Annotated in this window: 48 protein-coding genes and 1 pseudogene; 31 read left to right on the forward strand and 18 right to left on the reverse strand. The window is 58.0% G+C overall.

Going from position 1 to position 50,201, the window contains the following annotated elements; all coding sequences use genetic code 11:
- Window positions 1-7 precede the first annotated feature (7 nt).
- The 6 genes from pcp (at window position 8) to ACQ4N8_RS11335 (ending at window position 4,944) form a co-directional block, all read left to right on the forward strand.
- Complete coding sequence (gene pcp / locus ACQ4N8_RS11310; RefSeq protein ID WP_430704459.1) at window positions 8-616, forward strand: pyroglutamyl-peptidase I; 609 nt, start codon at window positions 8-10, stop codon at window positions 614-616.
- Window positions 617-635: 19 nt separating this feature from the next.
- Entirely contained in the window at window positions 636-1,514 is an 879-nt protein-coding gene (locus ACQ4N8_RS11315) for a TolB family protein (RefSeq protein ID WP_430704460.1), read from the forward strand.
- Between the two features lie 170 nt (window positions 1,515-1,684).
- A complete protein-coding gene (locus tag ACQ4N8_RS11320; RefSeq protein WP_430704461.1) occupies window positions 1,685-2,146 on the forward strand; it encodes an RNA polymerase sigma factor in 462 nt (153 codons plus the stop codon).
- Window positions 2,139-2,888, forward strand: a complete 750-nt coding sequence (locus ACQ4N8_RS11325; protein WP_430704462.1) for a hypothetical protein — start codon at window positions 2,139-2,141, stop codon at window positions 2,886-2,888. Before ACQ4N8_RS11320 ends, ACQ4N8_RS11325 begins: the two co-directional genes overlap by 8 nt.
- Entirely contained in the window at window positions 2,864-3,730 is an 867-nt protein-coding gene (locus tag ACQ4N8_RS11330; protein WP_430704463.1) for an ABC transporter ATP-binding protein, read from the forward strand. The genes ACQ4N8_RS11325 and ACQ4N8_RS11330 overlap by 25 nt, the downstream gene beginning before the upstream one ends.
- A complete protein-coding gene (locus tag ACQ4N8_RS11335; RefSeq protein ID WP_430704464.1) occupies window positions 3,727-4,944 on the forward strand; it encodes a hypothetical protein in 1,218 nt (405 codons plus the stop codon). Before ACQ4N8_RS11330 ends, ACQ4N8_RS11335 begins: the two co-directional genes overlap by 4 nt.
- A 74-nt stretch (window positions 4,945-5,018) precedes the next feature.
- Here the strand turns inward: ACQ4N8_RS11335 and ACQ4N8_RS11340 are convergent, their stop codons facing one another.
- Together ACQ4N8_RS11340 and ACQ4N8_RS11345 are read right to left on the reverse strand one after the other, a co-directional pair.
- The gene (locus tag ACQ4N8_RS11340; RefSeq protein ID WP_430704465.1) at window positions 5,019-5,813 is read right to left on the reverse strand and encodes an isocitrate lyase/PEP mutase family protein; all 795 of its coding nucleotides are present in this window, start codon (window positions 5,811-5,813) and stop codon (window positions 5,019-5,021) included.
- Window positions 5,788-6,838 (reverse strand): annotated as a pseudogene (locus tag ACQ4N8_RS11345) (bifunctional transcriptional activator/DNA repair enzyme AdaA). The gene ACQ4N8_RS11340 and the pseudogene ACQ4N8_RS11345 overlap by 26 nt, the downstream one beginning before the upstream one ends.
- 587 nt (window positions 6,839-7,425) lie before the next feature.
- Between ACQ4N8_RS11345 and ACQ4N8_RS11350 the strand changes: the two are divergent.
- Together ACQ4N8_RS11350 and aguB are read left to right on the forward strand one after the other, a co-directional pair.
- On the forward strand, window positions 7,426-8,469 hold the full coding sequence (locus ACQ4N8_RS11350; protein WP_430704466.1) for an agmatine deiminase family protein: 1,044 nt from the start codon (window positions 7,426-7,428) through the stop codon (window positions 8,467-8,469).
- Window positions 8,470-8,497: 28 nt separating this feature from the next.
- Entirely contained in the window at window positions 8,498-9,376 is an 879-nt protein-coding gene (gene aguB / locus ACQ4N8_RS11355; protein WP_430704467.1) for an N-carbamoylputrescine amidase, read from the forward strand.
- Window positions 9,377-9,458: 82 nt separating this feature from the next.
- On the opposite strand, the gene ACQ4N8_RS11360 is transcribed toward aguB, so the two are convergent.
- Window positions 9,459-10,532 carry a hypothetical protein gene (locus ACQ4N8_RS11360; RefSeq protein WP_430704468.1) on the reverse strand — a complete coding sequence of 358 codons (1,074 nt, stop codon included), beginning with the start codon at window positions 10,530-10,532 and terminating at the stop codon, window positions 9,459-9,461.
- A gap of 116 nt (window positions 10,533-10,648) precedes the next feature.
- Here ACQ4N8_RS11360 and ACQ4N8_RS11365 point away from each other — a divergent pair, with 116 nt between their 5' ends.
- Complete coding sequence (locus ACQ4N8_RS11365; RefSeq protein WP_430704469.1) at window positions 10,649-11,602, forward strand: DMT family transporter; 954 nt, start codon at window positions 10,649-10,651, stop codon at window positions 11,600-11,602.
- A gap of 58 nt (window positions 11,603-11,660) precedes the next feature.
- Here ACQ4N8_RS11365 and ACQ4N8_RS11370 read toward each other — a convergent pair whose 3' ends face one another.
- Together ACQ4N8_RS11370 and ACQ4N8_RS11375 are read right to left on the reverse strand one after the other, a co-directional pair.
- On the reverse strand, window positions 11,661-13,298 hold the full coding sequence (locus ACQ4N8_RS11370) for an aminotransferase class V-fold PLP-dependent enzyme (RefSeq protein WP_430704470.1): 1,638 nt from the start codon (window positions 13,296-13,298) through the stop codon (window positions 11,661-11,663).
- A gap of 206 nt (window positions 13,299-13,504) precedes the next feature.
- Window positions 13,505-13,984, reverse strand: a complete 480-nt coding sequence (locus ACQ4N8_RS11375; RefSeq protein WP_430704471.1) for a DsrE/DsrF/DrsH-like family protein — start codon at window positions 13,982-13,984, stop codon at window positions 13,505-13,507.
- Window positions 13,985-14,197: 213 nt separating this feature from the next.
- Here ACQ4N8_RS11375 and ACQ4N8_RS11380 point away from each other — a divergent pair, with 213 nt between their 5' ends.
- From ACQ4N8_RS11380 to ACQ4N8_RS11390, 3 genes are read left to right on the forward strand one after another with little or no spacing between them, the layout of a single operon-like run.
- Entirely contained in the window at window positions 14,198-15,223 is a 1,026-nt protein-coding gene (locus ACQ4N8_RS11380) for an ABC transporter substrate-binding protein (protein WP_430704472.1), read from the forward strand.
- Between the two features lie 16 nt (window positions 15,224-15,239).
- Window positions 15,240-16,271: a FecCD family ABC transporter permease gene (locus ACQ4N8_RS11385; protein ID WP_430704473.1), complete on the forward strand. Its 1,032-nt coding sequence runs from the start codon at window positions 15,240-15,242 to the stop codon at window positions 16,269-16,271.
- A complete protein-coding gene (locus ACQ4N8_RS11390) occupies window positions 16,268-17,254 on the forward strand; it encodes a FecCD family ABC transporter permease (RefSeq protein ID WP_430704474.1) in 987 nt (328 codons plus the stop codon). The genes ACQ4N8_RS11385 and ACQ4N8_RS11390 overlap by 4 nt, the downstream gene beginning before the upstream one ends.
- 42 nt (window positions 17,255-17,296) lie before the next feature.
- On the opposite strand, the gene ACQ4N8_RS11395 is transcribed toward ACQ4N8_RS11390, so the two are convergent.
- Window positions 17,297-17,872 carry a DUF421 domain-containing protein gene (locus ACQ4N8_RS11395; protein WP_430704475.1) on the reverse strand — a complete coding sequence of 192 codons (576 nt, stop codon included), beginning with the start codon at window positions 17,870-17,872 and terminating at the stop codon, window positions 17,297-17,299.
- A 160-nt stretch (window positions 17,873-18,032) separates the two neighbouring features.
- Here ACQ4N8_RS11395 and ACQ4N8_RS11400 point away from each other — a divergent pair, with 160 nt between their 5' ends.
- Window positions 18,033-18,893 (forward strand): LysM peptidoglycan-binding domain-containing protein, encoded by an 861-nt coding sequence (locus ACQ4N8_RS11400; RefSeq protein WP_430704476.1) that lies wholly within the window; start codon window positions 18,033-18,035, stop codon window positions 18,891-18,893.
- 60 nt (window positions 18,894-18,953) lie between these two features.
- The gene (locus ACQ4N8_RS11405) at window positions 18,954-19,448 is read left to right on the forward strand and encodes a hypothetical protein (RefSeq protein WP_430704477.1); all 495 of its coding nucleotides are present in this window, start codon (window positions 18,954-18,956) and stop codon (window positions 19,446-19,448) included.
- A gap of 77 nt (window positions 19,449-19,525) precedes the next feature.
- Here ACQ4N8_RS11405 and ACQ4N8_RS11410 read toward each other — a convergent pair whose 3' ends face one another.
- On the reverse strand, window positions 19,526-20,368 hold the full coding sequence (locus tag ACQ4N8_RS11410) for an aldo/keto reductase (protein ID WP_430704478.1): 843 nt from the start codon (window positions 20,366-20,368) through the stop codon (window positions 19,526-19,528).
- Complete coding sequence (locus ACQ4N8_RS11415) at window positions 20,365-21,630, reverse strand: MFS transporter (protein WP_430704479.1); 1,266 nt, start codon at window positions 21,628-21,630, stop codon at window positions 20,365-20,367. Before ACQ4N8_RS11415 ends, ACQ4N8_RS11410 begins: the two co-directional genes overlap by 4 nt.
- A 188-nt stretch (window positions 21,631-21,818) precedes the next feature.
- Between ACQ4N8_RS11415 and ACQ4N8_RS11420 the strand changes: the two genes are divergently transcribed.
- The 9 genes from ACQ4N8_RS11420 to ACQ4N8_RS11460 all read left to right on the forward strand — a co-directional run bounded on the left by ACQ4N8_RS11420 (window position 21,819) and on the right by ACQ4N8_RS11460 (window position 30,342).
- On the forward strand, window positions 21,819-22,190 hold the full coding sequence (locus ACQ4N8_RS11420) for a winged helix-turn-helix transcriptional regulator (protein WP_430704480.1): 372 nt from the start codon (window positions 21,819-21,821) through the stop codon (window positions 22,188-22,190).
- A 42-nt stretch (window positions 22,191-22,232) separates the two neighbouring features.
- A complete protein-coding gene (locus tag ACQ4N8_RS11425; protein ID WP_430704481.1) occupies window positions 22,233-22,934 on the forward strand; it encodes a response regulator transcription factor in 702 nt (233 codons plus the stop codon).
- Window positions 22,927-24,036 (forward strand): sensor histidine kinase, encoded by a 1,110-nt coding sequence (locus tag ACQ4N8_RS11430; protein WP_430704482.1) that lies wholly within the window; start codon window positions 22,927-22,929, stop codon window positions 24,034-24,036. The genes ACQ4N8_RS11425 and ACQ4N8_RS11430 overlap by 8 nt, the downstream gene beginning before the upstream one ends.
- Window positions 24,037-24,466: 430 nt before the next feature.
- Window positions 24,467-25,384: a carbohydrate ABC transporter permease gene (locus ACQ4N8_RS11435; RefSeq protein WP_430704483.1), complete on the forward strand. Its 918-nt coding sequence runs from the start codon at window positions 24,467-24,469 to the stop codon at window positions 25,382-25,384.
- Between the two features lie 30 nt (window positions 25,385-25,414).
- A complete protein-coding gene (locus tag ACQ4N8_RS11440; RefSeq protein WP_430704509.1) occupies window positions 25,415-26,272 on the forward strand; it encodes a carbohydrate ABC transporter permease in 858 nt (285 codons plus the stop codon).
- Between the two features lie 18 nt (window positions 26,273-26,290).
- The gene (locus tag ACQ4N8_RS11445) at window positions 26,291-27,448 is read left to right on the forward strand and encodes an efflux RND transporter periplasmic adaptor subunit (protein WP_430704484.1); all 1,158 of its coding nucleotides are present in this window, start codon (window positions 26,291-26,293) and stop codon (window positions 27,446-27,448) included.
- Between the two features lie 38 nt (window positions 27,449-27,486).
- The gene (locus ACQ4N8_RS11450) at window positions 27,487-28,806 is read left to right on the forward strand and encodes an ABC transporter substrate-binding protein (RefSeq protein WP_430704485.1); all 1,320 of its coding nucleotides are present in this window, start codon (window positions 27,487-27,489) and stop codon (window positions 28,804-28,806) included.
- A gap of 173 nt (window positions 28,807-28,979) precedes the next feature.
- Window positions 28,980-29,336 (forward strand): PadR family transcriptional regulator, encoded by a 357-nt coding sequence (locus ACQ4N8_RS11455; RefSeq protein WP_430704486.1) that lies wholly within the window; start codon window positions 28,980-28,982, stop codon window positions 29,334-29,336.
- Window positions 29,314-30,342, forward strand: a complete 1,029-nt coding sequence (locus ACQ4N8_RS11460; RefSeq protein WP_430704487.1) for a hypothetical protein — start codon at window positions 29,314-29,316, stop codon at window positions 30,340-30,342. The genes ACQ4N8_RS11455 and ACQ4N8_RS11460 overlap by 23 nt, the downstream gene beginning before the upstream one ends.
- A 55-nt stretch (window positions 30,343-30,397) precedes the next feature.
- Here ACQ4N8_RS11460 and ACQ4N8_RS11465 read toward each other — a convergent pair whose 3' ends face one another.
- The 10 genes from ACQ4N8_RS11465 to ACQ4N8_RS11510 form a co-directional block, all read right to left on the reverse strand.
- Entirely contained in the window at window positions 30,398-31,765 is a 1,368-nt protein-coding gene (locus ACQ4N8_RS11465; protein ID WP_430704488.1) for an S-layer homology domain-containing protein, read from the reverse strand.
- Window positions 31,766-31,769: 4 nt separating this feature from the next.
- Window positions 31,770-32,990, reverse strand: a complete 1,221-nt coding sequence (locus tag ACQ4N8_RS11470) for a lysophospholipid acyltransferase family protein (RefSeq protein WP_430704489.1) — start codon at window positions 32,988-32,990, stop codon at window positions 31,770-31,772.
- A gap of 296 nt (window positions 32,991-33,286) precedes the next feature.
- The gene (locus tag ACQ4N8_RS11475; RefSeq protein ID WP_430704490.1) at window positions 33,287-33,574 is read right to left on the reverse strand and encodes a hypothetical protein; all 288 of its coding nucleotides are present in this window, start codon (window positions 33,572-33,574) and stop codon (window positions 33,287-33,289) included.
- A 130-nt stretch (window positions 33,575-33,704) separates the two neighbouring features.
- Complete coding sequence (locus ACQ4N8_RS11480; RefSeq protein WP_430704491.1) at window positions 33,705-34,004, reverse strand: S-layer homology domain-containing protein; 300 nt, start codon at window positions 34,002-34,004, stop codon at window positions 33,705-33,707.
- A 178-nt stretch (window positions 34,005-34,182) separates the two neighbouring features.
- Complete coding sequence (locus tag ACQ4N8_RS11485; protein ID WP_430704492.1) at window positions 34,183-34,659, reverse strand: SRPBCC family protein; 477 nt, start codon at window positions 34,657-34,659, stop codon at window positions 34,183-34,185.
- Between the two features lie 36 nt (window positions 34,660-34,695).
- The gene (locus ACQ4N8_RS11490) at window positions 34,696-35,007 is read right to left on the reverse strand and encodes an ArsR/SmtB family transcription factor (protein WP_430704493.1); all 312 of its coding nucleotides are present in this window, start codon (window positions 35,005-35,007) and stop codon (window positions 34,696-34,698) included.
- 125 nt (window positions 35,008-35,132) lie between these two features.
- Window positions 35,133-36,536 (reverse strand): NAD-dependent malic enzyme, encoded by a 1,404-nt coding sequence (locus tag ACQ4N8_RS11495; protein WP_430704494.1) that lies wholly within the window; start codon window positions 36,534-36,536, stop codon window positions 35,133-35,135.
- Between the two features lie 2 nt (window positions 36,537-36,538).
- Window positions 36,539-37,807, reverse strand: coding sequence for a Glu/Leu/Phe/Val family dehydrogenase (locus ACQ4N8_RS11500; protein WP_430704495.1), 1,269 nt, complete (start codon window positions 37,805-37,807; stop codon window positions 36,539-36,541).
- 693 nt (window positions 37,808-38,500) lie between these two features.
- Window positions 38,501-40,069: an L-glutamate gamma-semialdehyde dehydrogenase gene (gene pruA / locus ACQ4N8_RS11505; RefSeq protein WP_430704496.1), complete on the reverse strand. Its 1,569-nt coding sequence runs from the start codon at window positions 40,067-40,069 to the stop codon at window positions 38,501-38,503.
- A gap of 25 nt (window positions 40,070-40,094) precedes the next feature.
- Window positions 40,095-41,009, reverse strand: a complete 915-nt coding sequence (locus ACQ4N8_RS11510) for a proline dehydrogenase family protein (RefSeq protein ID WP_430704497.1) — start codon at window positions 41,007-41,009, stop codon at window positions 40,095-40,097.
- 231 nt (window positions 41,010-41,240) lie between these two features.
- Between ACQ4N8_RS11510 and ACQ4N8_RS11515 the strand changes: the two genes are divergently transcribed.
- From ACQ4N8_RS11515 to ACQ4N8_RS11550, 8 genes are all read left to right on the forward strand, one after another.
- Window positions 41,241-43,061, forward strand: a complete 1,821-nt coding sequence (locus ACQ4N8_RS11515) for a sigma-54 interaction domain-containing protein (protein ID WP_430704498.1) — start codon at window positions 41,241-41,243, stop codon at window positions 43,059-43,061.
- A 127-nt stretch (window positions 43,062-43,188) separates the two neighbouring features.
- Entirely contained in the window at window positions 43,189-44,610 is a 1,422-nt protein-coding gene (locus tag ACQ4N8_RS11520; protein WP_430704499.1) for a hypothetical protein, read from the forward strand.
- An 845-nt stretch (window positions 44,611-45,455) separates the two neighbouring features.
- Entirely contained in the window at window positions 45,456-45,659 is a 204-nt protein-coding gene (locus tag ACQ4N8_RS11525) for a hypothetical protein (protein WP_430704500.1), read from the forward strand.
- A 29-nt stretch (window positions 45,660-45,688) separates the two neighbouring features.
- A complete protein-coding gene (locus tag ACQ4N8_RS11530; RefSeq protein WP_430704501.1) occupies window positions 45,689-46,450 on the forward strand; it encodes a hypothetical protein in 762 nt (253 codons plus the stop codon).
- Entirely contained in the window at window positions 46,447-47,643 is a 1,197-nt protein-coding gene (locus ACQ4N8_RS11535) for a glutathionylspermidine synthase family protein (protein WP_430704502.1), read from the forward strand. Before ACQ4N8_RS11530 ends, ACQ4N8_RS11535 begins: the two co-directional genes overlap by 4 nt.
- Window positions 47,644-48,285: a signal peptide protein gene (locus ACQ4N8_RS11540; RefSeq protein ID WP_430704503.1), complete on the forward strand. Its 642-nt coding sequence runs from the start codon at window positions 47,644-47,646 to the stop codon at window positions 48,283-48,285.
- Window positions 48,282-48,674: a DUF350 domain-containing protein gene (locus ACQ4N8_RS11545; RefSeq protein ID WP_430704504.1), complete on the forward strand. Its 393-nt coding sequence runs from the start codon at window positions 48,282-48,284 to the stop codon at window positions 48,672-48,674. Before ACQ4N8_RS11540 ends, ACQ4N8_RS11545 begins: the two co-directional genes overlap by 4 nt.
- 242 nt (window positions 48,675-48,916) lie before the next feature.
- The gene (locus ACQ4N8_RS11550; RefSeq protein WP_430704505.1) at window positions 48,917-49,933 is read left to right on the forward strand and encodes a potassium channel family protein; all 1,017 of its coding nucleotides are present in this window, start codon (window positions 48,917-48,919) and stop codon (window positions 49,931-49,933) included.
- Window positions 49,934-50,201: the final 268 nt, after the last annotated feature.

Here is a 50,201-nt window from a genome sequence, read left to right on the forward strand (position 1 = left end):
GCGTGCGGTGAAAAAAATGCTGCTTACCGGCTTCGAGCCTTTTGACGGCGAGCGCATGAACCCGGCGATCGAGGTCGTGCGCCGGCTGCAGGGCCGATCCGTCGGCCGGTACGCGATCGAGGGGCTGGAGCTGCCGACGGTGTTCGGCAAATCGATCAGCCGCTTGGTGAGCGCGGTGGAGGAGACGGCGCCGGACGCCGTTATTTGTCTCGGGCAGGCCGGCGGCCGTGCCGAGATCACGTTCGAGCGCATCGCCGTTAACGTCAACGATGCGAACATCGCCGACAATGAGGGGAACAAGCCGGTCGACACGCCGGTCGTGCCGGAGGGGCCGGCGGCTTATTGGTCCACGCTGCCCGTCAAATCGATGGTGTCCCGGCTCCGGGCCAGCGGCATCCCGGCCTCGGTATCCCTGACGGCCGGCACGTTCGTGTGCAACCATCTGTTTTACGGACTGATGCATCACATCGCCGTCAGCGGCAAGCCGGTGCAAGGAGGGTTCGTCCACATCCCTTATCTGCCCGGGCAGGCGTCGAATCATCCCGGCGCGCCCAGCATGGCGCTGGAACAAATGGTATTCGGACTGGAGCAGGCGATTGCCGTCATGACGGAATAATCAAAAGGAGCGCATAACCATGGATATCCAAGAAGAAACCCGCAGCCCCGCAGGCCAGGGCGTGGTCAGCACGCTGGAGATCATCGAGGCGGAAACGGGGAAACGCACGGTTTTGGCGGAATTCGACCATCTGATCGAAGCGCCCAACTGGACGCGCGACGGCTGGCGGCTGATCTATAACAGCGGAGGCCATTTGTTTTCGTTTGACCTCGCTTCGCGGACGAGCACGCGGATCGACTCCGGCTTTGCCGACCGGTGCAACAACGACCATGTGTTGTCTCCGGACAACGCGCGGCTGGCGGTCAGCCACCATACGCAGGAGGACGGCCTGTCGCGGATTTATACTTTTCCGCTGAACGGAGGCCAACCGACGCTGGTGACTCCGCTTGGACCCAGCTATCTTCACGGCTGGTCGCCGGACGGCGGCACGCTGGCCTATTGCGCGGAACGGAGCGGTCAGTACGACCTTTATACCCTTCCCGCGGCCGGCGGCGTGGAAACGAGGCTGACGGATACCCCCGGGCTGGATGACGGCCCGGAGTACTCCCCGGACGGGCTGCATATTTGGTTCAACTCCGTGAGAACGGGGCTGATGCAGGTGTGGCGCATGAACGCGGACGGCAGCGAACCGGTGCAGATGACCTTCGACGAGAGTAACAACTGGTTTCCGCATGTATCGCCCGACGGGCGGACGGTGGCTTATCTCTCGTATCGGAAGGGCGATGTGGCCCCGGGCGACCATCCGGCGAACAAACACGTGGAAATCCGCACGATGTCCAGTGCGGGCGGCGATTCCCGCACGCTTGCCAAGCTGTTCGGCGGGCAGGGGACGATCAACGTCAACTCGTGGTCGCCGGACAGCCGGCAATTGGCGTTCGTCAGCTATCGCTTGACTTGAAGCAGCTATCTACCTGATATCTTAAACAGAAGCCCGGCCAAAGACCGTACGGTCCTAGGCTGGGCTTTTTTTGCCCATCGTGCAATTGAGAACAAACCATGAACATTCCTGTTTTCCGCCGCACATTTCCTCGTCGTCGTCCGTTAAGCAATGTGAGGGGAGGTTTTCAAGTGTCGGTCGACATCGAAGAACTTTACGACAAAATCTATCGCTACTGCTACTACAAGGTCGGCAATGCCTCTTTGGCGGAAGACCTGACCCAGGAAACCTGCCTCAAGTACTTTGCGCAAAGTTCATACGTCGAACGCGGGAAGCAGCTGGCCTATCTTTACACCATCGCGCGAAATCTGTGCACGGATGCTTTCCGCAAGAAACAGCCGGAAGAACTGGTCGGAGAGCTGCCCGACACGGATTCGCTGGAACGGCTGGAACTCAAAATCGTCGTCCGGCAAGCCTTAAAAACGCTGCCGGAGCAGGAACGGGAGTTGCTGCTTTTGCGATACGCCAACGAGCTTACCGTCGGTGAAATCGCGGCGGTTACGGGTCTTTCCCGCTTCGCGGTCTACCGCAAGACAAGTTCTGCGCTGGCCGCTCTGAAGGCCATGCTCAAAGGGGAGGATGCTTTTGACTAAACGATGGAAAGACGTCTTGCAAGCCGCGTTTGCAGCGCCGGAACCCGCGGATAAAGAGCGATTCCTGAAAACGCTGCGTTATCCCAAAATCTCCTATTCGGATTTCTTTCTCAGCCAGTTCCGCTATATCCGCAAACGGGTCTGGGCGCTTTCCGCCCTGATTGCGGCGGTGGGCTGGGCCATTGCCTTATCTTCGCCGCTGGACGGCCATTGGCATGCGGAAGCGGGCCGGCTCTGGACTCTTTCCGCTATCCTGCCGTTCCTGGCTTTGCTGACGGCTACGGAGCTTTCGCGCTCCATGGGTTATCGCATGGCGGAGCTGGAATTAAGCTGCCGGTTCAGCCTGCCGCAGATCGTCATGGCGCGGGCAGCTATTTTAGGCGGAGGAAACTTCCTCGTTTTGGCGTTGCTCCTGACTCTGATTAGCCAGAGGTCGTCCTATGGCTTGCTGCAGGCTGCGGCCTACCTGCTCGTTCCCTATCTTATGACCTGCGGCTTTTGCCTGTTGATCGTGAACCGGGTGCGCGGACGGGAAAGCCTGTACGGCTGCGCCGCGGCGGCCTGCCTCGTCAGCATGACGAACGTCGTTGTCGGCAGCGCGCTGCGGTTTCTTTATTCCAACGCGTTTCTGGGCTACTGGCTGCTCCTGTTTGCCGCAAGCAGCCTGTTGATCGGCATTCAGTTGCGCTATTTGCATAAACGAACGGAGGAAAGAACATGGGACTTATTCTTGACCGAGTGACCAAGCATTACGGCCCGAAAATCGCCTGCGACCGGATTTCCCTTACGCTTCGTCCCGGCGTGTACGGCCTGCTGGGCGCCAACGGCGCCGGCAAGACGACGCTGATGCGCATGATGTGCGGGGTGCTGGCCCCGACGTCCGGTACTATCGCTTATGAAGGCATCGACGTAAGCCGCGAGGACTACCGCGACGCGTTGGGATATTTGCCGCAGGATTTCGGCTATTATCCCGAATTTTCGGCGTTGGATTTCATGCTCTACATCGCCACGCTGAAGGGGTTGCCCAAGCCGCGCGCCGTTGAGAAGTCGCGGGAATTGCTGGAGCTGGTTTCGCTGGAGAAGGAGGCAGCCAAGAAGATCAAAACCTTTTCCGGAGGCATGAAACAACGGCTCGGGATCGCGCAGGCGATGCTGAACGACCCGAAGATTTTGATTTTGGACGAACCGACGGCCGGTCTCGATCCCAAAGAACGGGTGCGCTTCCGCAATTTGATTTCCCGGCTTGGCGCGGACCGTATCGTCCTGTTGTCCACCCATATCGTCTCGGACGTGGAACACATTGCGGACCTCATCCTGGTGATGAAAGACGGCCAGCTCATCCATCAAGGGACCTTGGAGGAGATTATCCGAACCATACAGGGCAAAGTGTGGGAATGCACCGTTCCGCAAGCGTCGGCGGATATTTTGTGCGAAAAGCATCTTGTCGTTAATCTGCGGCAAGAGGGAGCGGACGTGTTCCTGCGTCTGGTGTGCGAGGAGAAGCCCGGCGATTCGGCGGTCCCCGTACAAGCCGCGCTGGAGGATCTTTATCTCTATTATTTCAGCGAGGTGAGCGAACGATGAACGGCTTTTGGAGCCTGGTTGGTTTTGAATATCACAAAATATTGCGCAAAAAAAGCGTGCTTATTACCTTGCTGCTGGCGGTTATCTTATCCTTGATCAGTTGTTGGGGGACGCTGCTCGGCAACTATTACATCGAAGGCAAGCTGTTCGAGTCCCATTATGAAGGCATGGTCAAGGACCGGACTTACGCCCGGTCGCTTGCCGGCAGGGAGATCGACGCGGGATTGATCCTGGAAGCGGCCCATGCTTATGCGCAGATCCCGGAAGCCAACCTGTATCAAGGGACCGAAGAATATCAGACGTTGGCGCGGAAGTACAGCGGGATTTACTCTATCAGCCGCGCGATTTACAACACCGCCTCACGGCGGTTCAATATGGAGGATTTTCAGGTCCTGACGAAGAAGCAGGCTGACGATTTCTACACCCTGCGCCGGGATAAACAGACGCTGGCCGTAGAACAGACGCATATGAGCGATCGAGGCAAAGAGGCGGTGCTTGCGCTGGATGCCCGGGTAAAAACGCCGTTTGCTTTTTCTTATACCGACGGCTACACGCGTTTCTTTACCCTTATGTACTCTGAAGGCCTGTTGGCCGCGTTCGTGCTGGCGATTTGCATCGCTCCGCTGTTTTCGGCCGAGTACGTCACCGGAGCCGATCAGCTCATTCTCGCCTCGAAGCACGGGAAACGCAGGCTGATTAAAGCCAAATTGGTTACGGGCTTTTCGTTGGCTGCCGCGATATCCCTGATCCTGACCGCGATGAGTTATTTCCTGTCGATGTTCACCTTCGGCTTTGACGGCGGGAACGCTCCGCTGCAGCTTTATTACCCCATGTCGCCCTATCCGTTGACGATGGGGCAGACGGCGCTGCTGCTGTCGATTTGCATCTTCTTTGCCTGCTTGCTGACTGCGGCGATTACTATGCTCCTGTCCGCAAAACTGAAGTCTCCGTTCGGCGTCATCGTTCTGATCAGCCTGTTGCTTGTCGTACCCTTGTTCATCCAGGTATCGTACGATCCCATATGGCTATCCAATCTTGTCCATCTTCTGCCGACGTACATGATGGATTTTGGCCCCGTGACCAGCCCGATCCAGTATGAATTGTTGGGGTTGGTTCTTCATCCGTTTGTGATTATGCCGTTATTTGCCGCCGTAGTAAGCATCCTGCTTGCGCCGCTGGCCTATCGTGCCTTCAAAAATCATCAGATCGTATAAAAGGGGAGCGGCGAGGTTAAATCGCCGCTCCCGGCACAGCACCGGAAGCATGGCGCGATGGGGGCTTCGGCCGCTTAACTCTCCTCCATCCGCAGCGCTTTGCGGCCGGCTTCTTTCAAGGCGGACATCACCTGGAGGTAAGGATGAGGTCCATAACTGATGCGTGCGACGCCCAACTCGGCTAGCTGACGAGGCGAAGCCGAGTTTGCCCCGCCAACCATGAGGTTGACCGGAAGCGGGGACGATTGGCACAAGGCCTCGATAAGGCCCGGATCGCTCAGGCCCGGGGCGAAGAACCCGCTTGCCCCGGCTTCGGCATAGGCATGGGCGCGGCGTATCGCCTCATCGACATGGGCAACCCCATGCCTCGTGGAATCCGCCTGAAAGAACACGTCGCACCGCGCATTGATGAACACAGGCACTCCCGTTTCCTTTGCGGCTTCGCGGGCCGCCGCGATCCGCAGGCTTTGCTCCCCGGCGGCATACAGCCCTTCTCCCCCGATCCGCCGGTCCTCGATATTGATGCCGACGGCTCCGCTTTCAATGACTTGTCGGACATGTTCGCGCACGTCGCCGGCAGCGGGCCCGTAGCCGCTCTCCATATCGATCGTTACCGGGAGGTCTGGCACGGCTCTTGCGATTCGCTCCAGGTTGGCAAGCGCCAACTCAAACGGGAGGTTCTCGCCGTCATCGTAACCATGGGCCGCGGCAACCGACCAGCTTCCTGTGGCGATCGCCTGTGACCCGGCCTCCCGCAGTGCCAAAGCGCTTCCGGCATCCCAAACGTTAAACAGCACCAGCGGTTCGCCGGGCACATGCAGCTTCGCAAGGGCGCGAGCTTGTTCAATTGGCTTCTGGTTCAACAGCATCGATGAATCCTCCTATTCGTTTCTCATGGTTCAACAGCCAGATTTTGCGCGACAGCCCTCCGCCGTAACCACCAAGCTCGCCGTTCGCGTTAATGACGCGATGGCAGGGGATGACGAGGGCGAGCTGGTTGGCTCCATTGGCTTGGGCGACGGCCCGGTAAGCCGCCGGATTGCCCACCGCAAGCGCCAGGTCGGCGTAAGAGCGCGTTTCTCCGGGCGGGATTTGTTGCAATTGCGCCCACACCTGCTGCTGAAACGGCGTGCCGAGCAAGCGCAGAGGTGTGGCGAACGAGGTCAGCCGCCCGTCGAAATACAAAGCCAATTCCCGCTCGATGGAGCGGATCGGCTCGGTGACGCCGGGAATGACCGCGGCCTTCGTCCGGTTCCGCAGCCGCTCTACCTCGCGCTCCAGGCCGCGGCGGTCGATAAACTCCAACAGGTAGAGGGCGGCCTCGTCGGCGATGGCGATCATGGGGCCGAGCGGGGTATCGATCCACGAGGCCCGCAGGATTTTGCCCTCCGCCAGGCGGGTCGGCGCGGCCCCCATAATCCGGGAGAACGCGTCCCGGAATCCGCTGCTTGACTCATACCCGGTGGAAAGCTGGGCATCGATCACCGGCAGCCCGGAGCGGATGTTCTTCAATGCCAGGCCCATGCGGCGGGAGCAAGCGTATTCCACGAAGGTCATGCCGAAGCGCTTCTTGAATTGGCGGCGGGCCGTCGACGCATCGACGGACAACTGCCGAAAGTCCTCGTCCTTCCAGCGTTTCTCCGGGTTGGCTTCCACGGCCTCCACCAGTTGCCGAACCAGGTCGGAGACGTGGTTCGGATGGGACAGCGGCCGGCAGCGCCTCCTTGGCGGTCTCGTAAAACTCGCAGTTTTCGAGCTTCGGGTTGCGTGCCGGACAGGTCGGGCGGCAGAAGACGCCGGTCGTTTTTACCCCGACGTAGAACACGCCTTCATATTCCGTTCTTTTTTCCAGCAAAGCTTGATAGAATTCTTCTTTTCGTTCGGCGGGGATCATGCGTACAGGGTCCTCCTCGGTTTCAAGTTCGTGTCCTTATTATAACGTTGGCGCGAAGGCGCCGCCGCCGAAAATCAGGCATTGATTTTTGGTTCGCGCCCGACCGGGAAACGGTCAAGACTTCCATTGTGGGCGGGCATATTTTGTTATATGATATCATGGTAAAACGGGCTCAAAATAAAAATCGGGCGCTTGAGGGCGATTAACGTACGTTTCAGGAGCCTGGGCGCAAGTTTGGACGAGGGCTGAGGCTGCCTGCCGTCAGGGCGCTCGCCGCGAGACGTCCGCCCGGCCGATTGAACTAACGCTGGGGCCCTAACGGACTCCAGAGACCTTAATAGCTCCGAAACGGGGAATGTTCGATTCTTACGGATCTCAGAGCCGTTATTTGGGCCAAAGGCTTCAAATTGGCCGCCATTTGAGCCCAGTAAAGTCTCTGGAGTCCGTTACGGTGGGAAATACTTGGGAAATAGCAAAATAACGCCTCTACAGTCCGTTATGACCATAACTAACGCCATTCTCTTGCCGATTTCGGTTTTGAACCTTTCAATTCGTTTGAAATTATAAATTTGGGTGTGGGGGAAACGATGTATCCTAGAGACTTGAACTATACGATGCCGGCCGAGTGGGCGCCGCATGAACGAACTTTCATTTCCTGGCCGGTGCGGGAGTCGATGGTTTATCCCGAGCGGTACGCCGAGGTATGCGACGGCTACGCCGAATTCATTACGGCGATCGCCGAGTTCGAACCGATCACGGTGGTCGTGAATCCGGACGATCTGGAGAAGGTACAGGGCCGTTTCGGGCAAAGCCCGAACCAGGACCGCATTTCCTTTTTGCCGATTGAGCACAACGACGCGTGGCTGCGGGACAACGGCCCGACGTTCCTCGTGAACGGCGAAGGCGAGTTGGCGGGCGTCAACTGGGGCTTCAACGCCTGGGGCGGGAAATATTCGCCATGGGATCTGGACGATGCGGTTGCGCCGCAAATCCTCCAAGCGATGGGCGTGAAGCAATTCGATGCGCCGCTGGTGCTGGAGGGCGGTTCCATCCATACCGACGGCGAAGGCACGCTGCTGACGACCGAGGAGTGCCTGCTGAACGTGAACCGCAATCCGCGGCTAAGCCGCGAAGAGATCGAATCGGCCGTGAAGAACTTCGTGAACGTCGACCAAATCATCTGGCTGAAGCGCGGGCTCAGCGGCGACGAGACGGACGGCCATGTCGACAACGTGGCTTGCTTTGCGGCGCCGGGCAAGGTGATCCTCCAGGTGTGCGACGATCCGAGCGACGACAACTATGCGATCACGCAGGAAAATATAGCGATTTTAAGCGCGGCGGTCGACGCCCGGGGCCGAAAGCTGGAGATCGTCCCGATCCCGCAGCCACCGCAGGCGTTCTACGAAGACAGCCGTTTGACGCTGAGTTATTTGAACTTTTATTTCGTGAACGGCGGCATCATTTTGCCGGTGTTCGGCGGGGCTGCGGCGGAAACCGACCGGCAGGCCGCGAAGGTGCTGAGCGAAACGTTCCCGGATCGCAAAATTCGGACGGTAGACGGCATGGCGATCATCGGCGAAGGCGGCAACGTGCACTGCACGACGCAGCAAATGGCGTTGGGACGCCGGTAAATTTAGCGAAAGGGGATCGATCAACGAGATGAGAAACGTGAAAGTGGCGGCGACGCAAATGAGCTGCTCGTCCAATAAAGAAGAGAATATCGCCAAGGCGGATGCGCTGGTCAGACAGGCGGCGCAGCAGGGAGCGCAGATCATTTTGCTGCAGGAGCTGTTCGAAACCCCTTATTTCTGCCAAAAGGAAAAGTCCGACTACTATGTATACGCCACCGAGCTGGAGGAGAATGCGGCTATCAAGCATTTCCAGCAGGTCGCCAAGGAGCTGGAAGTGGTACTTCCGATCAGCTTCTACGAAAAAAAGAACAACGCCCGCTACAACTCCCTGGCCGTGATCGACGCAAACGGCGAGGTGCTGGGACGTTACCGCAAAAGCCATATCCCGGACGGGCCGGGATATGAGGAGAAGTTCTACTTTAATCCGGGCGACACCGGATTTAAAGTGTGGAAGACGCGTTACGCCAAAATCGGCGTCGGCGTGTGCTGGGACCAGTGGTACCCGGAAGCGGCCCGCTGCATGGCGCTGATGGGCGCGGAACTGCTGTTCTACCCGACGGCCATCGGCTCGGAGCCGCAGGACGGTTCGATCGACTCCAAGGATCACTGGCAAATGTGCATGCTGGGGCATGCCGCTTCGAATCTCGTGCCGGTGATCGCCTCCAACCGGGTAGGCACGGAAACCGACGAAGAGTCGAGCATCACGTTTTACGGCTCGTCCTTCATCGCCGGGCCGCAGGGCAACAAAATCGCCGAAGCCGACCGCACGGAGGAGACCGTGCTCGTGGCCGAATTCGACCTCGACCAGTTGGAGACCCAGCGCATCGAGTGGGGGATTTTCCGCGACCGCCGGCCGGATCTGTACAAGATCATCACCTCCTACGACGGCGAGCTTCGTCTCGACTAATCAGGAAAGCAACCGCATAGGCAACGCCAGATCGTGCAGCCCCCAATTCCAGCGTGACATCGTGATTGGGGGCTTTTGGCGATCAAGCCGAGCCGGGTTTGACGCCCGGGTTCGCCTCGATGATTGCCTCCGCCGTCGCCTTGAGGCGAGGCAGAAAGCGCAGCACCTCGTCCGCGCGGCTGAACAGGTCCGCCGGTTCCCGGATGCCAAGGTCGGCCAGGACGCCGTGAAAGTCCGGGGCGAACCGGCGTCCCAGATCCGGGGCGTCCGCGGCCAAGATCTTGTGGCAGCGCGCGAACGTGGCGACGATCCAAAAGACGGCCTCTTGTCGGCGGCCGGTCCGAATCAGCTCGCGGCTGCCGTCGATCGCGACCGGGCGCGCCCCGGCAGTGATGTCGCTGCTGAAGAAAAACGGCGTCCTGGCCTGCTCCGCAGCCGCGTCGAAGGTTCGGGCCAGCGCGTCCAGATGCGTCTCCGCCTGCCGGGCGGTGAGCTGCGCGCACCCCAGGAGATGCAGCAGCTCGGCGTAAATTTCGCTGTGCCCATACGCTTCGAGCACCTCGCGGGTGGCGAGATAGCGGAGCCGCACCGTCGGGTTGCGCAGGGCGGCCGTCAGCAGGACGTGCGTGGTCACCCCGGTCGGAAACAGCCAGCCCGTGACCTGATCGTGCCACGGGGCGGCGGGATCGATGCCGCGAAGCCCGCCTTCGATCCGTGCCAAGGCGTGCCCGCAGCGGCGCAGGACCCAAGGCTTTTCGGCGAAGCGGCGGCCGACCTCCGACTGCAGCCTGCGCAGCCGGCCCGTCGAATCGGCGATGATCGTATCCGTCCGGAAGCCTCCGGCCAGATGGTAGTCCGCCAATACGCTTTCGGCGGAAGCAAGCTGGGTCCAGGACAGGTAGGTGACTTCAAGCAGCGCCTGCTCGAAGCGGAATTTGCCCGGTTTCATGGGAGGTATCGTTTGGGCGGTCACGACCATCAGGTCGATGTCGGAACTTGCCGGCAGTTCCGCATGCTCCGGCAGTCCGACCGTTGAGCCGCTGAAATAGGCCCCCAGGAAGGCGTCCTCCCGGCTAGCCAGCTGCAGGACCCACTTGGCGGCTGCCTTTCGCGCTTCTCCGACTTTCATAACAACCTCCTCATTTTTTCTCCTCATTTTTTGAAGGGATACTTCGATGAGAATCGAAGCAAAACTGTGATACAATCGTTATCGTTCCGGCTTGAGTTACTATACATATTATACCCGGACGATCAGAGAAAGAAGGGATAAGAGTGGCTCGTTCGCTGTATTTCGCATTGATCTTGCTTAGTTTGATTTGGGGAGGCTCGTTTTTCTTCATCAAAATTTTGCTGCCGGACTTCGGACCGTGGACGGTCGCGTTCCTGCGTTCCGCCCTCGGGCTGGCGACGATCACGGGCGTGATGCTCGTCCTGCGCAAGCCGTTCGGATTCAGGCAAATTCCCTGGCCGGCGATGGCGATCATGGCGCTCATTAACACGGCGATTCCCTGGGCGCTGATCGGCTTCAGCGAGACGCGGCTGACGAGCAGCATGGCGTCGGTCATGAACGCCGCCACCCCGCTGTGGACGCTGGTAGTCGGCGCCTTATTTTTCCGTGCGGCGACCGGGCGGATGCAGTGGGTGGGCATGGGCATCGCGTTCGTCGGGCTGCTCGTTCTGGTCGGCGTGAGCCCGACCTCGCTGGCGTCGGTCGATCTGATCGGCTTTGCGTGCATGCTTACGGCGACCTTGTGTTACGCCGTGGGCTCGCACTTGTCCAAGCGTTTGTCGGGCGGGCTGTCGATGTACCAAATTACCTTCGGCACGCTGATCAGCGCGATGATCGGCAGCGGCATCATGGCGCTGGCCTCCGAACGGATCTCCCTGGCGCCGCTCGCTTCCCCGGCGACGTTGGGCGCGGTCATCGGCCTTGGCGTGTTCGGGTCCGGCATCGCGTACATTTTGTTTTACTTTATGGTGCAGCAAGGCACCCCGCAATTCGCCACCACGGTTACCTATTTGGTTCCGGCCAGCGCCATCGTCTGGGGCTTTACGCTGCTGAACGAACCGGTCAGCTGGCGTTTGCTGGCCGGACTGGTGTTCATCCTCGGCGGGGTGTACCTGGCGAACCGGAACGGTTCGCGCCGCGCCGGAAGTAAAGCCGAACGCCGGGAAAGCCCGGCTGGTCCGGACCCGGCCGCCGTACCCGCTGAACCGTCGAATTAACTTCCCGCACCCGAAGTAACCTTTTTCCCGCGAAGCCGCACTTCATAGTGTACATGGATCAATGAGGTAAAGCCCAGGGACGAATGGTTCGGCGGACTTCATCTTCAAGGCGCTGCAAGCCCTTGGCGCTGGGATCCGGCAAGCGAAACCATTCGCTTAAGCTAACCGGGGGTTCTTCCCGAAGGTGGGACCACTCGTTGGTCCGGGGATCGTAGGCATAATCCCTCGCCCAGGCTTGGGCGTTGTCCGTTATGGCCCGGACGGCGGCTCCGATATACGCTACCTCGGCCGCCGTCATCATTGGGTGCAGGGAAATCCGCACCCAGCCGGGCTTCTGCGAAAGGTCGCCTTCCGCGATGCTCCTGGCAATGTCCCGGGACGAAGCGCGGTTGATGCCCAGCAGATAGTGGCCGTACGTCCCCGCACAGGAACAGCCGCCGCGCGCCTGGATGCCGAATCGGTCGTTCAGCAGCTTCACCATGAGATTGTAATGGACCGATTCCAGGGCAAAAGAGACGATGCCCAGCCGTTCACGGCTGCGTCCGCCCAGGACGTGCAGCCCCGGAACGGCTTCGAGTTCCCCCAGCAACAGGTCCGTCAGCTCGCGTTCTCGGCGCAGCAGGCGGTCGATGCCCATCTGCTCTTTCAACCGCAGGCATAATGCGGTGCGGACCGCCTGCATCACCCCTGGCGTTCCGCCGTCCTCCCGGGCTTCGGCATCGGGCAGGTACTGGACTTCGCCCCATGGGCTGGTCCAGGTTACCGTGCCGCCTCCCGGGCGATCCGGGGACGGACCCGCGCACAGACTGGCGTCCATCACCAGCACCCCGCCCGTGCCGGGGCCGCCGAGGAACTTGTGCGGGGAGAAGAGGATGGCGTCGAGCTTCTCCCCAGGTGCCCCCGGCGGATGCATGTCGATCGGCGCATACGGCGCGCTGGCGGAGTAATCGGCCACGCAGATGCCGCCATGCTCATGCATGATCCGGGATAAACGGCGAATCGGCGTCGCAAAGCCCGTTACGTTGGAGCAAGCGGTAAACGCGCCGATCTTTACTGCGCGGTCGCGATACCGAACGAGCAGCCGTTCCAGCTGACCGGGATCGGCGCGGCCGTCCGCCCCCGGCGGAATACAGACGACTTCACCATTGGTTTCCGCCCAGGAGATGTGGTTGGAGTGGTGCTCCATATGCGTCACAAAAATGACCGGGCGGTCCCGCTCGGCCATCCCGGCCCGGTAAGCCGTCCGCCATCGGGGCGACACCTTCAACCCGAGCAGCCGCTGCAGCTTGTTCACCGCGCCCGTCATGCCCGTCCCCGCAAACAGCAGCATATCCTGCGGGCCGGCGTGGACGTGGCGCTTGATGATTCGCTTTGCCTCCTCATAGGCGGCGGTCATGGCGGTGCCTGTCAAGCTGGCGGCGGTGTGGGGATTGCCCGCCATCGGGCCGAAATCCTCGGCCAGCTTCGTTTCGATCGGCCGGTACAGGCGGCCGCTGGCCGCCCAATCGGCGTAGAGCAACGTTTGCGTTCCGTACGGCGTAACGAACCGGTGGAAATAACCGATCGTATTTTCCCGGTAGAGCCTGAATGCCTCCTCTTCGTCCTCATTGGCGATAGGCCGCCCCGTTCCTCCGCTTCCCCGTATTGCGTTTCCGGCATCGTTCCCGGCCGAATTGCCGGCATTGGCCTCCATCATGCCCTGTCTCCCCCTTGCTTTCGCTAACGTTCGCTTTTGTAGATCGCTTATAGGTTACGTACATTCGCCTATCGGAGTTCATGCACGGCGAGGAAATTCGCAAAATCATCACAACGGGGACGAGCAGGGGAAGCTGGCCGCATACCAAGTAGGAATAGAGGAACTTCGTTCATTGGCGGCAACGCCCGGGATCAGCTACCAAGCCTTTAGATAAACAGCTGAATATCGGACTCGAGCGCGTCGCGAAGATAGGTTTTGGCCTCGATGATTTCCAGCTCGGGGATGAATTCCTCCGGCTTGAAGCCCATGATGTCCACGGACAGCTTGCAGCCGTAAAACTTAATGTTTTTCTTGCGTGCGCCTTTCAAGAAGTGGACCAGCTGTGGAGCCTCGTTGTCCTCGATCATTTCCGTCAACATCCGTTTGCCGAGGCCGCTGAAGTTCATTTTGGACAACGGGAGCTCGTCCGGTCCTTTCGGCGTCATCCAGGTCATCAGCTTCTCGTACAGCGTCTTGTCCTCCAGGGTCATTTTGTCGGGATCGCGTACGAGGAACAAGCCCCAGAAAGCGAAGAACATCGTCACCTCCACGTCGATTTCCCTGGCGCTGTTCGCCAGGATCAGCCCGGCCATCGCCTTATCGTATTCCCCGCTGAACATCAGCAGATTCATTCGTTTTTGCGCCATTGTTCCGGCCCCTTTCACTTGATGCCATTTGGCTAAAGTTGGTTCTAGTATGTTACCGAATCGGCGCGCGTTATCCCCGGTTCATAAATCGATCATAATACCGACCCCGGTCATGTAAAAAAATAGTAGACAATACATAAAATTTTGATAATATATATCTGAAAATGATTCTCAATATCAAATAAAAAATTCACCAATGAAGGGGAATATATAATGCTCAGAACCAAAGGGATTACACTGCTGGCGGCGACGCTGCTGACGGCCGGGCTTTTGGCCGGATGCGGGGAGGCCAAGGAGAATGCGGCAACGGAGGCGGCGCAAGCGACGAACGGCGCGAATGCGAATAGCCCGGTCGGGAATGCCGATGCCGATCAGCCGGCGAATTCCGGCAACGCCGCAACGGGACCGGTAAAAATCATCCATGCCTGGGGGGAAACCGAACTGGGGGCAACGCCGCAAAAGGTCGTTACGCTGGACTTCTCGTTTATCGATACGCTGGTGGCCCTGGGCGTGACGCCCGCCGGGAACGCCGGGGTCGGCGAGACGAAAATCCCGGAATATTTGCAGGACCAAATCTCCGGCGAGGTGGCCGATGTCGGCGAGCGTAAAGCGCCTAACCTGGAAGTGATCGAGTCCGTGGGGCCCGATTTGATTCTGGCCAGCCAGGACCGCCAGAACATGATTAAAACCGAGCTGCAGGCGATTGCCCCGACGATTGCCCTGGACGACAACAGCTATCAGGAGATCCTCGACAACGTGGATACGATCGCCAAGGCGCTTGGCAAAGAGGCCGAAGCGGAGCAGGTTCGGAAGAACCTCGAGGATCGGATCGGCGAAGCGAAGCGGCAAATCGGGAATCAGCCTTCCGTGCTGGTGATCGGAGCGTTCGACGATGAATTCACGGTATGGTTGAAAGGCTCGTTCATCGGCTCACTGCTGACGGATATCGGCGCGAATTATGCGTTCGAAGGGGAGAAGGCGGAGCTGGAGGGCAAGGCGGAAGGCGCGAAAATGACGCTTGAGCGCCTGAGCGAAATCAATCCGGACTTCATCTTCATGTATGGCGACGATGTCGACAAGTATAAAGACAATCCGTTGTTTGGCAGCTTGAAGGCGGTGCAGGATAACCACATGATCAGCGTGGACCGCAATCTCTGGTCGCGCGGCCGCGGGCCGACCGCAGCGAACAAAATCCTCGACGAGGCGATTCCACTGCTGACCGGGCAGTCTTCCAAATAGCAAGGAGTGAACCTATTTGCATAAGGCGCAAACGGGAAACAAACGGGGCCATTCCCCGTTTGTTTCTTCTGTTATTATATTCGGCTGGTTTTTATTGCTGCTGCTCGCGATTAGCGCCATTTCGGTGGTTTTTCGCGTGAAGGGGCTGTCCTGGGACAATCTGGCGGACATCTTCGTCATCGATCCCAAGGATGTCATGGATTATACCGTGTGGCAGGTACGCGCGCCACGCGTGCTGCTGGCGGTGCTGCTCGGGGCCGGGCTGGCGGTAGCCGGCGGATTGCTGCAAGGCATGACGCGCAACCCGTTGTCCGATCCCGAAGTGCTTGGCGTCAACCAGGGTGCGTCCTGCCTCGTGGTGATCTCCCTTTTGCTCTTTGGGGATCAGAATGCAACCATCGTGATTCTGCTGGCTGCGTTTCTGGGGGCGGCGGCCGGGGGCAGCGTCATTTATCTGCTGGCCTTTCGCGGCGTCTATTCGGCTTACCGGGTCGTTTTGGCGGGGGCCGCGGTCAGCCTGTTTCTTGGCGCGTTGACGACGGGCGTCATTTTGCTGCATGAAACGAAGCTGTCGGAAATCTTGTATTGGATGGCCGGCAAGCTCTCGGGAGCCAACTGGAGCGATATCCGGATCGTCCTGATTCCGGTGCTGGTTGCCGTCGCCGGCGCATTTGCGCTCGCCCAGCCGATGAATGTGCTTGCGCTTGGGGAAGACGCGGCGCAGGGGCTCGGGATGAACACGCTGCGCCTGCGCCGCGTCCTGGCGGTGCTGGTCGTGCTGCTGGCCGGCAGCGCGGTCGCCGTCGCCGGACCGATCGGCTTTGTCGGGTTGATGGTGCCGCATATGGCCCGCCGGCTGGTAGGCCACGATTACCGGATGCTGCTGCCGTTTTCCGCGCTGCTGGGGGCCAACCTCCTGGTGGCGGCCGATTTCGCCGCCCAGTGGATCACGTATCCGGCGGATGTTCCGGTCGGGATTATCACGGCCCTTCTGGGCACGCCGTTCTTCCTCTATCTGCTGAGAAGAAAGCAGGGGGTGGCGAAATGAGGCTGTCCAACATGAGCCGCTTCGCGCTGGCGATGTCGATCGGCTTCGTCTTATTGGTGGCGGCAGCCTTGTTAAGCTTGCGCCTCGGTGCCGTGCCGACGCCGGTGTCCGAAATCGTCCAAGGGCTGCTGCAGGGGGATGGCGTCGTGTACAAATACCGGCTGCCGCGGCTGATCATCGCGGTCCTCGTCGGCGTTAACATGGCGTTGTCGGGCTCGGTGCTGCAAAGCGTCACGCGCAACCCGCTGGCCGCCCCCGATATCGTCGGGGTGTCTGCCGGAGGAGGGCTTGCCGCGGTCATTGTGCTGCTGCTGTTCCCGAGCGCTCCGCCGATTCTGCTGCCGCTGGCGGCTTTTGCCGGGGCGATTGCGGCAGGGCTGCTCGTATACCTGATCTCGTATCAGTCCGGGGGGATCCGGCCGGAACGGCTGGCCTTGTCCGGGGTTGCGATCTCGGCGGGACTGCAGGCCCTGATCACGTTTCTGATCGTCAAATTCGCGCTCGATTCGTCGCAGGCATTGGTTTGGCTCAAAGGGAGCCTGTACGCCAGATCGTGGCAGCATGCCGACATGCTCTGGCCGTGGACGGTCGTGGGCACGATCATCGCATTGCTTAGCTATCGCCGGATCAATTTGCTGCTGCTCAACGAAGAGACCGTCAGCGGTCTCGGCTTGCGCATTCAGGCCACGCGGTTGCTGCTGATCGGCGTGGCGGTAGGCCTGGCGGCCAGCTCCGTGGCGATCGCCGGAACGATCGGGTTCGTTGGCCTGGTCGTGCCGCACGCGGCGCGGTTGATCGTCGGCGGGGCGGACAGCCGCCTGTTTATGCCCGTATCGGCGCTGCTGGGCGCTTTGCTCGTCACCGTCGCCGATATGCTTGGCCGGATCGTGATTCCGCCGGTGGAAATCCCGGCCGGCATTATCACGGCGCTGATCGGCGCGCCATATTTCATCTACTTGCTGGTGAACCGCAAAACGGTATAGGCCTGTGACGGTTGGCTTTTAGTTTTATTATGGGATATTTTATTATTGCAATTTGGGGTCGATCGGGGTAGGGTGGCGATTTTGCCGCACCTCCTGAAAGAGGACGGATTGCTGCAGATCCTCCCCCGGTCTTAGTCCCAGCAAACGCTCCAGGTCCCCGACGGTGACGGGCCTCGCATGTTCCATCAGCTCATATCCTATATGGCCGTTGGTTTCCAATGTGGCGGTCTTCACGTCGCCGATGTTGGAAATGCCGAGCTGCCGCAAACGGACCTCTAAATGATCGACGGTCAGACGGATCCTGCGCAGATTTTGCGTAATGATCTGGCCGTCTTCAATTACCGTGACCGCACGTCCGCTCATGATGCGTTCAAACCAGTCCCATTTGAGCTGAAGATACTCGAGGAAAATCAACCAAACGATGAAGATGGCTGCCGAACCCACGGCCTTTCCCATTTCGTGATTAGCGATCGGCTGTACGATCGTCGTACCGATCGAGATCATGATGACGGTCGTCGCCACGGTCATTTGGGAGATCGATTTTCTCCCGGCAACCCGTAAAAGTACCATGCCGGACAACGCCAGCACTGTCGATTTCCAAATCCAGTCGAAATCCATAGAACAACCTCCCAATATGTAGGATACGAAGAACCATATCTCCCCGATGCCGAGTGACATCCTCTGCATAGACTTCCCAAAATCCACCTCTTATCCTCTTGAATCATTTCCTGTACGATGGAAGAAGTCCAACCATTACATCAGCATAGGGGTTGACATCATGAGGCATAAGAAGTGGGCGCTAGGCATCGCCGGCGCGATGGCGGGTACGATGTTGTTTGGGAACGTTTCCCAGGCCGCGCCGTACACCGTGAAGACGGGGGACTCCCTGTGGAAGATCGCGACCGCGCACCAAATCAGCACGACGCAGCTAAAGACGATGAATCAGCTAACCGGCGATTGGATTTATCCGGGACAGGTCCTGCAGGTTCCGGGGGCTACTACGTACACCGTGCAGAACGGGGAGACGATGTGGCTGATCAGCGTGAAATTCCAGATTTCGCTCGATGCACTCCTGAAAGCGAATCCGCAATTATCGAATCCGAACAATATCTGGGCCGGATTGCAGATCCAGTTGCCTGTCGGGGCTCAAACGGGGAATACGGCGGTGAACAGACCGGCCCGGTTCGCCGATGGCTTCTTCCCGCTAGCGAAGGGCACGTACGAACCGATGACCAACAATTACGGGGAAGGCCGGGATTGGACTTCCGGCGGTACGGCGCAACGCTCGCATGAAGGTATCGATATTTTTGCCAATGAAGGAACCAAAGTATACAGCGCGATGGACGGGGAAGTGATCAATTACGGTTGGAGCGAGCTTGGCGGCTGGCGGCTAACCGTGCGCGTGGACGGCTCTACCGCTTTCTATTACGCGCATCTTTCGCGGTACGCGGACGGGATCGGCAAGGGCAGCAAGGTCAAAAAAGGCCAGCTTATCGGCTATGTCGGCAGTACCGGCTACGGTCCGGAAGGAACCTCGGGCCTGTTCTTGCCGCATTTGCACTTCGGCATCTATCAGACGTCGCCGTGGACCGCGATCGATGCTACATCCTACTTGCGCTGGTGGGAAGCAAACCGCTAATTTGTCCCGAAACCGTAACAAAACCGGACGAATTGCGTCTTTCACATAGAGGTGGTCGTTTTGAAGAAAATCATCCTTGGAGGGCTCGCCTTCCTTCTGTTGGCGGGATGCCATCCGTTTGATCCGGTCGAGCAGGCCGTGTCCAGATATGATTCTAGGGCGGCAGCGGAGGCCGAGAAAGACCTGGAGCCGTTTGTAGCGGAGCTTTCGGCTCCTGTGCGTGCCGGACTTGACGAGGAATTTACGTTGATCGGCAGTTTGCATAATGTGACGCATACCGATTATGAACTGCAAAGCAGGCCGCGGGTATTTCATTACATGATCGTGGACAGCACGGGCTACCGCATCAATACGATAGTGATGGAAGACAGCGCGGTGGTCCGCAAGTTTCCGGGCGAAACGGACATTAACGAATTCTACCGCTGCAAGATCGACAGGCCGGGGATTTACGAGGTTTACGCGATTGCCGAATTTGCGGTCAAAGAAGACGGGGGTTACCGGAACGTCACCTATGAGTCGAAACATCGGCGCATCGAAATCGGCACGTTAAGCTGAAAAAGAGCAGGACCGGGATCCAGAGGATCCGGTTTCTGCTCTTTTTTGCATGATGCGGATAGGGCTTGCGCCAGCCGTCAGAAATCGAAGTTATCCGGGTCCGGGCCGACCCGAAGGTTCTCGTTTAGCGCGCTGATTTGCTCCATTTCCTCCGCCGTCAGCTTGAAATCGAAAACGGCGGCGTTCTCGGCGATGCGGTGTTCCTTGGTCGACTTCGGAATCGTGACCACGCCGTTTTGCACATCCCAGCGAAGGATGATTTGCGCGACCGATTTTCCGTGTTTGCGGGCAAGCTCCCGGAGCAAGGGATGATCCAGCAGCTGTCCCTGCATCAGCGGCGACCAGGCCTCCATTTGAATGCCGTGCTCGCGACAGAAGGCTTGCACTTCTTGCTGGGTTAAGCGCGGATGATACTCCACTTGATTGACCATCGGGACGACCTTCGCCTCTTGCATCAGATCCTCGAGATGGTGCGCCTGGAAGTTGCTGACGCCGATCGCTTTGACTTTGCCGGAGGCGTATAACGTCTCGAGCGCTCTCCAGGCGTCTTTGTATTTGCCGGCCACCGGCCAGTGGATCAGGTACAGATCGAGGTAATCGAGACCGAGCTTGCGCAGGCTCGTTTCATAGGCGGCCAGCGTCGGCTCGTATCCGAGATCGGCGTTCCACACCTTCGAGGTGACGAACAGTTCGTCCCGGGAAATGCCGGCCTCCTTCAAGCCTTCGCGAATGCCTTGGCCCACGCCGGCTTCATTATCGTAAATGGCGGCGGTGTCGATGCTGCGGTAGCCGTGGGTGATGGCGTATTTGACCGCGTGCACGAGCTCCGGCCCCTCCTCGACTTTAAACACGCCCAGGCCCAGACCGGGCATTCGTACGCCGTTTCGCAGCGTGACGGTATCTTGTAAATTCGTAATCATATGCAATGAACCTCCCGTTGATTTTGTTGGAGTTGGACTGCAGGTTGCGAGGGTTGCGAATCCTGGATAACCTCGGTCGCCTTCCGGTCGCGGCTTTCCAAAGCGCGGCTCCACCCCGTCAGCAGCACGGCGGCGGCAACCATCAGCGCCCCGATCCATGAAGTGTGAATCAAGCCGATGGAATCGGTGATCACGCCGCCCAGATAGGAGCCGATGGCGATCCCGGCGTTAAAGGCCGCGATGTTGATCGCGGAAGCGACGTCGACCGCGGACGGGACGAAGAGTTCCGCCAGCATGACGACATACACTTGCAGCCCCGGCACGTTCATGAAAGCGAGCAGTCCCATGAGGACAATGGTAATGAGTCCCGCGGTTTTATGTGGTGCCGTAAACAGCAAGGCGAGCAGAATCAGCGCCTGGACGGCAAACATATAAAACAACGCCCGCAGCGGCTGGCGGTTGGACAGCTTGCCGCCCGCCATGTTGCCGATGGCGATCGCGATGCCGTAGACGAGCAAAATGACCGCGACGCTGCCTTCCTTGAAGCCGGTAAGCTCCAGCAGGATCGGCGATAGATAGGTGAAGACGACAAACGTGCCTCCGTATCCCAGCGCCGTAATCAAAAATAGCAGCAGCAAGCGGCCGTTCGTCACGAGTTTGACTTGATCACGAATCGCGGCGCGCGTGCCTTTCCGCAAATCGGAAGGGATGAGCAGGCGGTTTGCGACAAAGGCGGCGAGTCCGACGGCGACGATCGCAAGAAAAGCGACGCGCCAGCCGAGCTGCTGGCCGATCAAGGTGCCCAGCGGCACCCCCGTGACCGTTGCGACGGTCAGCCCGGTGAACATGATCGAGATGGCGCTGGCCCGGCGATTTTCCGGCACGAGGTCGGCGGCGATCGTCGAGCCGATGGACATGAACACGCCGTGCGCCAACGCGGAAATGACGCGGGCCGCGAGCAGGACGGCGATGCCGGTCGCTGCGGCCGCCAGCGCGTTGCCGATCATGAACACGACCATGATCCACAAGAGCAGCGTTTTGCGCGACATCCGCGAGGTGGCGGAGGTCAGAATCGGCGCGCCGAACATGACGCCCAAAGCATATAGAGAGACAGTCAGTCCGGCTGTCGTCACGGAGATGCGCAGGTCATCGGCGATGAGCGGCAGCAGGCCGACGCTGATGAATTCGGTGGTCCCGATCGCAAAGGCGCTGACCGCCAAGGCCAGCAAAGCGAGCGTACTTCTTTTTTTGTCCAGAGACATGGTGCCCCCCCTTAAATGGTAATAAGTTGTATCGTGCCGACCCGATCGTGTATGCTGCAGGTTCGGGCGACAAATGCTATTATGGGAGATAAGGATGTAAATAGGAAGTACGCACTTTGAAGTGATATAGGAACCAAAAAGTGATATAGATACTTTTTAGTGCCCGTAAAGAATGGGGAGGATTTATGATGAAGCCAAAGAAATACAATATCGGCGTGGAAGCAACGCTGGAGGTCATCGGGGGCAAATGGAAGTGCGTGATTTTGTGCCACCTGTCGCATGGCCGCAAGCGGACCAGCGAATTGAAGCGGCTGATGCCCGATATTACGCAAAAAATGCTGACCCAACAGCTGCGGGAGCTGGAGGCGGACGGCGTTATCCGCCGAATCGTATACCAAGAGGTTCCGCCTCGGGTAGAGTATGAACTGAGCGAATACGGAGACGGCCTGCGCGGCATTCTGGATGCCCTTTGCGCCTGGGGCGAGCAGCATATCTGCAACGTGTACGGGCATTATGACGTGCTGGAGGAAAGCCCGCTGAACGAGCATTTGAAATCGTAAGCCGGACTCGGTTATGCTTGTCCTTTAAAAGGGGAGAACGAAATGAAACCAATCACCATTCTAATTGCGGACGACGAGGCGGAGATCGCCGACCTGATCGAGCTGCACCTGGCTAAAGAGGGCTACCGCTGCCTCAAAGCCGCGGATGGGCAAGAGGCTCTCGAGGCGATCCAAACGCAGTCCGTGGATTTGGCGATTCTGGATATCATGATGCCCAAGATCGACGGGTACGAGGTGACCCGGCAAATCCGCGAGCAATATCATCTGCCGATTATTTTTCTCAGCGCCAAGGCGACCGACCTCGATAAAATCACCGGTCTGGTTCGCGGCGCCGACGATTATATGACCAAACCGTTTAACCCCATGGAGCTCGTGGCCCGGGTGAACGCCCAGTTGCGGCGCTTCATCCAGCTGAACCCGTCGGTGGCGGCTCCGGCGGATGCGTCCGCGCTGGAGGTCGGGGGGCTCGTGATTCATCCCGAGCAGCGAACCGTGTTCCTGTACGGCGAACCGGTGGAGCTTACGCCCAAGGAGTTCGACATTTTGGTGCTGCTGGCCGGCCATCCGAAGAAGGTATTCAGCTCGGAGCATATTTTTCGGCAGGTCTGGGGCGAGGCGTATTATGAAGGCGGGAATACGGTCATGGTGCATATCCGAACCCTGCGCAAGAAGCTGGGGGAAGACCGGCACAAGAACAAGCTGATCAAAACCGTCTGGGGAGTAGGTTATACGTTCAATGGCTAAATCAACGGCTAAAATAAAATTCCGAAGCTTCCGCTTCCAAATGATCAAGCTGTTCGGGCTGAGTATGGTGCTGTCCGCCGGTACGACGTTCCTGATCTACCTGGCGTTACGGAGGTATTACCACACGTTATACTACGAGGATCCGCTGTACGAGGTCCGTCAAACCATCAAAGCAATTGGCGACATCAACGTGTTCCTGGCCATCTTCATCCCGCTCTCGTTTCTCTACTTCTATCTGCTTACCCGGCAGTATGTCGCCTATTTCCGGGAGATTTCCCGGGGAATCAACCAATTGGCCGGAGGCGACTTCTCCCATCGGGTCAATATCGCGTCCAATGATGAAATCGGGGACATTGCCCGGGACATCAACCTGGCCAGCGAGAAGCTGCAGCAGGCGGTGGAACGGGGCGATTTTGCCGAGAACAGCAAGGAACAGCTGGTGCTTAACCTGGCCCATGATTTGCGAACCCCGCTAACCTCCGTCATCGGATATTTGGACTTCATCCTGCAGGGCAAGGATCTGACCGCCGAGCAAATGAAGCATTACACGACGATCGCTTACACGAAATCGCAGCGGCTGGAGAAGCTGATCGACGAGCTGTTCGAAATTACGCGGATGAACTACGGCAAGCTGAATATCCACCGCCGGCCGCTTGACCTAAGCGAGCTGCTGATCCAATTAACCGAAGAGATGTATCCCGTATTCGACAAAAACCGGCTGACCGCCCGCCTTGAAGTGGAGCCGCAGTTGATGATTACCGGGGACGGGGACCTGCTCGCCCGCGTGTTCGAGAACCTCCTGTCGAACGCCGTCCGTTACGGGAAAGACGGCGAATATATCGATATTCGCGGCCGCCTGGAGGAGGGGCAAGTCGTCGTTCAAGTCGTCAATTACGGCGATTCCATCCCCCCGAACGAGCTTCCCCATGTATTCGATATGTTCTTTACCGGGGACCGGGCGCGAACCCATCAGGAAGGGAGCACCGGACTGGGTTTGTTTATCGCCAAGAACATCGTAGAGCAGCATGAAGGCGCCATTACCGTGCAAAGCGATCTCATCCGCACGGAGTTCGAGGTGCGTTTGCCGAAATTAATGATTTAATTGCGTGTTCAAAACGTCGGGTGTTCAGGACCGAAGCTTAGGCTTCCGATGTGCGTTTTTGCAAAACGCTTGAGGTCGGATGGAGCTAGGGACGCCCGGTAGCGCGGCTGCGTAACGGACCGTAAAGACCTTATTTGTCCATTTCCCGGATATTTCCCGCTGTAATGACTCCAGCGACCTTATTGGGCTCTCAGGGTGGCCAATTCGCCGCTTTTGACCGAAATAAGGTGTCCTTGGTCCGTTAAGAATCGGAAACTACCCTAAAGCGGGCCAATAGCGTTTCTGGTGTTCGTAAGCTTGCCGGAAAGCTGTGCAAGAAACCTGCTTCGTGATAAAAAGATGACTTTAAGAAAAAGTTTAGAATTACCCCACTTCTTATTTTAACAGTCTGCCCTAAGCTAAAGAGCATGAACGGCAGGAGGACTGGAAGATGAAGAAGTGGGTTTTTTTGCGTGCTTCGCTTGGCAGGGCCTGGCGGGCGCGGGTCCGGTGGATGCGCCGGGACGCCGCAGTGGCATGGCTGTTTCTTGCGCCGAGCGCGGCGGGTTTTGCCGTGTTTTATCTGATCCCGTTTGCCATGGGGGTGATGTATTCGTTCCTGAGCGGCACGTCCGGCGGAAAGTTCGTAGGTTTGGCGAATTACCGGGAGCTGCTGGCGAGTGACTCCTTCCGAAAGGCGGCGTACAACACCTTTTATTTCAGCGCGGTGAGCGTTCCGTTGATGCTGGCGTTGTCCCTGGGACTGGCGTTAATGCTGAACCGGCAAATCTACTTGCGGAAGTGGCTGCGGACCTCGTATGTCTTACCGCTGGTGGTGCCTGTCGCCTCGGTCATCCTCATCTGGCAGATGATCTTTGATTGGAACGGGGCTTTGAACTACGCGCTGAGCCGATTCGGCCATGGCCGGGTGGACTGGATGAAGACGGAAGCGGCCCGGAATGTGGTCATTGCGGTTTATCTATGGAAAAACGTCGGCTACAACGTCATTTTGTTCCTGGCGGGCCTGCAGCAAATTCCGAAAGATTATTACGAAACCGCGCAAATCGAAGGAGCCGGGCGCTTTCGACAATTTTTCGGGATTACGCTGGTTTACTTGACCACGACGACGTTCTTCGTAGTCATCATGTCGATCATCAATTCTTTCAAAGTGTTTCGGGAGACGTATTTGATGGCCGGCGATTATCCGCACGACAGCATCTACATGCTGCAGCACTACATGAACAACATGTTCGTGTCGCTGGACATTCAGAAGCTGACAGCCGCGGCGGCCTTGTTGGTTTGCGGCATTCTGGCGATCGTCCTCGGACTGTTCGGGCTGGAGCGCCGGTACCGGCAGTTCATGGAGTAAGGAGGTGCGGGTTTGCGACTTTATCAAACGATGCAAAAAGGCTTGTTAACGGTATTGATGGGAATGATCGGATTGCTGCTGCTGTTCCCGATCATCATTACGTTCACCAATTCATTGATGGCCGAACAGGAATTGAACATCAATTACGGAGCGATCGGAAAGCGGACGGAGGTGACTTCGACAAGCGCCGATACGTTCGTCAATCTGAAAGGGCTGCCTGACCGCGTGACCCTGGCGCAATACGGCAAACTGCTGGTGTATACCCCGAATTATTTACTGATGTTCTGGAATTCGGTGGGCCTGGTCGTGCCGATCATCGCCGGACAGACGGCGGTCGCGGCGCTGGCCGCCTATGCGTTCGCGAAGCTGAATTTCCGCGGCCGAGACGCGCTTTTTCTGGTCTATCTGATGACGATGTTGATGCCCTTTCAGGTCACGTTGGTCCCTAACTATATCATGGCGGATAAGTTGGGCCTGCTGAACAGCACGGAGGCCGTGATCCTGCCGGGCATCTTCGCCGCGTTCGGCGTGTTCATGCTGCGCCAGTTCATGCTGCATATCCCCTACGCGTACATCGAAGCCGCCAAAATGGACGGGGCCAGCCACCTGAGGATCTTCCTGACGATTATCCTTCCGATGGTCAAGTCGGGGTTGGCCGCGCTGGTCATTTTGCTGTTCGTCGATTATTGGAATATGGTCGAGCAGCCGCTCATCTTTCTGGACGACCCGTTCAAGCAGCCTTTATCGGTATTCCTGTCGAGGCTAAGCGGCGAATGGGGAACGGCCTTTGCCGCATCCATGCTGTACATGTCCCCGATGGTACTGCTGTTCCTGTACGCGGAGACGTATTTCATCGAGGGCGTTCAATTGTCCGGGATCAAAGGGTAGGAGGAGAAAGCGAAGCTTATGGAGTTATCGAAAGAGCAAGCGGATCGCAAGCGAAAAAGATGGATATTCACCTTGTTGATGCTGCTGATCGGGTTGCTGCTGTTCTTCACGCTATTCAGCAATACGCTGCAAACCGTGACCTTGCCGAAGGTAAGGACGGAACCGGCGGCCAGCGGAGGGCTGACCTACAAGCTGGAGGGAAGCGGCGTATTGCAGCCGGCCAATCAGGCGGAGCTGCCGAACCCGGCCGGCTGGAAAGTCCGGCAAGTCCTTGTGAAGGAAGGGGAGGCGGTGAAGAAAGGGCAAAAGCTCATCGTGTACGACAGCGCCTCCGCCGAGCGGGAGCTGGAGGACGAGATCACGCAGCTGGAGAAGCAAACCATCGCCCTGCAAACGGTGCAGGATCAATTTATCAGTTCGACGGTCGACGGAGACGAGTCCGGCCTCCGCGAGGCGAAACGCGAGCTGGAGACGCGCAAGCTGGATCTCGCCATGCAGCGGCGAAAAATCGAAGAGCTGCGCGAACGGCTGAACCGGCAAAAAGAGCTCGTCGCCCCGTTTGACGGGATCGTCAAAGAAGTGAATGCGGTCGAGGGGTTAGCTTCCGCCGGACAGCCGGACGCGGTGGTCTCGAACCGCGGGGCGGGATACCGGCTGGATCTTGCGGCCGACGGGGATCTGGTCGGACGCCTCGGGCTCGCGGCCGGGCAACCGATCGAGATGGAAGCGGCGGCAGGGGGACGGCCGTCCCTTTCGGTGAAGGGCTCGATCGACGAGATTGCCGATGCGGGCTCGCGGATCGCGGGCTTGCCGGAGGATGGCGCCGGTGCGCGGGCGGCGGTGCCGCAGAAGCTGCTGCGCATTCATGTCGCCGATCCCGGCCTGAAAGGGGGGGAGCTGGTTTCGGTCAAGCTGGAGCGAACTGCGCCCGAGAAGGGGTGGATTGTTCCGAACGAAGCGGTTCATCGCGAAGGTAACGCGAGGTTTATTTACAAGGTCGAACAGCAGCGAGGGGCCTTAGGCAATGTATTCGTGGCCCGCAAGGTTCCGATCGAAGCAAGCGCGGTAAACGAAAGGGAGACGATGATACCGGCGGATCGCCTGTACGAAGGGGATCTGATCATTCTGGAAAGCAGCGAGCCGCTGCAGGACGGGAACCGGGTTCGTTTGCAATAATAATCAAACAGAGATACGGGGATAAGGAGATATAACTCATGATCAAACGGTTGGGAATGACAACAATATTGGCGGCCATTCTGGCAGTGGCCTTAAGCGCTTGCGGCGCCGGAGCAGAGGCAAATCGGGAGAAAAAGGTCACGGATGGCGGGAAAACCGTCCTCACGTTGTCCATTCGACAATCCGCTCCTTTTTATGAGGCGCTGGAGAACAAGTTCGAGGCCAAATATCCGGACATCGATTTGCAGATTCAAGCCTATAAACAGGCCGGAGAGGAACCGAAGGCCGGAGAGTGGGAGGAATATCAGAAATCGATCAATACGGCGTTATTATCCGGAAAAGGGGCGGATGTCCTCGAGATGGAGGGGTTGCCCGTGGAGGAATACGCCGGGAAGGACCTTCTGCTGAACATGGATGATTGGCTAAGTCGGGACGATACGTTGAAACAAGACGATATGTACATGAATGTTTTGGAGGCGCTGAAGCAAAACGGCGGTACCTATACGATTCCGTCCGGATTTTCCCTAAGGGCGTTCATTGGGGACGGAGAAGCCCTGAAGGATGCCGGCATCCAGGAGAAAACCTGGACGTGGCAGGATTTTGCCGGCATTGCGCGAGACTTGACGCAAGGGCAGGACGGCGTGTATGCCATGGCGGAATACCCGCCGGACATGCTAATGCAGGAAATGGCGGTTGACGGCTATGATATGTACGTGGATCAGGCAGCCAAAAAAGCGAAGTTCGATTCCCCGGAATTCGTGGCCTTGCTGAAGCAGGTGAAAAAAATGTACGATGACGGCGTGATGACCGCAGACTCGGTGGAGCGTGGCAAGCAATTGTTTTATTCCGCCGTTTTGCGCGAGCCGGCCGACGTGATCAACGTGACGCATATGTACTTCGACCACCCGCAGTTGCTGCAAAAACCGCACAGCGCGGAGCAATCCGGAACGATGCGGATTGTCCCGGCCTCCCGATTCGCCATTCGGGCGAAAACGCCCGTTCAAGAGGAGGCCTGGAAGCTGATGAGTTTTCTTTTGTCCGAGGAAGGACAGTCTCTGCCGGAGCGGGGCGGATTCTCGCTGCTCAAATCAGTGAACGGACAGAAGTTGGACGAGATCAAGGAGCAAGTTCAAGCGGGAACCTACAAGCTGCCTGACGGCAAATCCGTCCAAGCGGCGGACGAGGAATTTACCCGGTTCGCGCAGCTTCTGGACACGGTGGACCAATACTCGGCGCTCGACGGGAAAGTGATTGCCATCGTGGGCGAGGAATCCCTGGCCTACTTCAGCGGGCAGAAGTCTGCGGAGGAAGCGGCGGGCCTGATTCAGAACCGGGCCACCACCGTTTTGAACGAATAGGGAACACGCAATAAGCAGGGTTAAAGCAAGTTCTGTCTCCAGTGGAGGCAGAACTTTTTTTGTTTGATTTCGCCTATTGCTATTGGAATTACAATAGTGTATGATGCATAGTATAAATCATGGTGTACGATACACAGTATATGAAAAACAGTATGAGACATTGAGGTGAAAGGATGAACGCCTTACTGAATTCATTAATCACGGAGCTGCGCCGGGGCACGTTGACGTTAGCGGTCCTCAGCCAATTGCGGACGCCGCAGTACGGTTATTCGCTAGTCCAGCGTTTGGAGCAGTCCGGAATCGCCATTGATCAAAGCACGCTGTATCCGCTGCTGCGCCGGCTGGAGAAGCAGGAACTAGTGACGAGCAGTTGGGACACGTCGGAAAGCCGGCCACGCCGCTATTATGTGTTAAGCGAGTTCGGAGTGGAGATTTTTGCGCAGCTGAAGCTGGAGTGGGAGAAGACCTCCCAAGAGCTGTATACCTTGTTAAAGGGGGAGAAGGACGATGAATCCGTCGAATCTGATTGAACTTTATTTTTTGGAAGTGACCCGCCGGCTGCCGGAGCGGATCCGGGGGGATATCGCGTTGGAGCTGCGCTCCACGATCGAGGATATGCTGCCGGACGACTACGGGGAAGCCGAAGTGAAGGAGTCGTTGGCCAAACTGGGCGACCCGGCCGTGCTGGCCGCGGAGTATCGGGATCAACCGGCGCATCTGATCGGGCCGCGCTTCTATGACGCCTACGTGCAGGTCATGAAGATGGTCCTGCCGATCGTGATCGTCATTGCGCTCCTTTCGCTGATCGCCAACCAAATCATCACGTACTCCAGCGAGATTGCGCCGTTTAATGCCGTGTCGATCTTATTAGGCAAGGCCATTTCGGCGGTGCTTGGAGCCGGGATTCAAACCGCGTTCTGGATAACGTTGGTTTTTGCCATTCTGGAGCGGACCGGAACCGGCAAGGAGTTGCCGCTGAACAGCAAATTCAAGGTCTGGACACCGGACGATTTAAAAGATGTTCGCTACATTCCCAAGGAAAAAGCGATCAAGAAAAGCGAAGTATTTCTCAGCCTGCTGTGGACGGCGATTTGGGGGTGCGTGTATTTTAACGCGGACCGGTTGATCGGCGTGTATGAGAACGGCCGAATCGGGTTCGAGATGACGGCTCCGGTTTTTAACCAGGAAGTACTGCTCTCCTATTGGCCGTTTATCGTGCTGATTCTGGCGATGGATGTCGCTCTGGCCGTCTACAAATGGATTGCTGCGCAATGGACCGTCTTCATGGCGTTTCTGAACGTGGCGATCCACACCGTCTCGCTGGTGTTATTCGCCGCCATGATCCGCAACACCGAGCTGCTCTCCGACGGGTTTCGGATGAAAATGGAGGAGATTTTTGGCCAGACCGGTCTGGCGGATGTCGGCTTCGGCTCCTATTGGATCCTATGGTTGGCGTTGTTCGCCTACCTGTTAGGCGCGGTGCTCGACGCTTACCAAGGTTTCCGCAAAGCGAAAATTCGCAAGTCGGCCAAATAACGGCGCAATAAAATCCCATGTCTCTTGATGAGGCTTGGGATTTTCGTTGGCCGGGTTACGCCGCCGCCTTCCGGGATCGGTACAGCAGCACACCCAACAATACGGCGAAATACAGCAACAGGGCGGCAAAGGTGTAGAGGTACAACACCGGCCTATTTTGCAAGTAACCGACGATGGGGATGTTTAAGATCAACAGCAACGGGAAGCCGAACATAATCGCGGTGGCGCTGCCCATGACCAGATTATCCGTCGTGTTGGACTGGAACTTGGGGTCCACGGCTTTCACCAGCGCCAGCCCGGTGGAAATCGTCCCGGTCAGCATACCGTAAAAGCCGAGAATGTTCGGCAGTTTGTCCTCCGGAAGCACGCGCGGCACGAGCCACAGCATGAACCAGATCGTAACCAGCCCGCCCATCGTGGTCAAGATCAGCACCGGAGCCAGATACTGCTTCAGCGCATAGACCGAAATCGCGGCGATGGAAGCGGCGATCATATAATCGAAGGAGAACCCGGAGATGCGCTGGAGCAGATAATTGTTGGGCGAATGCTCCAGTTGGAAGCCAGCTTGCTTCCAACGGTTGAGGATCCAGCGGAACAGCATCGCGTACAAGCTGCCGATGAGAAAATGAAAGCCGATCAGCAGTTGGGCCAGCGTTTCGCCGTACGTGCCCAGCGGCGTCAGCACGGCTTCCAATCCGCGGATGGTCAAATAGGTAACCAGGTAAATGAAGCCGATCAGGGCGATTTGGTAGGTCAGTTTATCGATCGCATCGCTAAGCGGAATCTCGCCTTCCTCGGACTTTTCCGTCACTTCATGCCGCTCTTTGCGGGGGCTTGCCGCTGCTTGCTTGAACTTGGGCCGGCGAATCAAATAGTTCATCAGAATGATGCCGGGGATGACGGCCCATATGAAGCCGAAACCGGCGATCGTCAGGCCCAGGTTAGCGCCGCCTTCCAGTCCGAGCGCCTCCCAACGGCTGCCGATCGAATAGGCTTGTCCCGGCCCCTGCCCATACCCTAGCGGCAGGAGCAGGCCGATGCCGGGGAACATGTCCGGATAGAACATCTCCGTCAGGATGAGGAACAATCCGAAACCAACCACCCCCTGAATGAGATAGGTGGAAACGATCAGCATCCCCGATTTCATGATCGCCGGGCTGTTGCTGACTTCGCGTTCCTTCAATGACAATGCGATAAAGCCGATGGCCATGAGGTGATACACGAGATTGCCCAGCCGGTCGACGTCAAACCGCAGCCATCCGAGCCATTCCGGCCCGATGAGCAGGCCGAGAATCCCGGCGACCATCGAGGTGGGGACGATGATTTTTCGCAGCAGGGGAATCCGCGCTTTCAAAATGGCCGAAACGACCATGAGCAGGGAAAGGAGCATAAAATCGATAACGATGGACCATGAATTATCCAAGTGCCTAAGCCTCCCAGGTTTGCCGTGATGCGCGCTGCTCCAGCGCCGTGATAAATTTCAGCCATTTGTAGGCCGACGTCCGCGGCTGATAGAAGAGGAACCGGTACAGCTTATCCTCCGCGTAAAATTCGAATTTGTGATGAAGCTGCACGTTTAGGCCCTCGAGCCGGGACAAAGGAAATGAGTAGGCTTGTCCCGCCTCCCCTTGAAAGGAGAGAATCGATGCCTGCTGCGCCCTCCAGCGCAAATTCCCGGAAGCGATCCTCCGAAAGGGCTGATCGGCCTCCGATATGTACATATGGACATGGTCTTGCATGACCGGCTCCCACTGCGGCAATTGTTCCGGTTCCCGTACGGCTCGCTCCAATTTCCCAAGCTGCCATCGGTTCCAATCGCGCGTGGTCGCAAACTTTAGCGGATGGGTGAACGGCGCGAAGTTACCTTGCGGCGTGTAGCGCACGGTATAGCCGCAGCTCTTGCAGCCGAACAGGTCCTGTTCGGAGCGAAGCTGACCCGGCTGCTCGCAGTGCGGACAGATAAACAGCAGGCGCTCGAGATAGTGCGCAGGTGCTTTTCCAATATAGGCCGCTCCGGTCCGGGCTTGCCATTCCATTTCATCGTGCGCGAGCGCATCAGTGAGCATGCGATGGATGGTTTCAGGCGATATGTCGGCGAACGCGCCGGCGTCCCATTTTTTGACGAGGGACAATCGGATCATCCCTCTGCGGTGGCTGTCCGCCCACCTCGGAGACGAGAGATGGCCGCCGGAAATCGTGGCGATAACCACCGGGATATCCAGCATTTTCACCAGTTTGGCCGTGGAAAAAATCAAAGGCTCCGTCGTTCCGTCCCAATTGCGGTTTCCTTCGGGAAACAGACCGATGACGCGTCCGTGCTTTTTGGCCTTCATCATGCCGCGGATCGTTCGCGTATCGTTTTTGTATTTCGTTTTTGGGATGGCCCCGGTATAATGCAGTACTTTGGCAAGCAACGGATTACGAAACAAGGATGCCCCGGTGACGAAGCTGATCGGCTCGTCCACGTAACAATTGAGGTACAGCGGGTCCCAGTTGGTCACATGATTCGCCAGAATCAGATAAGGCGGCTTCAAACCCATCGTATCGTTGCGCTCGATTTCGATCCGGGAGCGGCATCGGATGATCGCGCGCACCACGGACAAAATAAGCCGCTGCGCAATTTTGCCCGGTTTCTTTTCTATGCTCACAGGTTCACATCCTGGCGTGCAAATTTAAACATAACAATATTGTTATATCATATTTTTGGATGTTTTGGTGCCGTGGATACCCGTGGAGACTCCCTCATTGCCTTGCCTTGCCGTCCTCTTTTGTAGGATAAACCGTACAAATTCATTCGATTTTCCATAAAACGATTAGCACTTGTACGATTTATCGTACAATACATTTTCGCATAAGTTTATCATCCAAGTGGGCTCGACAGTGATTAGGTAAGCCCTACTTGAGTAAACGCACTTACTATTGGGACGGCCCCTTCGGAAAGCGCTTAGGGAACACTGATGAAAATTCCCCCGTTCAAGTCGAGAGGAAGGTTGGCGTAATCCGTGCCGTTAAGCGAAACGATGCGGAATCTTCCGGGATTCTTGATGTCAGACGCCGCGACGGTCCCCGGCTTTAATTCGATTACCAACTGCTTGCTGTTCGCGATGGTTACAGTGTATCCTATGGAGTCTATATGCTTCGTAACTTCGTCCGTAAAAACGCCGGTAGGGGAATAGTCGAGCGTGGGGCTCGTAGGGAAAGTCCCGTTCGGCAAATCCTCATTGAAGGTCAAGGTAAACTCGGGGTGGAAGGCGTAGATACCGGAGTCGTGGTCGCCGGCTTGTCCGGTTCTGTGGGCGGCGTCGGTGTTCCCTGTGATGGAGGCGTATCGGCCCCTCTATCGTTTTTGAGGTTTTCCGCCGCTAGGCATAATGTTCGGTGGGCACGCCCGCGAACGTCGCGGATGCCGGGACTTGACCTAAATCCAGGCCTAACGCCCGGGCAAGGATGATGGCGAAATCCTGGCGTTCGATTTTGCCGGTCGGATCGAATTCCCCGTTTCCCTTTCCGTTGAGGATTCCGGCGTTGACAAGCTCCAGGATGGCATCCCTCGCATAGGAACCTTCAATGTCGGTAAAGGTGGTTGCCGCTTGAGCGGGCAGCGCGACGGCGCTCAACAGGGCGGCGGCGGTCAACACTTTGGCGTACAGCTTTTTGTTCAAATCAAGACCTCCTAATCTTTTGAATTGGACGGTTTAAAATCAAGTTTTCAGCTATAGTTACTATATAATAGTTTAAATTTATGCAATCACATTTTTAAAGAAAGCATCCTGTTTTTGGGGCGCGAAAAAAGCTCTTCCGCCTCGGCGGAAGAGCCCCAATCCATTCGGATAACAGCCTCTAAAAATCTTTCATCAGCCTGACATATTCCTCGTACCATTTCTCCCACTCGGCGTGGCGCGATTCCAGGCTGCGCTCGTCCAATAATGCCTTGATGACCTCAAGGCAAACATGCCAGCCGGAGAGATCCTTGGACGTATGGTCCGTAACATGATGAATCCTTTCGATCAGGATCAGCCTGCAGCCGTCCGATTCGGGGTATAGCTCGAACCGCACCTGGTCCTCGCCCCAGGTATACTCCAGGACGGAGTACGGCTTGAGCTCGAGAATCTCCATCTCCTCGAAGGTACCGTCCTGCATGTCGAATTTGACGAATCCGCCTTCGCGCAGGTCGTCGATCCGCAGTTCGGGAAACCATTTCTTTAACTTGTCGTTCTCCGTCAACGAGGCCCAGACCTTTTCGACGGGGTGCTTGAGAAAGCGCTCGAAACGGGCTGTATAACCTCCGTCCGGGTGGGATTGTATGACTGCTAACATGCTTGTCCTCCTTATCGCGGGAATTAGGATGCTTTATTACTCCTCTTCGTCCAGATGTTTCTCCAGGTCGTCGAGCTTGTTCGACCAAAACTGCCGATACGGCTCGAACCAGTCGTCGATGTCCCGTAGAGGCGACGGATTCAGGCGGTACCAATGCAGCTTCGCCTCTTTGCGCAGGGTCACGAGTCCGGCTTCGCGCAACACCCGCAGATGCTTCGAGACGCCGGGCTGGCTTAACGGCAGCAGCTGAACCAATTCCCCGACGGTCCGTTCCTGCCGGAGCATCAAGTCCAGCATTTTTCTTCGATGAGGTTCCGCAAGGACCTCGAATAATTGATCGGTATTCATGTTTATATATTGCCTTCTGGTTATATTTCTGTCAAGTTATGCGTAAGGCGAGCAAAAAGAGGCCGCCTCGGTTCAACCCGGGCAGCCTTGGTAAAGGGGAATATCAGTATCGTATATAGCCTACTTCACCGGAAATCCGGCGGGATGCGCCGGGCCACGCCGGTACGGATCGCTGCCTCGATCACGGCCTTACGCACCAGCGGGACGACCTGGTCGTTAAAAATGCTCGGAATAATATACTGCTCGTTCCGTTCTTCATCCGTGACGGCGGAAGCGATCGCCCCTGCAGCGGCCAGCTTCATCGCTTCGTTGATCCGTCCGGCGCGGCAGTCGAGCGCCCCGCGAAACAAGCCCGGGAACGCAAGCACGTTGTTGATCTGGTTCGGGTAATCGCTTCGTCCCGTGGCGAAGACGGCCGCATGGTCCAGCCCTTGTTCGGGGTCGATCTCCGGTTCCGGATTGGCCAGCGCAAACGCGATCGGCCGCTCGCTCATCGTGCGAAGATGCTCGCCGGTCAGAAGGCCGCCGGCTGATACGCCGATGAACACGTCGGCGCCGGGCAGAACGTCCTGCAGCCGGCCAGACTGCCTTTCCACCTGCGGCTGCTCCGCCAGCCACCGCCACATGGGGTGCTCGTATTCCCCGCCATAGACGATCGCCCCCTCCTTGTCCACCGGGGCCAGCTTGGTCACCCCGGCGGCGAGCAGCATTTTGCAGATGGAAACGCCGGCGGCGCCGACGCCGCTCACTACGATCCGTACCTCGGACATCGATTTGCCGACGACCTTCAGCGCGTTGATCAACCCGGCGATGACAACGACGGCCGTACCGTGCTGATCGTCGTGGAACACCGGGATATCCAGCTCCTCGACCAGCCGCCGTTCGATTTCGAAGCAGCGCGGCGAGCTGATATCCTCCAGGTTGATGCCGCCGAAGATCGGGCTGACCGCTTTGACGGTGCGGATGATTTCCTCGGTGTCGCTCGTATCCAGGCATAGCGGAAAGGCGTCCACGCCGGCCAACTGCTTGAACAGCATCGCTTTGCCCTCCATCACCGGGGCCGCCGCATACGGGCCGATGTCGCCGAGCCCCAGCACGGCGGTGCCGTCGGTAATCACTGCGACGGTGTTCCGTTTGATCGTCAGCGAAAATGCTTTGCTCCGGCTTTCATGGATGGCCGTGCAGATTTTGGCGACTCCCGGCGTGTACACCTGCGACAGATCGTCGCGATTGCGGATCGGCATCGTCGGCTCGATGGCGATCTTGCCGCCGAGGTGCATCAGGAACGTACGGTCGGAGACGTTGATCAGGCGGATGCCGTGAAGCTTCCGTAGCGCTTTAACGAACGCGGCCTCGTCCTGGTCGCCCGTGTCGACGGTGATGTCGCGGACCGATGAGCCCTTGGCCGATGAGATGACGTCGATGGACGTAATGTCGCCGCCCGCTCCGCTCACGGCCGCGGCGACGTCGCCGAAGCTGGCCTGCTTATGGTCCAGCTCCAGACGGATAATAATCAGCGTGCGTGCCATCGTTAAATCCACCCCCGCCATTTGACCGCTTCGGTCATCCGTTTCAAACCGACGATATACGCCGCCAGCCGCATATTCACCTGACGCGTCGCCGCGGTCTGGTATACTTTCTGGAAAGCGGAGACCAACAGCTGTTCCAGCTTCGCGTTGACTTCCTCCAGCGGCCAGTAATAACCCTGGTTGTTTTGTACCCATTCGAAATAGGATACGACCACGCCGCCGGCGCTTGCCAGCACGTCCGGCACGATCAATATGCCGCGACGGGACAAGATTTCCGTGGCGGCGTAGGTCGTCGGGCCGTTGGCCGCTTCCACGATCAGTTTGGCCTTGATGTCCGCCGCATTTTGTTCGGTGATCTGGTTTTCGATCGCCGCCGGCACCAGGATATCGCAGTCCTGCTCGAGCAACTCCGGGTTCGTGATGCGATTCGGGTACAGGTGCGTCACCGTGCCGAACGAATCGCGCCGGTCCAGCAGCTCGAGGATATCGAGCCCGCCGGGATTGTACAGGGCGCCACGGGCGTCGGAAATCCCGACGATCACGGCCCCGGCGTCGTGCAGGAACTTCGCCAGGAAGCTGCCGGCGTTGCCGAAGCCCTGGATGATGACGCGCGCGCCCTCCACACGCATGCCGGCCATTTTGGCGGCTTCCTTGAGCACGATCGTGACGCCGAGCGCCGTCGACGACTCCCGGCCGTAGGAGCCGCCGAGCACCAGCGGCTTGCCGGTGATGAAGCTCGGCGAATCAAACTCGCGGATCCGGCTGTACTCGTCCATCATCCAGGCCATCACCTGCGAGTTCGTGTATACGTCGGGCGCCGGGATATCCTTGGTCGGGCCGACGATTTGGCTGATCGCGCGGACGTATCCGCGGCTGAGGCCCTCGAGCTCCCGCATCGACATGGTCCGCGGATCGCAGGCGATGCCGCCTTTGCCGCCGCCGTAAGGCAGCGAGACGATGCCGCATTTGATGCTCATCCACATCGACAGGGCCTTCACTTCCTCGGCCGTGACGTCGGGGTGAAAGCGCACGCCGCCTTTAGTCGGCCCGATCGCGTCGTTATGCTGGGCGCGGTGCCCGGTAAACACTTTGACCGAGCCGTCGTCCATTTTCACCGGAATGCGCACGGTCAGCATCCGCAGCGGCTCCTTCAGCAGATCGAACATCGCCGGCGGCTCGTTCATCGTCTCGAGCGCCGTGCGGATCACCTGCTGGGTACTGGTAAAGACATCCGTGTTCTCCGAAAGTTTTCGTTTCCCGTTCATGATCATGGGGTTCCCTTCTTCCGTCCCGTGCGGGGGCATTTTTTAGAGGTAGTTCAACAAGTCATCTTTCGATCACGATGCTATTCTGGAAGAGGACTCGACGTCGAATCATGAATCTTGCCGGGCCAAGCGAAGGTTTCCGAAGCCGGTTTCCTGCACAGCTTCCGGCGAGCTAACGGACACCAGAAACGCTATTGGCCCGCTTTAGGGTAGTCTCCGATTCTAACGGACCGAGGAGACCTTATTTCGGTCAAAAGCGGCGAAATAGCCGCCATGAGAGCCCAATAAGGTCTCTGGAGTCCGTTACATCGGGAAATAGCCGGGAAATGGGCAAGTAAGGTCTTTACGGTCCGTTACGCAGCCGCACTACGCTCGCTACAGGGAGTCCCTAGCTCCAGCAAGCTAACGGACACCAGAAACGCTATTGGTCCGCTTTAGGGTAGTCTCCGATTCTAACGGACCGAGGAGACCTTATTTCGATCAAAAGCGGCGAAATAGCCGCCATGAGAGCCCAATAAGGTCTCTGGAGTCCGTTACATCGGGAAATAGCCGGGAAATGGGCAAGTAAGGTCTTTACGGTCCGTTACGCAGCCGCGCTACCGAGTGTCAATGTCCCTGGCTTCATCCGACCTCAAGCGTGTTGCAAAAACGCACATCGGAAGCTAAGCTTCGGTGCTGAATACCCTAACTATTTTGCGCTTAAAGCTTGCGGGAGGTCAGCTTGGCTTGGGTGAACAGCAGCAGGTAATCGCAGCCCCCGGCCTTCGAGTCGGTACCGGACATGTTGAAGCCGCCGAACGGATGAGCCCCGACCAATGCGCCGGTGCATTTGCGGTTGATATACAGATTGCCGCAGTGCATTGTATCCAGCGCTTCGCAGATCCGGTCTTCGTCCCGGGAGAAAAAGGAGCCCGTCAGTCCAAACTCGGTGTCGTTGTACAGCGCGATCGCTTCCCGCCAATCCTTCGCTTTGCCGAGGGCCAGCACCGGCCCGAAGATTTCCTCCTGCATGATGCGGGCTTTGCCGTCGACGCCGCCGAACACGGTCGGCTCGAGGTAATACCCGTTGCCCTCGGCCTGATGTCCCCCGGCGAGCAGTTGCCCCTCTTGTTTGCCGATCTCGATGTAATCCAGGATTTTGCCGAAAGAACCCTCGTCGATGACCGGTCCGACCGGCTTGTTTTGTTCGGGAAGGCCGATCTCGAGCTCCTGCGTCAGCCGTACGACTTTCTCTGCGACCTGGTCATATACCGATTCCACGATAATTGCGCGCGAACCGGCGGAGCATTTTTGCCCCTGGAAGCCGAACGCCGAAGCCACGATTGCCTGTGCCGCCGCGTCCAGGTCCGCGGTTTCGTCCACCACGATCCCGTCTTTGCCGCCCATCTCGGCGACGAGCCGTTTGATCCAGATTTGCCCGGGGACCGCGTCGGCCGCCAGCTTGCTGATGCGCAGGCCCACTTCCTTCGAGCCGGTGAAGCTGACGAACCGGGTTTTCGGATGCGTGGTCAGGTAGTCGCCGACCTCCGCGCCGCTGCCCGGGACAAAGTTCAGCACGCCGGCCGGCAGGCCGACTTCTTCCATTAAGGCAGCGAACTTGTAGGCAATCACCGGCGTGTTGGAAGCGGGCTTCAGCAGCGCGGTATTACCGGCGACGATGGCCGCCGAGGTCATGCCGACGCAGATCGCCAGCGGGAAATTCCACGGCGGAATGATGACGCCGACCCCCAGCGGGATGTAGGTCAGGCGGTTGTCTTCCCCGGCGACCCTGGTCAAAGGCATCGACTCGTTGATGTCGCTCAAGCGGATCATTTCCCGCGCGTAAAAATTGAGGAAGTCGATCGCTTCCGCCGTATCGGCGTCCGCTTCGGCGTAGTTTTTGCCGGCTTCAAGCACCATCATGGCGGAGAATTCATGCTTGCGTGCAGCCATTAGCTCGGCGGCCTTCAGCAAATAATGCGCGCGTTCGCGGGGGGGTATTTTTTTCCACGATTCAAAGGTCTCGAGCGCGGTTTGCATCGCTTTTTCAGCCAGATCCCGGTCCGCTTTGCTGACATAACCGATCGTTTCGTCAAGTTGCCCCGGGTTGATGGAACGGATCTTCGCCTCCGTAAAAATCTTCTCGCTGCCGATATGCAGCGGATACTCGCGCCCCAGCTCGGATTTAACTTTGACGATTGCCTCCTCCATCGCCAGCCGGGCCGGCTCCTGCCGGAAATCGGTAAACGGTTCGTTGCGAAATGCCTCCGTTTTTGCCGTCGTGTTCATAGGGAAGCGCTCCTTTATCATGGGATTATTTGAAAAAGTTCTTTACAACAAACCAGACATTGGCCGGACGTTCGGCAAGCCGGCGCATGAAGTAGCCGAACCAGTCGCTGCCGAAAGGGACGTAAACGCGAACCTTGTAGCCCTCGCGGACGAGCTGAAGCTGCAAATCCTCGCGGATGCCGTACAGCATTTGAAATTCAAAGCGTTCGTTTGGAATGTTCAGTTCATGGATGATTTGCTTGGCGTAGTCGATGATGCCGGAGTCGTGGGTGGCAATGGCAGCGTAGCCGCCGTTTTTGAGGTGAGTGGCAATGAGGCGTTTGTAGTTGTCGTCGACATCCGGCTTGGCCGGGATGGCAACTTTGGGCGATTCCTTGTAGGCGCCTTTGACGAGCCGCAGGTTGGGCTTCAGATCCTTCAATTCCTCGAGGTCGTGAATGGAGCGGTAAAGGTAGGCTTGGATAACGATGCCGACGTTGTCGATTTGCTCGCGCAGCCGCTTGTAGATCGCGATCGTTTTTTCGCATTGGGCAAAATCCTCCATATCGATGCGGACGAACAAGCCGTACATGCGCGCCCGGTTCAATATGGCCGTCAGGTTGCTCAGGCATACCTCCTCGCTGATCCCGAGGCCAAGCGAAGTGAGCTTCAGCGAAAGATTGGCCTTTACGCCGGAGCTTGCGATGGCATCCAGCGTCTTGAGGCACATCATGGCGGACAGGCTGGCTTCGGCCTCCGTCGCTACGAACTCGCCCAGGTGGTCCAGCGTCGCTTCCCGGCCCGAGGCATTCAGCGACCGGACGGCATCGATCGCGCCTTCGATCGTTTCCCCGGCCACGAACCGGCTGGCGCCGAAGCGCAAACCGTATTTGCGCGCCATCTTGTTAGCGGATTGGCTTTTGGCGAAGGTCTGAAACAGCGTTTTGATTAACGCGTCCATGGATCCATCCATCCTTTTCCAAAACTTATTTGTACACAAAATATACAATATTTTAATTATTTGAACAATAGATAATGAAAAATAAACAAAATACATTTTAAACATCGAAAAGTGTTCAATAGTGAACAGTTTTTGCTGGGCTTCGATCTGCTTTTGAGACCGGAATATTGAACCAGGGCAGGTTTCATGTTAGATTTACAAGTAAAATTCATTCCATGTGCGAGGTAGTTTATGTTCAATCATGAACGAGCGGCGTTCCGGAGCGATATGCTTCGCTTGAAGCCGGAGGATGGAGCGGGGGCTTTGACCGCGGCGCTTCGCGGAAGCAAGACGGCCGTTGTCGTCTGGAACGAGACTTACTATTTGTTTACACCCGATGAGGCCGATTTGCTTGGGCGGTTGGCGGGGGAAGGTTCGATCGGACAGATTTTGGCGGAAAACGGCACTGCCTTTGCCGCAGCGGCTATCTTTCGAGAGGGAGAATTGTTGTCGCATGCGGTCAACGGGCTTGCGCTGAAGTTGACCGGCAGGGTCGGCCGCCCGGCGGTGGTGGTGGACGATGAACGGGAACCTGTCGGCTATTTGCCGCTGACCGATTTGCTGCGTTTTGCCGCGGAGCGGGAGCAGCGGGCTTCGGCTTATTTCGAGACGCTGCTGGAAACGGTGAGCGACGCCGTTACCGTCGTGGACCAGAACGGGACGGTGATCGGCTGGAACGCCATCGCCGAGGAAGTGTACGGCATCGCCAAAGCGGATATCGTCGGCCGGACGATCGGCGAGCATTTCGATCCGGATGCGCTGGTGGTGCTGAAGATTTTGGACGAAGGGCGGCGGATGCGCGGAGCTTATCATCGTCCGCGTCCCGACACGCATGTGCTGATCAACGCGTCGCCGATCGTGGAGGCGGACGGGGGCCGTATCATCGGCGGGGTCGCGACCGAGCAGGACATCACGCATCTCGTGAAGCTGAACGACGAGTTGACCATGGCCGAATCGCGCCTGTTGACCCACAGGATGAACGATCGGGATCCGTTTGCGCTGCTGAGCGGGCGCGGGGAGAGCATGGGCAAGGTAATCAAGATCGCCAAAAAGATCGCCGAAACCGACTCCGCCGTCCTGCTGATTGGCGAAACCGGGGCCGGCAAGGAGCAGTTGGCCAAGGTGATTCACCAGGCCGGCCTTCGTGCGGAGGGCCCGTTCCTGTCGTTGAGCTGCGGGGCGATTCCGGTGGGCTTGGCCGAGGCGGAACTGTTTGGTTACCACGGCGGCGCTTTTTCCGGGAAGCCGTCCGGGCAGGCCGGCCGGTTGGAAGCGGCGGACGGGGGCTCCTTGTTCTTGAACGAAATCGAAGGCCTGTCGCTGGATATGCAAGAAAAGCTCGTCCAATATATGAAGCGGCGCGTGCTTACGCGTATCGGGGCAGCGGACGCGACGCCGGTGTCCACGCGGATTTTTGCGGCGACGAGCCAGGATTTGGAGCGTCTGGTGCAGGAGGGGAAGTTCCGGGCGGACCTGTATTACGCTTTGAACGTCGTATCGCTTAAGGTGCCGCCGCTCCGCGAGCGCAGGGAGGATTTGGCCACGCTGCTGCAAATGTATCTGCGGCTCTTTTCGCTGCAATACCAGAAGCCGATTCCGGCAGTTTCGCCGGAGGTGATGCTGGCGTTCATGAATTACGATTGGCCGGGGAACGTTACCGAGTTGCGGGCCGTCGTGGAGCGCTGCGTCATCCTGAGCGACAACGACCAGATCGCGCTGGAGCATTTGCCGGAGCCGCTGCAGCGGCGGCAAGCCCAGCTGGAGTTTGCCGCAGCGGAAAGCGCCGATCTGCTGCCGGTTTCGTACGGCGGCCAGGGTGGCGGGTTGGCGAACGAGGATCGGCCGGATCGGCTGGCCCATATGCTGCGTCCCAGAATCAGTCCCGAGGAAGAAATCGAGCTGATGAAGGAAGCGCTGGAGCGGGCGTCCGGCAACAAAAGCCATGCGGCCAAGCTGCTGGGCATATCCCGCGGCACCCTCTATAAAAAAATTCGCGACTATAAATTAGTATAGACAATCACAATTAGAAAATATTGCATATTTTGACACCGGCAATCTCTTTGCCTCGACATGGGCCGAACCCTTGCTTGGGCACCTGCATAGCATATAGCACATTATGCGGGAAAAGGGGCGTGACTCCATGATAGGGATAGAGTTGTCGGTGATTCATTATGTGTACCTGGCCTTCATCGTGTTCATTATGGCGCTGCTGATCAAGCGGCGCGATACGACGATGATCTGCGTGGCGGGCATATTTACGCTCGGGCTGTTGGCGACGGAAACGCTGAGCGGTTCGGTATCGGGGATTTTTAACTCGTTTATTTATGCCACGAAAGAGCTGATGGGGACGATCATGATCATTTCGATCATCGTGGCGATGAGCCGCGTGCTGATCCGTACGGGCATCAACGAGACGATGGTAGCCCCTCTGACGCGCTTCTTGCGTACGCCGGCGATGGCGTATTGGGGAATCGGCCTCATCATGATGGTCACTTCGTTTTTCTTCTGGCCTTCGCCTGCCGTGGCCTTGATCGGCGCGGTACTGCTGCCTGTTGCGATCCGGGTGGGGCTGCCCGCGCTGGGCGCGGCGGTGGCGATGAACCTGTTCGGGCACGGCATCGCCTTGTCCGGCGATTACATCATCCAGGGCGCGCCGAAATTGACGGCCGATGCGGCGGGGCTGCCGGTCGGCAGCGTGATGTCGGCCAGCGTGCCGCTGGTCATCGTCATGGGGCTGGTGAGCACCGTCACTGCCTTTTGGATGATGCGCCGCGATCAGCGGAACGGCACCTGGCGGGACGGTCTTGTTGCTTCGAAAGGGGACGGCGTGCTTGCCGATGAACGGTCGGCCGGCGGCAAAGAAGATCGCGCCGCCATTCATCCGCAGGCGAGAAAATGGCTGGCCGTCCTGATCCCGCTGCTGTTCGCCGCCGACGTGGCGGCGATGTTCCTGCTGGACCTGCAGGGCGGCGACGCCACGGCGTTGGTCGGCGGTACGGCGGTGCTCATCCTGATCGCCGTAACATTGCTCGCCCACCGCAACCGGGGCCTGGAGAAGGTTACCTCGTACCTGATCGACGGGCTTGTCTTCGGCTTTAAGGTGTTCGGCCCCGTCATCCCGATCGCCGCCTTCTTTTACCTCGGCGACGCGGCGTTTGCGGAGCTGTTCGGGCAGGTGCTCCCCGAAACGTCGCACGGCATCGTGAACGACCTCGGCGTAGCCTTGGCCGACGTCGTTCCGCTAAACGGCATCGTCGGCGCCGTGACCCTTGCCGTTACGGGGGCGATCACCGGCCTGGACGGCTCCGGCTTCTCGGGCATCTCGCTGGCCGGCTCGATCGCCCAGCTGTTCGGCACCGCCATCGGCACGGGCACGGCCACGCTGACGGCGCTGGGGCAGGTCGCCGCCATCTGGGTCGGCGGCGGCACGCTGATCCCGTGGGCGCTCATCCCGGCCGCCGCCATCTGCGGCGTGAGTCCGTTCGAGCTCGCCCGCCGCAACCTCAAGCCGGTGTTTATCGGCCTCGTCGTAACTACCGTGGTGGCGATGTTTTTGGTGTAGCGGGGCGTGGGCTTCCCGGCGGCGGCGCGGCTAATCGGCTGCCTCCGCGGCCGACTTTTTCCCAAGGAGGCGGTTCTTCGCCTCCTTGGTCTGTTTTAGCCTAAGGATTCCCACTCTACTCTACCCCTGCGATGTCCTTACAGTGTCCTCGTGTCCTCGCAACATTTCCGCTTCACCAACGTCCCACTCCGCCAACGTAAGTATTTAACTAGTTATCAATCTGGCCTGCCCCGGCGTTCGCCGGTTCTTCGGGCGAGTTGGTGCTCCCCAAAAGCACTATAGTGTTGTTCAAAACTCATGAAAGTTCCCCCTTTCCATATTAATAAAAAACGTCCCGTATCTGCTCCATGCACCGGAAACCAAGGGGCTCTCGGAAACCATGCCGGTTCCGTTCCTCCCCATGAATGACAGTCCAAACAGAGCTGTACGGGACGTTCTTCGTCTTAGCTTCAGTTTAGGACCACGCCCGCAGGGGTCGTCCAGTTTGCCTCAGAGTGAGCCGGTGTCCTACTTTGTCATTGCATTTCGCGAGCGGCGGACGTAAGCTGGGGGAAGGGCGGTGGAAGGGTTTCCCAAACGATTCGGGTGTGGCGGCATCACCGCCATGCCGGACCGACCGGAGTTCTCCCGGATACATAGGGTACATCGTTGAGCCAGACGGTACGTCAGCGTACGCAGCCCGGCGGAATCCCTGCCGTGGTTTGTTTTTCACGTGTCCCCACCCGGGTTCCCCTGACCCGCGCTCTTCCCTGTTTCTCCCTGAGGGAAACATGAAACTAAGGGGGAGCCGGTGCGTATCATTATTTAGTGTGTACATGGAAAGGGTGAGTCGCTTGGAAAATGGCATGAGCGTGAAACTGTATGAGAAATTGCCGGACGGAGAACTGCGCGAGCTGGAAGAGCGCGTTTGGAGCACGAACATGGTGGCGGCGCTGGAGCATGTGAATTATCTGATCGTCGGCACCCGCGAATTTGAAACGGTGGAAGGCCGGCTGAATGTAGACGAGGGGAAGCTGGAGCTGCTGCTCGTTCCGATTGCGCACGAATAAGGAAGTTTTTTCGTAAGGAGGAATCGGTTTTGGCTAGAGAAGAGGAAGCAACACCGAAAGAAACGGTTGCCGCGAAGGCCGCCAAAGAAACGAAAGAACCGGGCGGTTCCAAATTTTTCACCCCGGAAGGCAAGCCGATCCGCGTCTTGTCCACGTCGCTGGGGATCGCATTGCTCGCCAACGCTTTTCTGATTCCGAGCGGCGGGGCTTCGGCCGCAAGCAGCGGCACGACGGCGGATGAACCGAAGCTCGTCGCCTGGTCGACGGAAGAAGTGAAGCAATATTTCGACAAAAACGTAGACTGGAACATTCCGCTCCCGATAGATGAGGAGGGGCAGGCGGAAGGCGAAGGAGCGGGGACCGGCGAGGCGTCCGGCGGCTCGGGCGGCACGACCGTCGTCAACAACTACGGCGGCTACCATTCCGGGTTCGGCTGGGACGACATGCTGCTATACCATCTGTTGTTCAACAGCGGGTCCAACTACTCGTCCAGCCGCTGGTACGACAACCATCGCGGATATTACGCGGGCTCGTCGACACCTTACAAGCCGAAGACGTATTCGAGCGATACGTTCCAGAACAAAACGATGGCCGGTTCCGTGGTTCGTCCGAAGACGTCGACCTCATCCACCGGCTCGATCGTCCGGCGTTCAATTTCATCGAAAGCCGGAGGCATCGGCGGGAAATCAAGCGGACTGGGCTCGTCCAGTTCATCCTCCAGCTCCTCCAAAAGTTCGGTTTCCGGCTCGAAATCCAGCGGCGGCTCCAGTAAAGGGTTCTTCGGAGGATGACGGACAACGTGTTCGAAGTCGTCGGCCGGCCGCATCCCGATCGGATCGAACGGGTTAAACTGCTGCGCGAGCTCGGTTTCGCCTGGGCGGATATCGAGGACGAACAATACTGGATCGACCAGTTGGTGCTGATGCCCAAAGCGACGTACGAAGAGCTGGAGCGGGCGGCCGCAGCGCTGTGGCGCATTCTCGACAAAGCCGTGCGTTATGTCCATCGCCGGCACGATCTCTATGAGCTGATCGGCATTCCGCCGATCCTGTGGACGATGCTCGACGAGCTGCCACTGCCGGAGCCGGGGGTGATCAGCCGCTACGCGCGGTTCGATTTCGCCATAGCGAATGACGGCTCCATCAAGCTGCTGGAGCTGAACGCGGATACGCCGACCGGATACGTCGAGGCTTCGATCGCCACGCCCTGGCTGCTGGAGCAGGCCGGGTACGATTCGCCCAACCGGCGGATGAAAGAGCTCGTCGCCGAAGCGTGGACGATCGAACGTCCGGATACCGTGGCCTGCGTCGAGTATGGCCGCCATCTGGAGGATTCGGGGACGATCGAAGCGTTGGGCCGGCACAGCGGGCTTGACGTCCGTTTCGAGGACTGCCTGGAGCTTTGGGTAGATGAAGGAACGCTAAAAAATAAGGACGGCCGCACCATTGAGCGCATGTTTGCCCTCTATCCGAAAGAGTGGATGGCGGTGGACGATGCCGGCGAAGCGCTGAGCTACGCGGTTGAAACCGGACGGCTGACGCTGTTCAACGGGCCGCACAGCATTTTGCTGCAGTCCAAGGGGCTGCTTGCCGCCGTATGGGGGCTTTACGAGCTGGGGTTGCTGTTCGATGAAGAAGAGCGCCAAGCCATTGCGAGCTACGTGCTGCCGACGTACAACAAGCCGGTTTTCTCGGGCAGCTTCGTTTCCAAATCGATGTTTGGGCGCGAGGGCGGTTCGGTGCGTCTGTTCGACGAAGAAGGCCGGCTTGAGCTGGAGGATCAGGAGGGCTTTGACAGCAGCGTGCTGTTCCCTTCCGTTTATCAAAAAAGAGCGGAGCTGGCGCGGGTCGATACGGCCTGCGGCGAGCTTCATTTATTGACCGGCATGTTCGTCCTGAACGGGACGCCATGCGGCATGCTGGGGCGGGCCGGCGGTCCGATTACCGGCAATGCCAGTCATTTTATCGCGTTGGGAGTGAAATAAATGCATTTGCATAAGAAGGGTTTGGCCCGGCGGTTGATCGTTGCGGCGATGCTCGTGCTGGCCATGCTGGCGCTGAGCGCTTGCGGCGAGCAAACGAGCGTCTTCTCCACCGATACTGGCACGGAATCGGCCTTAACGACCGCCCGCGTACCGTGGGATTACAAGATCGTGGAAGGGACGGTAGGCGATCTGGTGGGCAGCGACATGACGATTTTACCCGATAACGATCTGCTGCCGAACGACAACAACTACGCCACGGGCGACAAAATCTGGATTCTCCAGTTCATGGACGCCGAGCTGACCACGGACGAGAACCAGAAGAACGAAGTCCGCTTGTCCTCCTGGACGACGCTGAAGTCGTATCCGGACCAAGCGGCGGCCGAGAAGGACCTGGCCGAGCTGAAGGTGTCCGTCACGACCGACGTCGATCTGGTCGGCGTGTACCAAACCGAATACCAAGGCAAGACGAGAAGCTTCGCCGTCCTGGAGCTGCCGACCGGCAACCGGATCAAGCAGCCGATCGACGATGCGCGGTACGCGGCTTTGGAGAAGGAGAAGACGGCTGCGGTCGTGCTGGAGGAAGTGCATGACTTTGCCGATTACGATTTGGCATTTGCGAAATTTCGGGGGTGGGCGAATTGACGGTAGTGGTTAACATTGTGGTAAGCGTTGTTGTCATGATTTTGCTGCAGCTGCTGGGTATGGTCATTTTTAATTGGATGACGCCGTACCGTGACATGGAGGAACTGAAGAAGGGGAACGTCGCCGTGGCCCTGGCGCTCGGCGGTAAGTTCCTTGGCACGGCCATCATTCTTGGGGTGTCGGCCTTTACGAATACCTCCATCCTGCACATGATTTTGTGGTTTGCCGTCGGGTACGTGTGCCTGATTGCGGCGTATTGGATTTTTGAGCTGGTGACGCCGGGCTTCAATATTTCGGACCAGCTGAAGCAGGGCAATGTCGCGGTAGGCACCTTGCTGTGCCTGGTGTTCATCGGCATGGCGTTTGCCGTCAGCAGCCTGATCATTTGAGCAGTAGTTCAAAAAGTCGTCTTCCCATTACGAAGATCATGCATAGAAGTGGAATCGGCATCGAATCTTGAATTCAGCCGGGCCTTCCGTTGCTCACGTAGGCTCACCTACGCTGCGCTACTCAGTCCCTAGCCTCATCCAACCTTCTCGGTGCTGAAAAGCCGACTTTTTGAACCTTTATTGAAATGGTAGTTCAAAACCTCTTTTGATTCACGATTTTGGTCTGGGGAAGGGGCAGTCCGGTGCACTTTTTGCTCAGAGTAACGACTCGGTTGATGCGTTTGCGTAAAACGTCGATAGGACTCATTATCCTGTTTTTTATTACGATAAGCGCAACAATCGCTTATGGATTGGAGCCGGCGACGTTCGGGAGCTGGTTTAACGCTTTGTATTGGGTCATGACGACCATGGCCACGGTGGGTTACGGGGACTATTTCGCCGAGACCGTGCCGGGCAAAGCGTTTACGATGTTTTTGTACATTTTCGGAATCGGGCTGCTAAGCCTGGTGATCGGCAAAGTGATCGATTCCATCGGGAGCCTTCAGCGGCAGAGAGGGGCGGGAGCTTTGAGCTTTCGGGGCGAAAACCAGATCGTTCTGATCAATTGGAGCAAAAAAGCGCAATCGGCGGTGGAGGAAATTTTGAGTTATTCCCCCAAAAGCCATATCGTGCTGATCGATGAAATGGACCGGCATCCTCTGGAGCATATGCATCAGGTGCATTTCGTCAGCGGGGATCCGGCTGCGGACGACGTTTTGCAGAAGGCCGGCATCGACCGGGCGAAGGCGGCGATCATCTTCGCCGATTCGCGCATCGAAGAGTTTTCGCTGATCGACGGCAAGTCGCTCTTGATCGCCTCCAGCATTGAACGATTGGCGCCGCACGTACATACAACCGTAGAAATTACGCAGGAAAAGCATATCCAGAACTTCCGCCACGTCCAGGTGAACGAGTTCGTGTTGTCCCATGACGCGATTTCCAGGCTGGCGGTGCGGTCCGCGCTGCAGGCGGGAAACTCCGAAGTGATCCGCCAGTTGCTGAGCCGCCAATACGGCGACGATATCTACGAGATCCCGGTGCAAAGCGGGTGGACAACGTACCGCGAGGCGTTCGAGGCGTTGCTGAGGCAGGGGGCGACTTTGCTCTCCGACCGCGGCGACCTTGGAATCAACCGTAAGCTGGACCAGCCGATACCGGCAGAGGCGCGGCTATATATCGTATCCGACGAATCTACGTATCGGCGGATTACCGGCGCGTAGCGGTAGCCGACTAAAGCAAGAGCCCTTGGCCTTCAGGCCAAGGGCTCTTTTTGCGTGTGCGCCCGGCATGGGCGATAACTAGGCGGTGAAAGTCCGCTACAGGCTTGGCAGTAGGAACTGTTAGCTGAAGGCAAGGGTGTCGGTCGCGAGGCCGAATCTGAAGGAAGCCGGAGGCAAACCCTCGGTCTGACGAACAGAAATCACATATAAGGCATGATGAGACGGACGAGCTTGCACGTCAAAGTAAAGTCCAATACTGCCCGAATCT

The sequence above is a fragment of the Paenibacillus macerans genome, from assembly GCF_050565405.1.
Lineage (GTDB): Bacteria > Bacillota > Bacilli > Paenibacillales > Paenibacillaceae > Fontibacillus > Fontibacillus macerans_B.

Excerpts from the sequence above, each read along its gene's own strand:
- ACQ4N8_RS11400 (WP_430704476.1), top strand. The coding sequence starts at position 18,033 with ATGAGGCATAAGAAGTGGGCGCTAGGCATCGCCGGCGCGATGGCGGGT.
- ACQ4N8_RS11495 (WP_430704494.1), bottom strand. The coding sequence starts at position 36,536 with ATGGCACGCACGCTGATTATTATCCGTCTGGAGCTGGACCATAAGCAG.
- ACQ4N8_RS11540 (WP_430704503.1), top strand. The coding sequence starts at position 47,644 with ATGCATTTGCATAAGAAGGGTTTGGCCCGGCGGTTGATCGTTGCGGCG.
- ACQ4N8_RS11450 (WP_430704485.1), top strand. The coding sequence starts at position 27,487 with ATGATCAAACGGTTGGGAATGACAACAATATTGGCGGCCATTCTGGCA.
- ACQ4N8_RS11515 (WP_430704498.1), top strand. The coding sequence starts at position 41,241 with ATGTTCAATCATGAACGAGCGGCGTTCCGGAGCGATATGCTTCGCTTG.
- ACQ4N8_RS11435 (WP_430704483.1), top strand. The coding sequence starts at position 24,467 with ATGAAGAAGTGGGTTTTTTTGCGTGCTTCGCTTGGCAGGGCCTGGCGG.
- ACQ4N8_RS11525 (WP_430704500.1), top strand. The coding sequence starts at position 45,456 with ATGAGCGTGAAACTGTATGAGAAATTGCCGGACGGAGAACTGCGCGAG.
- ACQ4N8_RS11390 (WP_430704474.1), top strand. The coding sequence starts at position 16,268 with ATGAGGCTGTCCAACATGAGCCGCTTCGCGCTGGCGATGTCGATCGGC.
- ACQ4N8_RS11380 (WP_430704472.1), top strand. The coding sequence starts at position 14,198 with ATGCTCAGAACCAAAGGGATTACACTGCTGGCGGCGACGCTGCTGACG.
- ACQ4N8_RS11395 (WP_430704475.1), bottom strand. The coding sequence starts at position 17,872 with ATGGATTTCGACTGGATTTGGAAATCGACAGTGCTGGCGTTGTCCGGC.
- ACQ4N8_RS11410 (WP_430704478.1), bottom strand. The coding sequence starts at position 20,368 with ATGATTACGAATTTACAAGATACCGTCACGCTGCGAAACGGCGTACGA.
- ACQ4N8_RS11485 (WP_430704492.1), bottom strand. The coding sequence starts at position 34,659 with ATGTTAGCAGTCATACAATCCCACCCGGACGGAGGTTATACAGCCCGT.
- ACQ4N8_RS11500 (WP_430704495.1), bottom strand. The coding sequence starts at position 37,807 with ATGATCATGAACGGGAAACGAAAACTTTCGGAGAACACGGATGTCTTT.
- ACQ4N8_RS11440 (WP_430704509.1), top strand. The coding sequence starts at position 25,415 with ATGCAAAAAGGCTTGTTAACGGTATTGATGGGAATGATCGGATTGCTG.
- ACQ4N8_RS11420 (WP_430704480.1), top strand. The coding sequence starts at position 21,819 with ATGAAGCCAAAGAAATACAATATCGGCGTGGAAGCAACGCTGGAGGTC.
- ACQ4N8_RS11445 (WP_430704484.1), top strand. The coding sequence starts at position 26,291 with ATGGAGTTATCGAAAGAGCAAGCGGATCGCAAGCGAAAAAGATGGATA.
- ACQ4N8_RS11535 (WP_430704502.1), top strand. The coding sequence starts at position 46,447 with ATGACGGACAACGTGTTCGAAGTCGTCGGCCGGCCGCATCCCGATCGG.
- ACQ4N8_RS11330 (WP_430704463.1), top strand. The coding sequence starts at position 2,864 with ATGGGACTTATTCTTGACCGAGTGACCAAGCATTACGGCCCGAAAATC.
- ACQ4N8_RS11315 (WP_430704460.1), top strand. The coding sequence starts at position 636 with ATGGATATCCAAGAAGAAACCCGCAGCCCCGCAGGCCAGGGCGTGGTC.
- ACQ4N8_RS11425 (WP_430704481.1), top strand. The coding sequence starts at position 22,233 with ATGAAACCAATCACCATTCTAATTGCGGACGACGAGGCGGAGATCGCC.
- ACQ4N8_RS11375 (WP_430704471.1), bottom strand. The coding sequence starts at position 13,984 with ATGGCGCAAAAACGAATGAATCTGCTGATGTTCAGCGGGGAATACGAT.
- ACQ4N8_RS11335 (WP_430704464.1), top strand. The coding sequence starts at position 3,727 with ATGAACGGCTTTTGGAGCCTGGTTGGTTTTGAATATCACAAAATATTG.
- ACQ4N8_RS11415 (WP_430704479.1), bottom strand. The coding sequence starts at position 21,630 with ATGTCTCTGGACAAAAAAAGAAGTACGCTCGCTTTGCTGGCCTTGGCG.
- ACQ4N8_RS11350 (WP_430704466.1), top strand. The coding sequence starts at position 7,426 with ATGTATCCTAGAGACTTGAACTATACGATGCCGGCCGAGTGGGCGCCG.
- ACQ4N8_RS11510 (WP_430704497.1), bottom strand. The coding sequence starts at position 41,009 with ATGGACGCGTTAATCAAAACGCTGTTTCAGACCTTCGCCAAAAGCCAA.
- aguB (WP_430704467.1), top strand. The coding sequence starts at position 8,498 with ATGAGAAACGTGAAAGTGGCGGCGACGCAAATGAGCTGCTCGTCCAAT.
- ACQ4N8_RS11460 (WP_430704487.1), top strand. The coding sequence starts at position 29,314 with ATGAATCCGTCGAATCTGATTGAACTTTATTTTTTGGAAGTGACCCGC.
- ACQ4N8_RS11340 (WP_430704465.1), bottom strand. The coding sequence starts at position 5,813 with ATGCTGTTGAACCAGAAGCCAATTGAACAAGCTCGCGCCCTTGCGAAG.
- ACQ4N8_RS11360 (WP_430704468.1), bottom strand. The coding sequence starts at position 10,532 with ATGAGGAGAAAAAATGAGGAGGTTGTTATGAAAGTCGGAGAAGCGCGA.
- ACQ4N8_RS11370 (WP_430704470.1), bottom strand. The coding sequence starts at position 13,298 with ATGATGGAGGCCAATGCCGGCAATTCGGCCGGGAACGATGCCGGAAAC.
- ACQ4N8_RS11490 (WP_430704493.1), bottom strand. The coding sequence starts at position 35,007 with ATGAATACCGATCAATTATTCGAGGTCCTTGCGGAACCTCATCGAAGA.
- pruA (WP_430704496.1), bottom strand. The coding sequence starts at position 40,069 with ATGAACACGACGGCAAAAACGGAGGCATTTCGCAACGAACCGTTTACC.
- ACQ4N8_RS11520 (WP_430704499.1), top strand. The coding sequence starts at position 43,189 with ATGATAGGGATAGAGTTGTCGGTGATTCATTATGTGTACCTGGCCTTC.
- ACQ4N8_RS11455 (WP_430704486.1), top strand. The coding sequence starts at position 28,980 with ATGAACGCCTTACTGAATTCATTAATCACGGAGCTGCGCCGGGGCACG.
- ACQ4N8_RS11430 (WP_430704482.1), top strand. The coding sequence starts at position 22,927 with ATGGCTAAATCAACGGCTAAAATAAAATTCCGAAGCTTCCGCTTCCAA.